Annotated in this window: 52 protein-coding genes and 1 riboswitch (2 of these 53 cut by a window edge); of the genes, 18 read left to right on the top strand and 34 right to left on the bottom strand. The window is 74.6% G+C overall.

Annotated elements, in window-relative coordinates; genetic code table 11:
• The 13 genes from OG335_RS27270 to rsmH form a co-directional block, all read right to left on the bottom strand.
• Positions 1-543, bottom strand: partial view of a YggS family pyridoxal phosphate-dependent enzyme gene (locus OG335_RS27270; RefSeq protein WP_405013765.1) — the 5' portion only. It extends 246 nt beyond the left edge of the window; the window shows 543 of its 789 coding nt (coding positions 1-543); it begins with the start codon at positions 541-543; its stop codon lies beyond the left edge, outside the window.
• Positions 540-1,274: a peptidoglycan editing factor PgeF gene (gene pgeF / locus OG335_RS27265; protein ID WP_405013764.1), complete on the bottom strand. Its 735-nt coding sequence runs from the start codon at positions 1,272-1,274 to the stop codon at positions 540-542. The genes OG335_RS27270 and pgeF overlap by 4 nt, the downstream gene beginning before the upstream one ends.
• A gap of 11 nt (positions 1,275-1,285) precedes the next feature.
• Positions 1,286-2,488: a cell division protein FtsZ gene (gene ftsZ / locus OG335_RS27260; protein WP_405013763.1), complete on the bottom strand. Its 1,203-nt coding sequence runs from the start codon at positions 2,486-2,488 to the stop codon at positions 1,286-1,288.
• 363 nt (positions 2,489-2,851) lie between these two features.
• Entirely contained in the window at positions 2,852-3,622 is a 771-nt protein-coding gene (locus tag OG335_RS27255; RefSeq protein WP_405013762.1) for a cell division protein FtsQ/DivIB, read from the bottom strand.
• Between the two features lie 159 nt (positions 3,623-3,781).
• Positions 3,782-4,888 carry an undecaprenyldiphospho-muramoylpentapeptide beta-N-acetylglucosaminyltransferase gene (gene murG / locus OG335_RS27250; RefSeq protein WP_405013761.1) on the bottom strand — a complete coding sequence of 369 codons (1,107 nt, stop codon included), beginning with the start codon at positions 4,886-4,888 and terminating at the stop codon, positions 3,782-3,784.
• Between the two features lie 6 nt (positions 4,889-4,894).
• Positions 4,895-6,265 (bottom strand): putative lipid II flippase FtsW, encoded by a 1,371-nt coding sequence (gene ftsW / locus OG335_RS27245; RefSeq protein ID WP_405013760.1) that lies wholly within the window; start codon positions 6,263-6,265, stop codon positions 4,895-4,897.
• 41 nt (positions 6,266-6,306) lie between these two features.
• Complete coding sequence (gene murD, locus OG335_RS27240) at positions 6,307-7,734, bottom strand: UDP-N-acetylmuramoyl-L-alanine--D-glutamate ligase (RefSeq protein ID WP_405013759.1); 1,428 nt, start codon at positions 7,732-7,734, stop codon at positions 6,307-6,309.
• Positions 7,731-8,792 (bottom strand): phospho-N-acetylmuramoyl-pentapeptide-transferase, encoded by a 1,062-nt coding sequence (gene mraY / locus OG335_RS27235; protein WP_405013758.1) that lies wholly within the window; start codon positions 8,790-8,792, stop codon positions 7,731-7,733. The genes murD and mraY overlap by 4 nt, the downstream gene beginning before the upstream one ends.
• The gene (gene murF / locus OG335_RS27230; protein WP_405013757.1) at positions 8,789-10,192 is read right to left on the bottom strand and encodes a UDP-N-acetylmuramoyl-tripeptide--D-alanyl-D-alanine ligase; all 1,404 of its coding nucleotides are present in this window, start codon (positions 10,190-10,192) and stop codon (positions 8,789-8,791) included. Before murF ends, mraY begins: the two co-directional genes overlap by 4 nt.
• Positions 10,189-11,892 carry a UDP-N-acetylmuramoyl-L-alanyl-D-glutamate--2,6-diaminopimelate ligase gene (locus OG335_RS27225; RefSeq protein ID WP_405013756.1) on the bottom strand — a complete coding sequence of 568 codons (1,704 nt, stop codon included), beginning with the start codon at positions 11,890-11,892 and terminating at the stop codon, positions 10,189-10,191. The genes murF and OG335_RS27225 overlap by 4 nt, the downstream gene beginning before the upstream one ends.
• Complete coding sequence (locus OG335_RS27220) at positions 11,892-13,988, bottom strand: peptidoglycan D,D-transpeptidase FtsI family protein (RefSeq protein WP_405013755.1); 2,097 nt, start codon at positions 13,986-13,988, stop codon at positions 11,892-11,894. The genes OG335_RS27225 and OG335_RS27220 overlap by 1 nt, the downstream gene beginning before the upstream one ends.
• Positions 13,985-14,413 (bottom strand): cell division protein FtsL, encoded by a 429-nt coding sequence (locus tag OG335_RS27215; protein ID WP_405013754.1) that lies wholly within the window; start codon positions 14,411-14,413, stop codon positions 13,985-13,987. Before OG335_RS27215 ends, OG335_RS27220 begins: the two co-directional genes overlap by 4 nt.
• 154 nt (positions 14,414-14,567) lie before the next feature.
• Positions 14,568-15,536, bottom strand: coding sequence for a 16S rRNA (cytosine(1402)-N(4))-methyltransferase RsmH (rsmH, locus tag OG335_RS27210; protein ID WP_405013753.1), 969 nt, complete (start codon positions 15,534-15,536; stop codon positions 14,568-14,570).
• Positions 15,537-16,049: 513 nt separating this feature from the next.
• Between rsmH and OG335_RS27205 the strand changes: the two genes are divergently transcribed.
• The 4 genes from OG335_RS27205 (at position 16,050) to OG335_RS27190 (ending at position 21,788) form a co-directional block, all read left to right on the top strand.
• Entirely contained in the window at positions 16,050-16,586 is a 537-nt protein-coding gene (locus tag OG335_RS27205; RefSeq protein ID WP_405013752.1) for a beta-class carbonic anhydrase, read from the top strand.
• 468 nt (positions 16,587-17,054) lie between these two features.
• Positions 17,055-18,005 carry an AAA family ATPase gene (locus tag OG335_RS27200; protein ID WP_405015540.1) on the top strand — a complete coding sequence of 317 codons (951 nt, stop codon included), beginning with the start codon at positions 17,055-17,057 and terminating at the stop codon, positions 18,003-18,005.
• A 1-nt stretch (position 18,006) separates the two neighbouring features.
• Entirely contained in the window at positions 18,007-19,353 is a 1,347-nt protein-coding gene (locus OG335_RS27195; protein ID WP_405013751.1) for a DUF58 domain-containing protein, read from the top strand.
• Positions 19,350-21,788, top strand: coding sequence for a transglutaminaseTgpA domain-containing protein (locus OG335_RS27190; RefSeq protein ID WP_405013750.1), 2,439 nt, complete (start codon positions 19,350-19,352; stop codon positions 21,786-21,788). Before OG335_RS27195 ends, OG335_RS27190 begins: the two co-directional genes overlap by 4 nt.
• Positions 21,789-21,931: 143 nt before the next feature.
• Here the strand turns inward: OG335_RS27190 and OG335_RS27185 are convergent, their stop codons facing one another.
• The 3 genes from OG335_RS27185 to OG335_RS27175 all read right to left on the bottom strand — a co-directional run bounded on the left by OG335_RS27185 (position 21,932) and on the right by OG335_RS27175 (position 24,048).
• Complete coding sequence (locus tag OG335_RS27185) at positions 21,932-22,315, bottom strand: DUF3040 domain-containing protein (protein WP_405013749.1); 384 nt, start codon at positions 22,313-22,315, stop codon at positions 21,932-21,934.
• A gap of 273 nt (positions 22,316-22,588) precedes the next feature.
• Positions 22,589-23,341 (bottom strand): methyltransferase domain-containing protein, encoded by a 753-nt coding sequence (locus OG335_RS27180; protein ID WP_405013748.1) that lies wholly within the window; start codon positions 23,339-23,341, stop codon positions 22,589-22,591.
• A gap of 83 nt (positions 23,342-23,424) precedes the next feature.
• The gene (locus tag OG335_RS27175; RefSeq protein ID WP_405013747.1) at positions 23,425-24,048 is read right to left on the bottom strand and encodes an SAV_6107 family HEPN domain-containing protein; all 624 of its coding nucleotides are present in this window, start codon (positions 24,046-24,048) and stop codon (positions 23,425-23,427) included.
• A gap of 602 nt (positions 24,049-24,650) precedes the next feature.
• On the opposite strand from OG335_RS27175, the gene OG335_RS27170 reads away from it, so the two are divergent.
• Positions 24,651-25,259, top strand: coding sequence for a DUF4126 domain-containing protein (locus tag OG335_RS27170; RefSeq protein ID WP_405013746.1), 609 nt, complete (start codon positions 24,651-24,653; stop codon positions 25,257-25,259).
• Positions 25,260-25,289: 30 nt separating this feature from the next.
• Positions 25,290-26,672 (top strand): phytoene desaturase family protein, encoded by a 1,383-nt coding sequence (locus OG335_RS27165; RefSeq protein ID WP_405013745.1) that lies wholly within the window; start codon positions 25,290-25,292, stop codon positions 26,670-26,672.
• Between the two features lie 15 nt (positions 26,673-26,687).
• Here OG335_RS27165 and OG335_RS27160 read toward each other — a convergent pair whose 3' ends face one another.
• Positions 26,688-27,587, bottom strand: coding sequence for a hypothetical protein (locus OG335_RS27160; RefSeq protein ID WP_405013744.1), 900 nt, complete (start codon positions 27,585-27,587; stop codon positions 26,688-26,690).
• 87 nt (positions 27,588-27,674) lie between these two features.
• Positions 27,675-28,589, bottom strand: a complete 915-nt coding sequence (metF, locus tag OG335_RS27155; protein ID WP_405013743.1) for a methylenetetrahydrofolate reductase [NAD(P)H] — start codon at positions 28,587-28,589, stop codon at positions 27,675-27,677.
• 160 nt (positions 28,590-28,749) lie between these two features.
• Here metF and OG335_RS27150 point away from each other — a divergent pair, with 160 nt between their 5' ends.
• Positions 28,750-29,856 (top strand): polyprenyl synthetase family protein, encoded by a 1,107-nt coding sequence (locus OG335_RS27150; protein WP_405013742.1) that lies wholly within the window; start codon positions 28,750-28,752, stop codon positions 29,854-29,856.
• Positions 29,857-29,917: 61 nt separating this feature from the next.
• On the opposite strand, the gene thiE is transcribed toward OG335_RS27150, so the two are convergent.
• From thiE to OG335_RS27135, 3 genes are all read right to left on the bottom strand, one after another.
• Positions 29,918-30,565 (bottom strand): thiamine phosphate synthase, encoded by a 648-nt coding sequence (gene thiE / locus OG335_RS27145; RefSeq protein WP_405013741.1) that lies wholly within the window; start codon positions 30,563-30,565, stop codon positions 29,918-29,920.
• Positions 30,565-30,930 carry an Rv2175c family DNA-binding protein gene (locus tag OG335_RS27140; RefSeq protein ID WP_405013740.1) on the bottom strand — a complete coding sequence of 122 codons (366 nt, stop codon included), beginning with the start codon at positions 30,928-30,930 and terminating at the stop codon, positions 30,565-30,567. The genes thiE and OG335_RS27140 overlap by 1 nt, the downstream gene beginning before the upstream one ends.
• Positions 30,931-31,018: 88 nt before the next feature.
• On the bottom strand, positions 31,019-32,221 hold the full coding sequence (locus OG335_RS27135; protein WP_405013739.1) for an NAD(P)/FAD-dependent oxidoreductase: 1,203 nt from the start codon (positions 32,219-32,221) through the stop codon (positions 31,019-31,021).
• Between the two features lie 70 nt (positions 32,222-32,291).
• Positions 32,292-32,404, top strand: a riboswitch (TPP riboswitch).
• On the opposite strand from OG335_RS27135, the gene thiO reads away from it, so the two are divergent.
• The 4 genes from thiO (at position 32,399) to pknB (ending at position 36,443) form a co-directional block, all read left to right on the top strand.
• The gene (gene thiO, locus OG335_RS27130; RefSeq protein WP_405013738.1) at positions 32,399-33,550 is read left to right on the top strand and encodes a glycine oxidase ThiO; all 1,152 of its coding nucleotides are present in this window, start codon (positions 32,399-32,401) and stop codon (positions 33,548-33,550) included. It overlaps the preceding riboswitch by 6 nt.
• Complete coding sequence (gene thiS, locus OG335_RS27125; RefSeq protein WP_405013737.1) at positions 33,547-33,756, top strand: sulfur carrier protein ThiS; 210 nt, start codon at positions 33,547-33,549, stop codon at positions 33,754-33,756. The genes thiO and thiS overlap by 4 nt, the downstream gene beginning before the upstream one ends.
• Positions 33,757-33,759: 3 nt before the next feature.
• A complete protein-coding gene (locus OG335_RS27120; protein WP_405013736.1) occupies positions 33,760-34,572 on the top strand; it encodes a thiazole synthase in 813 nt (270 codons plus the stop codon).
• A 125-nt stretch (positions 34,573-34,697) separates the two neighbouring features.
• Positions 34,698-36,443: a Stk1 family PASTA domain-containing Ser/Thr kinase gene (gene pknB, locus OG335_RS27115; protein ID WP_405015539.1), complete on the top strand. Its 1,746-nt coding sequence runs from the start codon at positions 34,698-34,700 to the stop codon at positions 36,441-36,443.
• 125 nt (positions 36,444-36,568) lie between these two features.
• Here the strand turns inward: pknB and OG335_RS27110 are convergent, their stop codons facing one another.
• Positions 36,569-37,198 carry a molybdopterin-dependent oxidoreductase gene (locus OG335_RS27110; protein WP_405013735.1) on the bottom strand — a complete coding sequence of 210 codons (630 nt, stop codon included), beginning with the start codon at positions 37,196-37,198 and terminating at the stop codon, positions 36,569-36,571.
• A 190-nt stretch (positions 37,199-37,388) separates the two neighbouring features.
• Between OG335_RS27110 and bfr the strand changes: the two genes are divergently transcribed.
• Positions 37,389-37,868, top strand: a complete 480-nt coding sequence (bfr, locus tag OG335_RS27105) for a bacterioferritin (RefSeq protein WP_405013734.1) — start codon at positions 37,389-37,391, stop codon at positions 37,866-37,868.
• A gap of 12 nt (positions 37,869-37,880) precedes the next feature.
• Here the strand turns inward: bfr and OG335_RS27100 are convergent, their stop codons facing one another.
• Positions 37,881-38,156, bottom strand: coding sequence for a bacterioferritin-associated ferredoxin (locus OG335_RS27100; protein WP_405013733.1), 276 nt, complete (start codon positions 38,154-38,156; stop codon positions 37,881-37,883).
• A 212-nt stretch (positions 38,157-38,368) separates the two neighbouring features.
• Positions 38,369-39,718 (bottom strand): class II 3-deoxy-7-phosphoheptulonate synthase, encoded by a 1,350-nt coding sequence (locus tag OG335_RS27095; RefSeq protein WP_405013732.1) that lies wholly within the window; start codon positions 39,716-39,718, stop codon positions 38,369-38,371.
• Positions 39,719-40,014: 296 nt separating this feature from the next.
• On the opposite strand from OG335_RS27095, the gene OG335_RS27090 reads away from it, so the two are divergent.
• Entirely contained in the window at positions 40,015-41,946 is a 1,932-nt protein-coding gene (locus tag OG335_RS27090; RefSeq protein WP_405013731.1) for an anthranilate synthase family protein, read from the top strand.
• A gap of 128 nt (positions 41,947-42,074) precedes the next feature.
• On the opposite strand, the gene OG335_RS27085 is transcribed toward OG335_RS27090, so the two are convergent.
• The 3 genes from OG335_RS27085 to OG335_RS27075 form a co-directional block, all read right to left on the bottom strand.
• Positions 42,075-42,752, bottom strand: coding sequence for a response regulator (locus OG335_RS27085; protein WP_405013730.1), 678 nt, complete (start codon positions 42,750-42,752; stop codon positions 42,075-42,077).
• Complete coding sequence (gene macS, locus OG335_RS27080) at positions 42,752-43,873, bottom strand: MacS family sensor histidine kinase (RefSeq protein WP_405015538.1); 1,122 nt, start codon at positions 43,871-43,873, stop codon at positions 42,752-42,754. The genes OG335_RS27085 and macS overlap by 1 nt, the downstream gene beginning before the upstream one ends.
• A gap of 146 nt (positions 43,874-44,019) precedes the next feature.
• Positions 44,020-44,862, bottom strand: coding sequence for a lysophospholipid acyltransferase family protein (locus OG335_RS27075; protein WP_405013729.1), 843 nt, complete (start codon positions 44,860-44,862; stop codon positions 44,020-44,022).
• 270 nt (positions 44,863-45,132) lie between these two features.
• Between OG335_RS27075 and OG335_RS27070 the strand changes: the two genes are divergently transcribed.
• From OG335_RS27070 to OG335_RS27060, 3 genes are all read left to right on the top strand, one after another.
• Positions 45,133-45,921 carry an alpha/beta hydrolase gene (locus tag OG335_RS27070; protein ID WP_405013728.1) on the top strand — a complete coding sequence of 263 codons (789 nt, stop codon included), beginning with the start codon at positions 45,133-45,135 and terminating at the stop codon, positions 45,919-45,921.
• A gap of 10 nt (positions 45,922-45,931) precedes the next feature.
• Positions 45,932-46,549, top strand: coding sequence for a hypothetical protein (locus OG335_RS27065; protein WP_405013727.1), 618 nt, complete (start codon positions 45,932-45,934; stop codon positions 46,547-46,549).
• 87 nt (positions 46,550-46,636) lie between these two features.
• A complete protein-coding gene (locus OG335_RS27060; protein ID WP_405013726.1) occupies positions 46,637-47,623 on the top strand; it encodes a DUF4352 domain-containing protein in 987 nt (328 codons plus the stop codon).
• Between the two features lie 19 nt (positions 47,624-47,642).
• Here OG335_RS27060 and OG335_RS27055 read toward each other — a convergent pair whose 3' ends face one another.
• The 5 genes from OG335_RS27055 to OG335_RS27035 all read right to left on the bottom strand — a co-directional run bounded on the left by OG335_RS27055 (position 47,643) and on the right by OG335_RS27035 (position 51,681).
• Positions 47,643-48,434: an endonuclease/exonuclease/phosphatase family protein gene (locus OG335_RS27055; protein ID WP_405013725.1), complete on the bottom strand. Its 792-nt coding sequence runs from the start codon at positions 48,432-48,434 to the stop codon at positions 47,643-47,645.
• 66 nt (positions 48,435-48,500) lie between these two features.
• Positions 48,501-49,442, bottom strand: coding sequence for an ROK family glucokinase (locus tag OG335_RS27050; protein WP_405013724.1), 942 nt, complete (start codon positions 49,440-49,442; stop codon positions 48,501-48,503).
• A gap of 196 nt (positions 49,443-49,638) precedes the next feature.
• A complete protein-coding gene (locus tag OG335_RS27045) occupies positions 49,639-49,947 on the bottom strand; it encodes a DUF5304 family protein (protein ID WP_405013723.1) in 309 nt (102 codons plus the stop codon).
• A 120-nt stretch (positions 49,948-50,067) separates the two neighbouring features.
• On the bottom strand, positions 50,068-51,237 hold the full coding sequence (locus tag OG335_RS27040) for an ArsA family ATPase (protein ID WP_405013722.1): 1,170 nt from the start codon (positions 51,235-51,237) through the stop codon (positions 50,068-50,070).
• A gap of 6 nt (positions 51,238-51,243) precedes the next feature.
• Positions 51,244-51,681: an SRPBCC family protein gene (locus tag OG335_RS27035; protein WP_405013721.1), complete on the bottom strand. Its 438-nt coding sequence runs from the start codon at positions 51,679-51,681 to the stop codon at positions 51,244-51,246.
• A gap of 331 nt (positions 51,682-52,012) precedes the next feature.
• Here OG335_RS27035 and OG335_RS27030 point away from each other — a divergent pair, with 331 nt between their 5' ends.
• Positions 52,013-53,806, top strand: coding sequence for an AMP-dependent synthetase/ligase (locus tag OG335_RS27030; protein WP_405013720.1), 1,794 nt, complete (start codon positions 52,013-52,015; stop codon positions 53,804-53,806).
• A gap of 175 nt (positions 53,807-53,981) precedes the next feature.
• On the opposite strand, the gene OG335_RS27025 is transcribed toward OG335_RS27030, so the two are convergent.
• Positions 53,982-55,115, bottom strand: a complete 1,134-nt coding sequence (locus OG335_RS27025) for a glycosyltransferase family 4 protein (RefSeq protein ID WP_405013719.1) — start codon at positions 55,113-55,115, stop codon at positions 53,982-53,984.
• Positions 55,116-55,308: 193 nt separating this feature from the next.
• On the opposite strand from OG335_RS27025, the gene OG335_RS27020 reads away from it, so the two are divergent.
• Positions 55,309-56,697 carry a glycosyltransferase 87 family protein gene (locus OG335_RS27020; protein WP_405013718.1) on the top strand — a complete coding sequence of 463 codons (1,389 nt, stop codon included), beginning with the start codon at positions 55,309-55,311 and terminating at the stop codon, positions 56,695-56,697.
• Between the two features lie 69 nt (positions 56,698-56,766).
• On the opposite strand, the gene OG335_RS27015 is transcribed toward OG335_RS27020, so the two are convergent.
• Positions 56,767-56,963 carry the final stretch of a hypothetical protein gene (locus OG335_RS27015; protein ID WP_405013717.1) on the bottom strand. 1,033 nt of this gene lie beyond the right edge of the window, so 197 of the gene's 1,230 nt are visible here — the last part of the coding sequence; its start codon lies beyond the right edge, outside the window; it ends in the stop codon at positions 56,767-56,769.

The raw sequence follows: 56,963 nt of genomic DNA, 5'->3' as shown, positions 1-56,963 counted from the left end.
GGCGATCAGGTCGGCGAGTTCCCCGACCTCGTCCGGGGCGACCCCGGCGCGGTGCCCGCCCTCCCCGGCCTCCTTGTCGAGTGCCACCTGCACCAGGCAGCCGAGGGGCGCGCGCCCGGCGCCGAGCACCGCGGCGGAGAGCGACGCGACCAGGCGCGCGCGGTCCACGGAGTGCACGTGGTCGGCGTACCGCACCACCGACCGCACCTTGTTGGTCTGCAACTGGCCGACGAAGTGCCAGGTCAGAGGCAGCTCCGTGCAGCGCTCGGCCTTGGGGGCGGCGTCCTGGTCGCGGTTCTCCGCGACCTCGGTGACGCCGAGTCCGGCGAGGAGTGCGGTGTCCTCGGCGGGGTAGGTCTTGGTCACCACGACGAGCGTGACCTCGCCGCGGGCCCGGCCGGCGGCGGCGCAGGCGTCGGCGATCCGCTTCTCGACCACGTCGAGGTTGGCGCCGAGTTGCTCGTACCGCGCGCGCTGCCGCTCGTCGAGGGAGGACTGGAAGGCGGGACCGCCGGGGAACGGCCCGAAGATGTCGTTCGTCATGACTGTGCGGGGCCCCACCAGACGTAGCTCGCGAGCCGACCCGTCCGCTGCTCGCGGCGGTAGGAGTAGTGGTCGTCCGATTCGAGGGTGCAGACGGTCGACCGCACGACGTCGGTGACACCGGCGTCGGCGAGCTGGGCGGCGACGCCCTCCGCCACGTCCAGCGACGGGGTGCCCCACGAGGTCTCGGCGTACGCGGCCGGCACCACGGCGGCGACCTCGGCGCGGAGTCCGGCGGGCACCTCGTAGCAGCGGCCGCAGACGGCGGGCCCGAGCACGGCGGTGATCCGGGCCGGCTCGGCGCCGAGCGCGGCCATCGCGCGGACGGCCGCGGGGACGACCCCGGCGGCGAGGCCCGGGCGGCCGGCGTGCGCGGCGCCGACGATCCCGGCGACCGGGTCGGCGAGCAGCACCGGGGTGCAGTCCGCGGTCAGCACGGCGAGGGCGAGCGGGCGGTCGGTGACCACCGCGTCGACGGTCGGGGCCTCCCCGTCGCGCTGCCGCTCCGTCACCACGGCCACGTCCGCGCCGTGCACCTGGTTCATCCAGACCACGTCGGCCGGGTCGAGCCCGAGCTGCTGCGCGGCGAGCACCCGGTTGCGGCGGACGGCCGCCGGGTCGTCCCCGACGGCCCCGCCGAGGTTCAGCTCCCCGTACGGCGAGATGCTCACCCCGCCCCACCGGGTGGTGGAGGCGAAGTGAGCACCGTTGCGACTGATGTGAGGAATCACGGGAGAGGCGTCTACTTCAGGAAGTCGGGCACGTCGAGCTCCTCGGCGGGGCTCTCCACGTACGGCTGGCGGACCGGCTGCACCTGCGGCGGCACCGGGCTGACGGCCGGGACCGGGCGGACCGGGACGTCGGCGCGGCCGGTGTCGTCCGGACGGGCCGTCACCGAGCCGATGCCGTAGGACGGCCGGGTGGCCGGGCGGTCCGGGGTGGACGTCGTGGACGGGGTGGAGGCCTTGACCACCGGGTCGCGGACGATCGCCGGGGGCTGCCCGCCGTCGAAGCCGGCCGCGATGACGGTGACCCGGACCTCGTCGCCGAGGGCGTCGTCGATGACGGCGCCGAAGATGATGTTGGCCTCGGGGTGGGCGGCCTCGCTGACCAGCTGGGCGGCCTCGTTGATCTCGAACAGGCCGAGGTCGGAGCCGCCGGAGATGGAGAGCAGCACGCCCCGGGCGCCGTCGATGGACGCCTCCAGCAGCGGGGAGGAGATCGCCATGACGGCGGCCGCCTTGGCGCGGTCCTCGCCGCGGGCCGAGCCGATGCCCATGAGCGCCGAGCCGGCGTCCGACATGACGGACTTCACGTCGGCGAAGTCGAGGTTGATCAGGCCGGGCGTGGTGATCAGGTCCGTGATGCCCTGGACGCCGGAGAGCAGCACCTGGTCGGCGGAGCGGAACGCGTCCAGCACGCTGACCTGGCGGTCGGAGATCGACAGCAGGCGGTCGTTGGGGATGACGATGAGGGTGTCGACCTGCTCGCGCAGCGACGCGATGCCGTCCTCGGCCTGGTTGGCCCGGCGGCGGCCCTCGAACGTGAAGGGGCGGGTGACCACGCCGATGGTCAGCGCGCCGAGCGAGCGGGCGATGTTGGCCACGACGGGCGCGCCGCCGGTGCCGGTGCCGCCGCCCTCGCCCGCGGTGACGAAGACCATGTCGGCCCCCTTGAGGACCTCCTCGATCTCCTCGCGGTGGTCCTCGGCGGCCTTCCGGCCGACCTCGGGGTTGGCTCCGGCGCCGAGGCCCCGGGTGAGTTCACGGCCCACGTCGAGCTTGACGTCGGCGTCGCTCATCAGGAGGGCCTGCGCATCGGTGTTGATCGCGATGAACTCGACGCCCTTGAGACCGACCTCGATCATCCGGTTGATGGCGTTGACACCACCGCCGCCGATACCGACGACCTTGATGACTGCGAGGTAGTTCTGGGGTGCTGCCACGTCGAAGGCCTCTCGCCTCGAATTTCCGGGTCGGCTCCCCGTGTAGCGAAGGCCGACGGATGTCGATGGGTGGGGAGCACGTGCTTTCGGTGGTGTATGTCCGAAATGCCGACCGCCGACCCGAACCCTAAACTTGAGGTTGAGGGTTGTGGCTGTGCCTCTGTCACATCACTGCTGGACACAGCCTGGTGACACAGGACAGTAGGTCGCATCCGGGCGGTGTTCAACGAACACGCCGAGCTTCCCGTTTTTCTTTTGAGCCTATGTGATCATCGACCCCCCGGTGAAACCGGGGTGACCACCAAGGGTCGGACCGGAGCCTCGGCCCCGTCAATACCGCCCCTTCGGGAAGAACTTACCGGATCATCCCGACACCGCCGGGGCATCCGGTGCACTCACGTCGTAATTGGCCGCCTTGCGCGCCATCAGCGCGGTCAGCACCCGCGCCTTCCGGTCCGTCCGCTCGGGACTCCCCCAGTGCACGGTCACCCCGCCCGACAGCTGCAGCCGGATGTCGTCGTAACTGTGGACCTGCACCGCACCCGCACGCTTCGCCACCTCGGCCGGCAGCCCGGCCGCGACCGTGATCGCCGCCCGGACGAGGGACGGCCGGTCGAACACGTCCAGTGCCTCGTTCGCCTGCTGGCCGAGCTGCAGGTCCACCACCGGCACGCCCGCCGGGGCGGTCGCCTCGGTCGCGAACGTGAAGCCGCCCGCGTCGACCTGCGCGAACTTCCCGTCGTCGGTCCGGACCGCGGCCACCGGCCGGCGCTCCGTCACCTTCACCCGCAGGGTGTGCGGCCAGCCGCGCCACACCTCGGCCTTCGCCACCCGCGGCAGCGCCTCCACCCGGCGCTCCGCCTCGTCCAGGTCGACCCGGGCCAGCGGCCCCTGCCGCAGCCCGCCGAGCGCGGTCCGGACGTCGTCCTCGCCGAGCCGCCCGCCCTCCAGGCCCTGCACCGCGACGGTGCGCACCTCCAACGCCGAGGAGAGGAACACCAGCCAGCCGAACACCCCGGCCACCAGTGCACCCAACGCGCACAGCACCACGACACCCCGCCGGGACAGTCGGAGCCGGGTGGCCGGCACCCCGGCCGACCGTCCGTCCGCCTCCGGCTGCTCCTGACCCGGCATCGGTGCTCCTCGCTCCCGCACTCGCTCCGCCCGCTCGTCACGTCCGGTGCCGGTGCGGCCGTCGGCCGGGGGCGGTGACCCGCCCGTCCGCCTCCGGCCGCTCCCGGCCCGGCATCCGTCCTGCTCCCCCGTCCGTACGGCCCCGGGCGGGGCCGGCGGTCAGCCCCGGCGGCGGCCGCCGCGGGCGGCGGCGATCGCCTCGTAGACCATGCGCACCAGCAGGTCGTCCGCGTCGCGGCGGCCGAACTCGGCGGCTGCGCGGCTCATGTCCCACAGGCGCGCCGGGTCGGTGAGGACCGGCAGCACGTTCTGCAGCACCCAGTCCGGGGTCAGCTCGGCGTCGTCGACCAGCAGGCCGCCGCCGGCCTTCACCATCGGCTGGGCGTTGAGCCGCTGCTCGCCGTTGCCGATCGGCAGCGGCACGAACGCGGCGGGCAGGCCGACCGCGGCCAGCTCGGCCACCGTCATGGCGCCGGCCCGGCACAGCATCAGGTCGGCCGCGGCGTAGGCGAGGTCCATGCGGTCGACGTACGGCACCGCGCGGTACGGCGGCATGCCCGGGATGTCGTCGACGCGCGGCAGCTCGTTCTTCGGGCCGACGGCGTGCAGGATCTGCACGCCGTACTGCTGGAGCCGGGGGGCGATCGCCTGGACGGTCTCGTTGAGGCGCCGGGCGCCCTGCGAGCCGCCAGACACCAGCAGGGTGGGCAGCCGCTGGTCGAGGCCGAAGTAGTGCCGGGCCTCGGGGCGCATCGCGTTGCGGTCCAGCGTCGCGATGGTGCGGCGCAGCGGGATGCCGATGTACCGGGAGTCGCGGAGCTTGGAGTCCGGGGTGGAGACCGCGACGAAGTCGGTGTAGCGGGCGCCGATCTTGTTGGCGAGGCCGGGGCGCGCGTTGGCCTCGTGCACGACGATCGGGACGCCGGCGCGCTTGGCCGCGAAGTAGGCGGGCATGGCGACGTAGCCGCCGAAGCCGACGACCGCGTCCGCGTTGACGCGCTCGATGACGTCCTGGGCGGCGCGGACGGTGCCGCGGAGCCGGCCGGGCACGGTGATCAGCTCGGGGGTGGGCTTGCGGGGCAGCGGCACGGCGGGGATGAGCGCCAGCTCGTAGCCGCGCTCGGGGACGAGCCGGGTCTCCAGGCCGCGCTCGGTGCCGAGGGCGGTGATCCCGCAGGACGGGTCGTGCCTGCGGAGGGCGTCCGCGAGGGCCATGGCCGGCTCGATGTGACCGGCGGTCCCGCCGCCGGCGAGTACGACATGCACCGAAATTCACCGCTCCCTGCGCGTCGGCCGTGCGGCCGCCTTGCGCGCTGTGGTTCGTCGTCGTGGCATCACCCGGGCCAGGAGTGTCCCGGCGCGGGTGGGGTTCCGGGCGGCGAGTGCCGCCTTGGCCGCGGGGGTGCTGCGCGCGAAGCTGACCAGCACCCCGATGGCACACATGGCCGACAGCATGGCGGACCCGCCGTAGGAGAACAGCGGGAGGGGCACGCCCGCGATGGGGAGCAGTCCCAGGGCCGACCCCAGGTTGACCATGGCCTGGGCCATGATCCACGTGGTGGCGGCTCCCGCGGCGTACCTGACGAAAGGGTCTTTCGTGCTGATGGCCACACGGATACCCGCGTAGCCTAGTGCCGCGAAGAGGCCGAGCACCGACAGCGTCCCCACCAGTCCGAGTTCCTCGCCGGTGGCGGCGAAGATGAAGTCGGTGTGGGCCTCCGGCAGCTGGCCCCACTTCTCCACACCGGCGCCGAGGCCGGAGCCGAACGGGCCGCCGGCGGCGAAGGCGTACAGGCCGTGGAGGGCCTGGAAGCAGTTCAGGTCGGGGTCGGGTTTGGTGACGCCGATGCAGGCGAGCCGGTCGAGGCGGTGCGGCACCGTGATGATGAGCGCGGTGCAGGCGACGACGGCGATGCCGAGGGTGGCGCCGAAGAGCCGCATCGGGGCGCCGACCATCCAGAGCAGCCCGAAGAGCATGGCGACGAGCACCATGGTGGTGCCCATGTCGCCGCCTAGCATGATCAGCATCATGAGCAGCACGGTGCCGGGCACCAGCGGCACCAGCAGGTGCTTCCACTGGTCGAGCGTGTGGGTGCGGTGCTTGCGGGCGAGCAGGTCGGCGCCCCACAGCACGAGGGCGAGCTTGGCGAACTCGGACGGCTGGACCTGGAAGAAACCGAAGTTCAGCCAGTTCCGGTTGCCGTTGACCATCATGCCGATGCCGGGGATCGCCACGAGCAGCATGCCGCCGACGACCGCGAGCAGCAGCGGGTACGCGAGCAGCCGCATCGCCTTGACCGGCGTGCGGGCGAGCAGCACCTGCATGGCGGTGCCGAGGAGGACGGCGACGAGCTGCTTGCGGAAGAAGAAGGTGATCGGCAGGTGGTGCTCCATGACCAGGATCTGGGAGGAGGAGAACACCATGACGAGCCCGAGCACCACGAGCAGGAACGTGGAGCCGAGGATCAGGTAGTACGGGGTGAGGGGGCGGTCGAGGGTCCAGCGCACCCGGTCGCGGAACGCCCGGAGGCGGGTGACGGGGGTGGCGGACCGGAAGGTCGTGGTGGTCGCGGAGATCAGCTGCAGGCGGGCGGAGCCGCGCTCCGGCGGGGCGGTCGTGCCCGCCTTTCCCTCACCGGACACTCCGCTCCCCCTCCCGGCCCCGCCGGCCGCTGCTCGTGCCGTTACTTCGTCAGTTCCGTGACCGCTGCGGCGAACAGGTCACCGCGCTCACCGTAGTTGGTGAACATGTCCATGGACGCGCAGGCCGGCGCCAGCAGGACGGTGTCACCCGGTCTGGCGAGCGAGGCCGCCGTCCGCACCACCTCGGTCATCGCCACCGCGCCAGTCTGGCCCTCGGCGGCTTCGACGACCGGCACATCCGGGGCGTGTCGCGCCAGCGCCTCGCGGATCAGCGCGCGGTCCTGGCCGATGAGCACGGCGGCGCGCAGCCCCGCGGCGGCACCCTCGACGAGCTCGTCGAAGGTGGCGCCCTTGGCGAGTCCGCCGGCGATCCAGACGACCGGCTCGTACGCGGCGAGGGAGGCCGCGGCGGCGTGCGTGTTGGTGGCCTTGGAGTCGTCGATGTAGGTGACCCCGCCGATCTCGGCGACGTGCGCGATGCGGTGGGCGTCGGGCCGGAAGGCCCGCAGGCCGTCGCGGACGGCCTTCGCGTCGACGCCGTAGGCGCGGGCGAGGGCGGCCGCGGCGAGCGCGTTGGCGACGTTGTGCGGGGCGGGCGGCACGATGTCGTCGACCGCGCCGATCTCGGCCGCGTTGTTGGCGCGGTCCTCGACGAACGCCCGGTCGACGAGCAGGCCGTCGACGACGCCGAAGTCGGACGGGCCCGGCGCGGCGAGGCCGAAGCCGACCGCCCGGCAGCCCTCCTCGACGTCGGCCTCGCGGACCAGCGCCTCGGTGGCGGGGTCGGCGAGGTTGTAGACGCAGGCGACCCGGTTGCCCTCGTAGATGCGGCCCTTGTCGGCGGCGTACGCCTCCATGGAGCCGTGCCAGTCGAGGTGGTCGGGGGCGAGGTTGAGCACGGCCGCCGAGTGCGGGCGCAGCGAGGGCGCCCAGTGCAGCTGGTAGCTGGAGAGTTCGACGGCGAGCACGTCGTACGGCTCGTCGGCGAGCACCGCGTCCAGCACGGAGACCCCGACGTTGCCGACGGCGGCGGTGCGCCGGCCGGCGGCGGTGAGGATCGAGGCGAGCATCTGCACGGTGGTGGTCTTGCCGTTGGTGCCGGTGACGGCCAGCCAGGGGGCCGGCTCGCCGGTGCTCACCAGCGGTCGGCGCAGGCGCCAGGCGAGTTCGACGTCGCCCCAGACGGGCACGCCCGCGGCGTCGGCGGCCGCGAACAGCGCGCTGCCGGGCGCCCAGCCGGGCGAGGTGACGACGAGGTCGGTGCCCGCGGGCAGGGTGTCGCCGTCGCCGAGGCGGACGGTGACGCCCGTGAGGGTGCCGGCCTTGGCGCGGAGCGCGGGGCCGTCGCCACCGTCGACGACGGTGACCTCGGAGCCGAGGCCGGCGAGGACCCGGACGGCGCTGACGCCGGAGAGTCCGAGGCCGGCGACGACGACGCGGAGGCCCGCCCAGTCGGGGTTGTCCGTCATCCGGCCACCCATCCTGCGTAGAAGAGTCCGAGGCCGACCGCGACGCACAGGCCCTGGATGATCCAGAACCGGACGACGATCAGCACCTCGCTCCAGCCCTTGAGTTCGAAGTGGTGCTGGAGCGGGGCCATCTTGAAGACGCGCTTGCCGGTCATCCGGAACGAGCCGACCTGGATGATCACCGAGAGGGTGATGATCACGAAGAGGCCGCCGAGCAGGGCGAGCAGCATCTCGGTGCGCGAGCAGATCGCGAGGCCGGCGAGGGCGCCGCCGAGCGCGAGGGAGCCGGTGTCGCCCATGAAGATCTTGGCGGGCGAGGTGTTCCACCAGAGGAAGCCGAAGCAGGAGCCCATGAGGGCGGACGCCACCACGGCGAGGTCCAGCGGGTCGCGGACGTCGTAGCAGTTGGCGGTGGCGGTGATCATGTGGGCGCAGGTCTGGCCGTACTGCCAGACGCCGATGAACACGTACGCGCCGAAGACCATCACCGAGGCGCCGGTGGCGAGGCCGTCGAGGCCGTCGGTGAGGTTCACGCCGTTCGACATCGCGGCGATCATGAAGTAGGCCCAGATCACGAAGAGCACCGGGCCGACGGACCAGCCGAAGTCCTTCACGAACGACAGGTGGGTCGAGGCCGGGGTCAGGCCACGGCTGTCGCTGAACTGCAGCGACAGCACCGCGAAGGCGAGGCCGACGAAGGACTGCCCGAACAGCTTCGCCTTGGCGCGCAGGCCGAGCGAGCGGCGCTTGACCACCTTGATGTAGTCGTCCAGGAAGCCGACCAGGCCCAGACCCACTGTCAGGAACAGCACCAGCAGGCCGGAAGCCGTGGGCGACTCGCCCGTTATCGCCTTGGTGGCGAAGTAGGCGATCAGCGTCGCCAGGATGAACGCGATGCCGCCCATGGTGGGCGTACCGCGCTTGCTGTGGTGCGCCTTGGGACCGTCGTCACGGATGTACTGGCCGTAGCCGCGCTTGGCCAGCAGTTTGATCAGCGCGGGCGTGCCCAGCAGCGACAGCACCAGGCCGATGCCGCCGGAGAAGAGGATCTGCTTCACTGGACGGCCCCATCGGCGAGCAGGGCATCGGCCACCTTCTCCAGGCCGGCCGAACGGGAGGCCTTCACCAGCACCACGTCCCCTGGCTGCAGCTGACTGCGCAGCAGCTCGATCGCCGCGTCCGCGTCGGACACCAGCACCGACTCCTCACCCCACGAACCTTCGTTCCTCGCGCCGAGTTCCATGCAGGCCGCCTCGCGTCCGCCCACCGCCACCAGTGTGGTGACGTCGAGCCTGACGGCGAGCCGCCCGATGGCGTCGTGCTCGTCGAGGCTGTCCTCGCCGAGCTCCCGCATCTCACCGAGCACCGCCCAGGTGCGGCGGCGCCCCGGGCCGCGGCCGGCCATCGACACGAGCGCCTTGAGCGCGGCCCGCATCGAATCCGGGTTCGCGTTGTAGGCGTCGTTGACGACGGTCACGCCATCGGCCCGGTCGACGACCTCCATGCGCCAGCGGGACAGCGCGCCCGCCTCGCTGAGGGCTTCGGCGGTGTCGTCGACGGGCATCCCGAGCTCCACCGCCACCGCTGCGGCGGCGAGGGCGTTCGAGACGTGGTGCTCACCGTACAGGCGCAGGTTCACGGGTGCGGAACCGGCTGGGGTGATCAGCGTGAAGGACGGCCGTCCGGCGTCGTCCAGGTGAACGTCCGTGGCACGGACGTGGGCGTCCGGGCTCTCGCCGAACAGCACGACCCGGCCCTTGGTGCGCTCGGCCATCGCCCGCACCAGCGGGTCGTCGGCGTTGAGCACGGCGATGCCGTCGGTGGTCAGCGCCTCGACGATCTCGCCCTTGGCCTGGGCGATGCCCTCCTTGGAGCCGAACTCCCCGACGTGCGCGGAGCCGACGTTGAGCACGACCGAGACGTTCGGCGGGGTGATCGAGGTCAGGTACTCGATGTCGCCCTTGTGCCGGGCACCCATCTCCAGGACGAGGTGACGGGTCGTGCCCTCGACCCGCAGCGCGGTCATCGGGTGGCCGATCTCGTTGTTGAGGTTGCCGGGCGGGTAGACCGTCTCGCCGTGGCGCTGCAGCACCTGGGCGATCAGGTCCTTGGTGCTGGTCTTGCCGGACGAGCCGGTGAGCGCCACCACGCGGGTGTCGTGGGCGCGTTCGACGACGGCGCGGGCGAGCCGGCCGAGGGCGGCCACCACGTCGTCGACGAGGATCGCGGGCACGCCGACCGGTCGGGAGGCGAGCACGGCGACCGCGCCGTCGGCGACGGCCTTCACCGCGTAGTCGTGGCCGTCCACGCGCTCGCCGACGACCGCGGCGAACAGCCCGCCGGGCTGCACCTGCCGCGAGTCGACGACCACGGAGCCGGTCACCAGGGCGTCCGGGTCGGCGCCGTCGAGGGTGCCGCCGACCGCCGCGGCGGCCTCGGCCAGGGTCAGTGCGATCACGGCTGCTCCACTCCTTCGGTAACGCGCTCGCCCCCGGGTGCTCCTGGCCCGGGGCGGGTGCCGTGCACGATGGCCGCGCGCAGCACCTCCCGGTCGTCGAACGGGCGGACCTCGCCCTTCGCGTACTGCCCGACCTCGTGGCCCTTGCCGGCCACCAGGACGGTGTCCCCGGCGTGCGCGCGGGCGACGGCGACGGCGACGGCGTCGGCTCGGTCGGGCACGACCAGAACCTCGCCGCGCTGGTCCTCGGGCACCTCGGCGGCTCCGGCGAGCATCGCGGTGAGGATCGCGAGCGGGTCCTCGGAGCGCGGGTTGTCGCTGGTGAGGACGGTGGTGTCGGCGATCGCGGCGGCGATGGCACCCATCGGGCCGCGCTTGAACGGGTCGCGGTCGCCGCCGCAGCCGACGACGACGTGCAGCCGGCCCTTGGTGACCTCGCGCAGCGACTCCAGCACGGCGCGCAGGGCGTCCGGCTTGTGCGCGTAGTCGACGACGGCGACGTACGGCTGCCCGGCGTCGACCCGTTCGAGGCGGCCGGGCACGCCGGCGGAGGCGGCGACACCGGCGACGGCGTCCTGCAGCGGGATGCCCGCGGTGACGAGGACGGTGATCGCGCCGAGCGCGTTGGCGACGTTGAACGGGCCGGGCAGCGGTACGGAGGCGTCCGCGGCGGCGCCGTCCGGGCCGAGCACGCGGAAGGTCGAGCCGGCCGGGCCGAGCTGCACGTCGACGGCCCGCCAGTCGGCGGCCGCCTCGCCCCGGGCGGAGAACGTCACGACCGGGATCGGCGCCTCGCCGGCGAGCCTGCGGCCGTACGCGTCGTCGAAGTTGGCCACCCCGAGGCGGGCCTTGTCGGTGTGGAAGAGCCGGGCCTTGGCCCGGTAGTAGTCCTCCATGTCGGGGTGGAAGTCGAGGTGCTCGGGGGTGAGGTTGTTGAACAGCGCGACGTCGTACAGCACGCCGTCGACCCGGCCGAACACCAGCGCGTGGCTGGAGACCTCCATGACCACGGCGGCCGCGCCGCGCTCGCGCATCACCGCGAGGACGGCGTGCAGGTCGGTCGACTCGGGGGTGGTGCGCTCGCTCTTGATCCGCTCGTCGCCGACGCGCATCTCGACGGTGCCGATCACCCCGGGCAGCATCCGGGCGCCGCGCAGCCCGGCCTCGACCAGGTAGGAGGTGGTGGTCTTGCCGTTGGTGCCGGTCAGCCCGATCATCAGCAGCTGCTCGCTGGGGCGGCCGTACACGGCGGCGGCGAGGCCGCCCATGGCGCCGCGGACGTTGTCGACCACCAGCAGCGGCACCCCGGCGCCGGCGGCCTGTTCGGCGCCGGCGGGGTCGGTCAGCACCGCGACGGCACCGGCCCGCACGGCCTGGCCGGCGAACGCGGCGCCGTGGTGGTTGGCGCCGGGGAACGCCACGTACACGTCGCCGGGGCGGACGGCCCGGGAGTCGTGGGTGATGCCGGTGACCGCCGGGCCCTCGGTGGGCGCCACGTCCAGCAGGCGGGCGACCTCGGCGAGCGGCAGCGACGCCGGGCCGGTCGGTCGGGGCGGGCTCGCGGAGATTTGATCGGGTTTCGGCACGGCGGGCAGGGTATCGGCCGGAGGGCCTCCAGGGCCAAACCGGGCGGGGCCTTCCCCGTCGTGCCGGTCGGGGCGGTGCGGCGGCGTACCGCGGTGGCCGGGGGTGTCGCTCATCAGGGCTTCCAGTCGACGGGCAGGTTCGGCGCCTCGCTCCCGCTCGGCGCGACCCGCAGGGTCTTCAGGGCGAACTCCATCACCTGCTTGAACACCGGCCCGCACAGCTGGCCGCCGAAGTGGCCGTTGACCGGGTCCTGGATGACGCAGGAGACCGTCACCCGGGGCTGGTCGGCCGGTGCGAAGCCGATGAAGGAGGCGGTGTACCCGGAGTACCGGCCGGTCTTCGGGTCCACCCGGTTGGCGGTGCCGGTCTTGCCGGCGACCCGGTAGCCCGGGATCTGCGCCTTGGTGCCGGTGCCCTGCTCGTCGGTGACGACGGACTCCAGCATCTCGGTCAGCGTCTTCGCGGTCGCCTCCGTCACCACCCGGGTCTGCGCGCCCGCCGGGGCCGGGGTGTAGCGGCCGTCCGCGCCGGTGCTGCCCATGACGAGGCTCGGGGCGACCCGCAACCCGCCGTTGGCGATGGTGGAGAACACCGACGTCGCCTGGAGGGCGTTCACCGCCAGGCCCTGACCGAACGGGATGGTGTACTGCTGCGAGCCCTTCCAGTCCTCCGGCTTCGCGAGGATGCCGCGGGTCTCTCCGGGGAAGCCGAGGCCGCTGGGCTGCCCGATGCCGAACTTCGTCAGGTAGCCGCCGAGCACCCGGTTGGCCTCGGCCTGGTTCCTGCCGAGGTGCTCGGCGGCCTCGATGGTGCCGATGTTGGACGACTTGGCGAGCACGCCGGCCAGGGTCAGGTACCAGGTCTCGTGGTCGATGTCGTCGTGGAAGACCCGGTCGGAGCGCTGCAGGGTGTTGGGCACGGTGACGTGGGTGTCCCAGGTCGCGGTGCCGGTGTCCAGCACGGCGGCCATCGTCATGAGCTTGGCGGTGGAGCCCGGTTCGTACGCGTCCTGGACGGCGGCGTTGCCGAGCTGCTCCGGGCGGGCGGAGGCGAGCTTGTTGGGGTCGAGTCCGGGCGAGGTGGCCATCGCGAGGACCTGACCGGTCTTCACGTCCTGCACGACGACGTAGCCCTTCTCCGCGCCGGCGTTGGCGACCTGGTCGGTGATGGCCCGCTGGGCCGCCCACTGGATGTCCCTGTCGACGGTCAGCCGGAGGTCCGCCCCGGGCACCGGGGCCTGCCGGCCGCCGCCGGAGCTGGGCACGATCCGCCCGCCCACGGAGGCGTAGGTGGAGCGGCCGTCGACGCCCGCCAGGTCCTTCTGGTACTGGAGTTCGAGGCCGCCGGTGCCGGTGCCCTCCGCGTTGACGAAGCCCACCAGGTTGCCCGCGAGGTCGCCCGCCGGGTACACCCGCCGCTTGCTCGGCGCGTACACGACGCCCGCCAGCGGGTTGGTGCAGGCGGTGTCGACCGCGCTGCGGCCGCCCTGGTCCTCGGGCTTGGCGAGCAGGCGGCGCTGGGCCGCGCAGGCCTTGGTGTCGGCCTGCTTGGCGAGGCGGGTCCTGAGCTCGGAGATCCGGTTCTTGGTCTCCGGGGTCTGCCGGGCCGCGAGCAGCGCGTACCGGCTCCTGGGGTTCTTGGCGTTGAGGTGCAGCAGCCCGGCGACCTTCTCGCGGGTGACGTCGAGGAGCGGCGCGAGCAGCGCGGCGGCCTGTTCGGGCGCGTCCGGGATGTGCGTCGCCTCGGGGGTGAAGAGCGTCGGGTCGGCGGTGATGTCGTACGCGTCCACGGTGGTGGCCAGGACGGTGCCGTCGGAGGCCGTTATCGATCCGCGCTCCGCGGAGAGCACGACCGGCATGTACTGGTTGGCGCCGGCCTCGGCGGCGAGCGCGTCCGAGTCGAGGAGCTGGAGCTGCACGAGGCGCCCGGCGAAGACCGAGAGCACGACGACCAGCGCCATGCCCGCGAGCCGCAGCCGCTTGCGCGGGTCGGCGAGCCGGATCGGCTGCGGGCGGGACGCCGGCCGCGCCGGCCTGCGGCGGGGCGGGGAGGTGCCTGCGGTGCGGCGCGGCGCCGGGCGGTCCGGGTCGCCCGCGCGCGGGCGGGGGGTCTGCGGGCGGCCGACGCGGCCGCGGGACGGGTCGCCCGGGCGGGCCGGGCGCTGCGGGCGGCGGTCGCCGGGGTCGCGCGGGCGGCGGGGGGTGCTCATCGGGCCCTCCCGGCCTGCGCGGAGGGGGCCGGGGAGAGCGGCGGGGCGGGGGCGATCCGCACGCCGTCGTCGGTCGGCGACGGGCCGGGCGCGGGGGTCGGCGAGGGGTCGGCGGGCGCCGCGGTCTCCTCGGGCCGGCGCACCACGGGGCTGTCCTGGGCGGCGCCGGGCCTGCCCAGCACGCTGCCGTCGTCCTGCAGGAACGCCGGGCCGCCGCCGGGCACCATGCCGAGCTCGCGGGCGCGGCGGGAGAGGGCGTCCGGAGCGGCGTTGCCGTCGATCTGCTCCTGCAGGCCCTGCCGTTCGTCGGTCAGGTCGGTGGTCTGCTTCTTGAGCCGGGAGAGCTCGAACGAGCCCTCGTTGAGGGCGGTGTTGAGCATCAGCAGGCCGAGCAGCCCGCCCGACAGGAGCATGACGACCAGCACGGCGAACGGGGTCCGTCCGCGGGCGGGACGGAACCCGGGCCCGGCGGTGATCCGCGCTCTGCCCCCCTGTTCCGGAAGCGCCCCTCTCCCCCGGACCCGCCCTCCGCCGGCCACCGGCACCGCACTCTCCCTCATCGCCGTCGATCGCGTCCCGTCACCGCCGGGCCGCCCTGATCCTCTCCGCCACGCGCAGCCGGACGGGCGCGGCGCGCCGGTTCTCCTCGATCTCCACCTCGGTGGCCAGCTCGGCCCCGCGGGTGTGCAGCTTCAGCCGGGGCTGGTGCTCCTCGGGGACGATCGGCAGCCCGGGCGGGGCGGTGTTCGCGGCGCCGGCCTGGAGGTACTGCTTCACCAGGCGGTCCTCCAGCGACTGGTAGGACATCACCACGATCCGCCCGCCGACCGCGAGGACGCCCAGGGCGCCGGGGACGGCCCGGTCGAGCACCTCCAGCTCCCCGTTGACCTCGATCCGCAGGGCCTGGAAGGTGCGCTTGGCCGGGTTGCCGCCGGTGCGCCTGGTCGCCGCCGGGATGGCGTTGCGTACCAGTTCGACAAGACGCGCACTGGTGGTGAACGGTTCCTTCGCCCGCTCCCGCAGGATCACCGAGGCGATCTTGCCGGCGAACCGCTCCTCGCCGTACACCTTCAGGATCCGGGCGAGGTCGCCGTGGCTGTAGGTGTTGAGGACGTCGGCGGCGCTGAGACCGCGGGTCTGGTCCATGCGCATGTCGAGCGGGGCGTCCTGCGCGTAGGCGAAACCGCGCTCGGCCTCGTCCAACTGCATCGAGGAGACGCCGAGGTCGAAGAGCACGCCCTGCACCTCGGCGATGCCGAGGTCGTCGAGCACCCGCGGGATCTCGTCGTACACGGCGTGCACCAGCGTGGCGCGGTCGCCGAACCGGGCGAGCCGCTCGGCGGAGAGCTTCAGCGCGACCGGGTCGCGGTCGACGGCGACGAGCCGGACCTCGGGGAACTGCGTGAGCAGCGCCTCGCTGTGCCCGCCGAGGCCGAGGGTGGCGTCGACCACGACCGCCCCCGGGGCGGAGATCGCCGGTGCCAGGGCGTCCATGCAGCGCTGCAGCATCACGGGGACGTGCCTGGGTGCCGGACTCTCGTTGCTCATTGCGCGGTGGCGCCCTTCCTCGGTGCGGCCGCCCGGGCCCGGACGGCTGCGCCCATTCTCGCCCACCGCCCGCGGCGTCCCCGACGCCGCCCGTGGTCCCCGCCCGCTCGCCTGGGGAAGGAGTGACCGCCCGGCACCGGGGAAGGTGCGCCAGGTGGCACAGGAGCGGGTGGAGGCCGCGGACCGCGTGCGGGGGACGGCCGCGGGACGCCCCCGCGGGGGCCGTACGGGCGGTGCTCCGACGCGCCGCCAGACTATCGCCCGGGCCCGCCGAGTCAACGCTCCGCGGCGGTGCACCACCCGGCCGGAGGTACGGGTGCGGCGCAGGTCGGGAGCGGCGGGCCGGGCCCGGGCCGACCGGCGGCGGCCGGGTGCACCGGTGCGGCTCCACGCCTCCCGTACCCGGAGGAAGCGGACATCGGGGACACGCTCGGGCCGGCTGCGGATATGCACTCGATCACAGCGGCCGGGCGGCCGCACCACGGCGGCGGAAATCGCATTACCTTCGTCACCATGACAGTGACCCCCGACCGGCCCGTGCCGAACGCCGCTGCCACCGACCACGGCATCACCGACCGTTTCATCGCCTCCAACCGCACGTACGCGGTCGACTTCCGCGACGGTGGCATGAGCGCCAGGCCCGTCCAGAAGGTCGCCGTGGTGGCGTGCATGGACGCCCGTCTCGACCTGTTCGCCGCGCTCGGCCTGGAGCTCGGCGACGCCCACATCATCCGCAACGCCGGCGGTGTCGTCACCGACGACACGATCCGCTCGCTCACCATCAGCCAGCGTGCGCTCGGCACCCGCTCGGTCGTGCTGATCCACCACACCGGCTGCGGCCTGCTCGGACTCACCGAGGACTTCCGCCGCGAGCTGGAGCTGGAGGTCGGCCAGCGCCCCACGTGGGCGGTGGAGGCCTTCGTCGACCTCGACGGCGACGTGCGGCAGTCGATGGAACGGGTCCGCACCTCCCCGTTCCTGCCGCACACCGAGGACATCCGCGGTTTCGTCTTCGACGTCCACACCGGGCTGCTCCGCGAGATCGCCTGACCGGCGCGGGCCGCCCGCCCGCGCCTCCCACCCCTCACAGGCCCGTCCCCGACCCGGCCAGCGCCGTCCGGGTCCCCGCCTGCTCCCGCGGTGCCGTCCCCGCGGCGGCGACGGCCCGCGACGGTCCCCGCCCGCCCCGGCACCACGCCCGGCATCACGCCCGGCGGCGGGACGAACCGGGACACTGCACGCGTCTCGCCCGCCCGAGTGACTTCGGGCCGCCCGACAGGGAAGAATGCCCGGTGCAGGCCCGTCCCCGATCCACCAGGGCGGCTCGCCGCACGCCCACCGCCCGTGCCACTCCTCGCCGGAACCGCGCACGCCCGCCGGGCGTCGCGTCTTCGGGTGGGCCGGCCCTCCGCCGGCACGAGTGGTCCACATGGGAGTGAACGGGTGACGACCTACAACACGCAGGGCACGACGGGCGCGGCGCGTTCCGACGGCTTCGGGCCGCGCAGGTCCGCGGGGCTGCAGGAGCTGGGCGCGGTGGCCGAGCGGATCCGCGGGTCGGTCGAGAGCGTCATCGAGGGCAAGCCGGAGGCCGTCCGGATCGCGCTGACCGTGCTGCTCGCCGAGGGGCACCTGCTGCTGGAGGACGTGCCCGGCGTCGGCAAGACCATGCTCGCCAAGGCCCTGGCCCGCTCGGTCGACTGCACGGTGCGCCGCATCCAGTTCACCCCGGACCTGCTGCCGTCCGACGTGACCGGCACCAACGTCTTCGACCAGCACCAGCGGGACTTCGAGTTCAGACCGGGCGCCATCTTCGCGCAGATCGTGGTCGGCGACGAGATCAACCGGGCCTCGCCCAAGACCCAGTCCGCCATGCTGGAGTCCATGGAGGAGCGCCAGGTCACCATCGACGGCACCACCTACGAGCTGCCCTCGCCGTTCATGGTGGTCGCCACGCAGAACCCGGTCGAGATGGAGGGCACCTACCCGCTGCCCGAGGCGCAGCGCGACCGCTTCATGGCCCGCGTCTCCATCGGCTACCCCAGCGCCGACGCCGAGTTCGCCATGCTGGACGTGCACGCCGGCGCCAACCCGCTGGACGACCTGCAGCCCGTCGCCCACGCCGACGACATCCTCAAGCTGATCGGGCTCGTCCGCACGGTGCACGTCGCCGACGCGGTCCGCCGCTACGCCGTCGAGCTGGTCTCCGCCACCCGCAGCCACCCGGAGCTGCGCCTCGGCGCCTCCCCGCGCGCCACCCTGCACCTGGTGCGGGCGGCCCGCGCCGCCGCCGCGCTGGACGGCCGCGACTACGTGCTCCCCGACGACGTCCAGGCGCTGGCCGTGCCGGTGCTGGCGCACCGGCTGCTGCCGACCGCCGAGAGCCAGCTGAGCCGCCGCACCGCCGAGCAGGTCGTGCTCGACCTGGTGGCGCGGCTGCCGATCCCCCGTCCGCAGGGGCGCGGCTGACGTGGCCGCGGGCGAGAACCCCCCGGGCCCGGCGGGCGCGCGCGCCCCGCACGGGCTGCGGTCCGGGCTGCGCGGCCTGACCACCCGGGGCCGGTCCTTCCTGGCCGCCGGCATCACCGCCGCGCTGTGCGCGTACGTCTTCGGGCAGGACGCGCTGCTGCGGGTCGGCGTGCTGCTGGCGGCGCTGCCGCTGGCCGCCGCGCTCCTGCTGCTGCGCACCCGCTACCGGGTGGCGGGCGGTCGCCGGCTCACCCCGCACCGCACACCCGCCGGCCAGGAGGCCCGGGTGCACCTGCGGCTCGACAACGTCTCCCGGGTGCCGACCGGCGTGCTGCTGCTGGAGGACAGGGTCCCGTACGTGCTGGGGCCGCGTCCGCGCTTCGTGCTCGACCGCGTGGAGCCGCACGGCTACCGCGAGGTGTCGTACCGGGTGCGGTCCGACCTGCGCGGCCGCTACCCGCTCGGGCCGCTGCAGCTGCGGCTGTCCGACCCGTTCGGGATGTGCGAGCTCACCCGCTCGTTCAACGCCTCCGACCTGCTCACCGTGGTGCCGCAGGTGCAGACGCTGCCCCCGGTCAAGCTGCCCGGGGAGCGCGCCGGGCACGGCGACACCAGTGCCCGCGCGCTGGCCCTGGCCGGCGACGACGACGTCATCCCGCGCGAGTACCGGCAGGGCGACGACCTGCGCCGGGTGCACTGGAAGTCCACGGCCCGCTACGGCGAGCTGATGGTGCGCCGCGAGGAGCAGCCGCTGAAGGCCCGCGCCGCGGTGCTGCTCGACACCCGGCACCTCGCGCACCGTGGCACCGGCCCGGGCTCGTCCTTCGAGTGGGCCGTCGGAGCCGCGGCCTCCGTCGGCCTGCACCTGATCGAACGCGGCTACCGCACCCGGCTGATCACCGACACCGGCCGGTCGGTGCCGACCGCCGGAAGCTCGGTCACCGCGACGGCCGCCGAGGCGGGCGGCCTGCTGCTCGACGAGCTCGCCGTCGTCGACCACTCCGACGGCGGCGGGCTGGCCCGTGCCGAGGAGGCGCTGCGCGGCGGCGAGGGCCTGCTCGTGGCCGTCGTCGGCGCGCTCGACGACGAGCAGCTCGACCGGCTGGCGCGGCTGCGCCGCCGGGCCGCCGGCGCGGTCGTGCTGCTCCTGGACACCGACACCTGGGCCGGGCTGCGCCACGTGCTCCCGGACACCCCCGACGCCGCCTTCGCCGAACAGCAGAAGCTGCTGCGCCGGGCCGGGTGGACGGTCGTGCCCGTACCGGCCGGCGCGTCGCTGCCCGAGCTGTGGCGCTCCGCCGACCGCACCGACGAGGCCGGCCCCTACCGAGACGAGGTCGGCGCGTGACCACCCGGGCCAAGTTGACGCTCTGCGCGGCGGGCGCGACCGCGCTCACCGCACTGTGCCTGCTGCCGCTGATGACCACCAACGGCTGGATCGCGCAGGCGTTCCTGCTGGTCGCCGTCGCGGCGGGGGCCGGGGCCGGGCTGCGCCGCATCGTGGTGCAGAGCTGGGCCGTGACCCCGGTGCAGCTGCTCGCCGTGCTGTACGTGCTGATGCTGACCTCGGTGCGCTCGTCGATGCTGTGGGGCGTGGTCCCCGGCGGGCGGGCGCTCGACGCGGTCGGCGGTCTGATCACCGACGCCGGCACCGACCTCGGCCAGTACGCCGTCCCGGCGCCGGCCACGCCCGGGCTGCGCCTGGTGCTGGCCGGCTCGGTCGGCCTGATCGCGGTGCTGGTGGACGCCCTGGCGGTGACCCACCGGCGGGCCGCGGCGGCCGGCCTGCCGCTGCTCGCCCTGTACTCGGTCGGCTGCGGCCTCTCCGGGGCGGGTGCCGAGGCGTGGGTGTGGTTCGTGCCCGCGGCGGGCGGCTACCTGATGCTGCTCCAGGCGGAGGGCCAGGACCGGCTCTCGCGGTGGGGCCGGGTGTTCAGCGGCACCGGGCGGGCCTCGACCAACGCGCCGGTGCACAGCGGCCACCGGGTCGGCGTGGTCGCGCTGGTCCTGGCGCTCGCCGTGCCCGCGCTGCTGCCGCAGGCCGGTCTCGGCCTGCTCGGCGGTGTCGGCGGCAGCGGCACGGGCGGCGGCAGCGGCACGGGATCGCGCGTCACCTCGCTCAACCCGGTGGTGGCGCTCACCGAGAGCCTGCACCGGGCGGACCCGGTGCAGATGCTGGAGTACTCCACGGACTCCCCGAACGCGGCCCAGATGTACCTGCGGATCGGCGCGCTCGACGACTTCAACGGCGTCGACTGGCGGTTCTCCGACCTGCCCCTGCAACCGCGGCCCAATCCGCTGCCCAAGGTCTCCGGCCTCTCGTCGGCGGTGGCGGTGTCGCAGGCCCGCACCGAGGTCGCGGTCTCCGAGAACCTGCGCACGGACTGGCTGCCGATGCCGTACCCGGCCGACCGGCTGACGCTGTCCGGCCAGTGGAAGTACGAGCCGGAGAGCCGCTCGGTCGTCGGCGACAAGGGGCAGAAGACCGACGGCGTGCGCTACGACGTCACCAGCCTCGACGTGCAGCCCACCGCGGAGCAGCTGCGGTCGGCGGGGCCCGCCCCGGACGACCTGTCCGCCCGCTACCTGCAGCTGCCGGACACCCTGCCGCCGCAGGTCGCGCAGACCGCGGTGGAGGTCACCGCCGGCACGTCGAACGCCTTCGACCGCGCGGTGGCGCTGCAGGAGTGGTTCACCTCGCCGGAGTTCCACTACGACACCGACATCGAGGCGGGCACGGGTCCCCGGGCGATCCTCACCTTCCTGCGCGACCGCCGGGGCTTCTGCGTGCACTTCGCGGCGACCATGGCCGCGATGGCCCGCACCCTCGGCATCCCCGCCCGGGTGGCGATCGGCTTCACCCCGGGCACGTCGACCGGCAGCGGGACGTTCGTCGTGCGCTCGACCAACTACCACGCCTGGCCGGAGCTGTACTTCGCCGGCACCGGGTGGGTCCGCTTCGAGCCGACCCCGCCCGCCGGGCAGGGCGCGGTCGTGCCGAGCTACACCCGTGAGGAGATCACCCCGGCCCCCGGGGCGACCACGGCGCAGCCGACCGACGAGCCCGCCGACACGGCCTCCTCCGCCCCGAGCGACGGCGCGAGCTGCGCCGCCGTCGGGCACGGCGTCGAGGAGTGCGCCGACCCGCTGGCGACCCCGGCCTCGGCCGGGCGGGACGAGGCGTGGTGGGTGTCCTGGCGGGCGCTGGCGGCGTTCTCGACGGTCGGCCTGGCACTGCTGCTGCTGGCGGTGCCCGCCCTGTGGCGGGTGGCGCTGCGGCGGCGCCGGCTCGGCGCGGGCCGGCACGGGCCGGGCCCGGACCGCGGCGGCCTGACCGACGCGCAGGTGCTCGCCGCGTGGCAGGAGCTGATCGACTCGGCGTGGGACCTCGGCATCCCGCCCGACGACGCGCGCACCCCGCGCCGCACGGTCGACCGGATCGCCGACCTGGGCGAGCTCGACGCCGACGCGCGGGCGGCGGCCGGACGGGTGGCGCTGGCGACCGAGCAGGTGCTGTACGCCCGGGAGGCCGGCTCGCCGGCCCCGCTGGCCGCGGACGTCCGCGCCGCCCGGGACGCGCTGCGGTCGTCGGCCGGCCGGGTCGGGCGGGTGCGCGCGGTGCTGCTGCCGCCGTCGGCGGCGCGGCTGTGGTGGCGGGCCGCCGACCGGGTGGCCGCCGTGCGCGGCGCGGGCCGGGACCGGGTGCGGCGGTGGCGGGACGCGGCGGGCCGGGCCGGCCGGCGGGTGCTGCGGCGCTCCTCCGGCGGCGGGCCGCAGGCCTGAGCCGACCGGATCCGCGCGAGGCGGGACGGCACGACGCCGGGGGCGGACGGTTCGGGTGAACCGTCCGCCCCCGGCGGTGTCTGCTCTGTTCCTGTCCGTCGGGCCCGTCACGGGCGGGCCCTGCCCCTGTCGGCGGGCGGCGGCTAGATGCCGTCGTGCTCGTCCCGCCGGCGCTGCCAGCGCTGTTCCATCCGGTCCATCACATTGGCCTTGCGGCGGGGAGCGGGTGACGCCTTGGGGCCCGCGCCGTGCCCGAGGGCACCGCGCCGCCATCCGGTCACGGCAAGGACCGCGCAGCCAAGCATCACCAGGAACCCGATCACGCTCACCCAGATCTGCTGGGCGACCATGCCTCCCATGAGGAGGGCGATGCCCACCACGAACCCCGCGGCGGCCAGGTAGACCCTCCGACGGGTGTAGGTGCGCAGCCCGGTTCCCTCAAGCGCAGACGCGAATTTGGGATCTTCGGCGTACAGCGCTCGCTCCATCTGCTCGAGCAGTCGCTGCTCGTGCTCCGAGAGCGGCACGGAGTCCTCCTACTCGTCGGTCGCGGGGCGACCGGTCCGCCACCCCTGGGCCTGATCCTGTGTGGTCCATATGCCCCAGGCGTTCGGGTGTCATGCTTTCCGGCTTTACCCAGATCATACGGTCCACGCGGCCGGTTCGGGGTGGTCGGCGGCACGTGCCATCGACCACTTCCGCAGGTCTCGCACCGGTGCCAACGTCGGAACGGGGGCACAAGTGCCCGGAACATCGGAATCGGTGCAGGACAGCGGCCCGGCGTCCGGTCCGGGCGGGTGTCAGACGAGGGCGGCGAGCAGGTGCAGCTGGGTGGCCACGGCGTGGAAGGCGGGCTGGTCCGCCGCGGCCTGCTCCAGCCGGAGCAGGGCTTCCAGCGCACCCGGTTCGGTGTCGACGAGCACCCCGGGGACGAGGTCCGCGAAGACCCGTACTCCGTGCACGGAGCGGACGTGGAGGCCCGCGGTGGCGGCCAGCGTGCCGAGTTCCTCGGCGGAGAAGCGCCGCGGCGTCGGGTCGTTGGCGCCCCAGCGGCCGTCCTCGGCCGCCAGCGCGGTGCGGGCCTCGGCGAAGTGCCCGGCGAGGGCGCGGGCGAGCACCGCGCCGTTGCGGTTGGCGGCGAGGAGGCTGACCAGGCCGCCCTTGCGGAGGGTGCCGGCGAGGCTGCCGAGCGCCTCGGCCGGGTCGTCGACGACCTCCAGCACGCCGTGGCAGAGCACCGCGTCGACCGAGGCGGCCTCGACCACCTCGGGCAGGGTCTGGGTGTCGCCCTGCACGGCGCGGACGAGGTCGGTGACGCCCGCCTCCGCGGCCCGGCGCTCCAGGGCGAACAGCGCGTCGGGGCTCGGGTCGACCACGGTCACGCGGTGGCCGAGCCGGGCGACCGGCACGGCGAAGTTGCCGGTGCCGCCGCCCGTGTCGAGGACGTCCAGCACCGGCCGGTCGAGCTCCACGGCCTGCTGCTCCAGCGCCTCGCACAGCACCTCCCAGACCACGGCGGTACGCAGGGCACTGCGGGGACGCGTCGGGTACACGGCGGGGCTCCTCGGTAGGGGTGGATCACCGGACGGGTCCACCTTAGACCGACCGGCGGCACCGCCCGCGGCGTCGCGTCGGGTCAGTCCGCGCCGAACGGTAAGGGCTGCTGCGGGACCGACGGATGCAGCCCCAGCAGGCGCTCCACGATGCGCAGGTACAGGCCGGTGTTGCGGATCAGGTCGTCGGCGTCCCGCGGGCCGGCGGCGCCGCGGATGCCGGCCTCCGCGGCGGCCCGGCGGCTCGCCCCCGCGGCGAAGTACACGGCCCACTCGGAGAGTTCGGGTGCGACCTCGGGCAGCAGCTCCCAGGCGCTGCGGATCGCCTGGCGCCGCCGGGCGTTGCGCTCGGGGCGCCCGCGCACCGCGAGGACGGCGGCGGTGGTGCGCAGCGCGGCGAGGTGCGCGGCGGCGTACCGCTCCAGGGGGTCGGGGAGGGCGCGCGCGGCGTCGAGGGTGCGGTGGGCCTGGCGGAGCAGGTCGAGGGCCGCGGGCGGGGCGGCGGTCCGGCGGACCACCGGGTGCACGTCGCCGGCCCGGGTCCCGCCCGGGTGCGGTGCGACGGGGTGCACGACCGGGGGGTGCGGTGCGGCGGGGTGCGGTGCGGCGGGGTGCACGCCGCCCGGGCGGGCGGCGCCGCGGTCGGCGGCGGGCGGGGGTTCGGCGGCAGGGCGGCGGGTGACGCGCTCGGGACGGCTGACGGTCATGGTCTCCCCCGGTCCGATGCGGGCGCCCGGGCCGGTCGGCCCGCGCCCCTACAGCGTGACAACCCCCACTGACAATCCCCGTGCACGGACGGTCCGGGCCGGATCGGCGGGACGCCGCCGGGGAACGACGGCGGGGGCGGCAGTCCGCGGCCGGCGCGACACCCCCGTCGCCGTCCGGCCGGGCGCTGCCGCCCCGCGTGTCCGCCGGAGGCGGCCCCCCGGCGCCCCCGGTCCTCTCCCCCGTCCGGACCGTCCCCCCGGACCGCGCTCCGCCGCCCCGTGTCGGCGGTCCGCGGCCCCGGTCGGCCCGTACGCGCGACCGGGCCGGGCCCGCCGGTCCCCCACGGGCGGCGGGCGGTCCCGGTCGCTGCCGGGCGGCGCCCACCTCGCAGGGGCTCCTCCCGGTGCCCCCACTCTCTCGTCCTCGCAGGTCACGGGGCATCCGTCGGCGTACTCAACCGGTGGCCTGAGTATCCGTACTCAGAGGGCGGCCGGCGGGCGGTCCGGGGGAACCGCCGGCGCTCGCCGTGCGTCCTGTCGACGTCGGTACGGTACGGTCCCGTGCGCCCGGGTGTCGGGCGGGCCGGCGAGGGGAGCCAGAGTTGAGCGTCATGCCGTTGATCTTCACGAGCGGCTGGGCGAGCGGGGTCAACGCCTACGCGGTGGTGCTGCTGCTCGGCCTGTTCGGCCGGTTCGGCGGGGCCGAGGCGGTGCCGCCGGCCCTGCAGCGCACCGACGTGCTCGCCGCGGCGGCGGTGCTGTTCCTCTGCGAGGCGGTGGCCGACAAGATCCCGTTCGTCGACAGCCTGTGGGACGCCGTGCACACGGTGATCCGCCCGGCGGCGGGCACGGTGGTCGGCGTGCTGATGGCGAGCAACGACCCGGGGTCGCTGAGCGAGGTGGCGGCGGGTGCGCTCGGCGGCACGACGGCCCTGGTCAGCCACGGCATCAAGGCCTCCCTGCGGATGGCGGTCAACACCTCGCCCGAGCCGGCGTCCAACATCGTGGTCAGCCTGCTGGAGGACCTCTCGGTGGCCGGCCTGGTCACCCTCGCGATCTTCCATCCGTGGGTGGCGGCGTCGACGGCGGCGGTGCTGCTGGCCGCGGGCGTGCTGCTGGTGTGGTTCGCGGTGTCGCGCATCCGCCGCTTCCGGCAGCGCCGCCGGGAGCGCAGGGCCGCGCGCACGGTCGCCGCCCAGCCGCAGTACTGACCTCCGGGCCGCGCATTAGGATCATCGGTCATGGCACGGATCGTCGTCATCGGCGCAGGGATGGGCGGGCTCGCGGCCGCCGCGCGACTGGGGGCCCTCGGGCACCGGGTGACGGTCTGCGAGGCCGCCGCGACGTACGGCGGCATGGTCGGCCGGTACGAGCGGGACGGCTTCGCCTTCGACACCGGCCCCGGGCTGCTGGCGCTGCCCGCCGTCTACCGCGACCTCGCGCTGAAGACCGGCCGGGAGTCGCTGGAGGAGCTGGTCGGCCTCGCCCCGGTCGAGCCGGAGAGCCGTCACGTGCTGCCGGACGGCACCGGCCTGGTGCTGCCGAACGCCTCCCGCGGCGGTGTGGCCCGCGCACTGGACGAGGCCTTCGGCGCCGGGTCGGGCGAGTGCTGGGGGGAGGTGACCAACCGCGGCCGCGCCGTCTGGGAGGCCACCCGCCGCCCGCTGCTGGAGGAACCGCTGCCGGACGGCCCGCTCGCCGACCCGTACCCGGCGCCGCCGCGCAGGGGCCTCGCGAGGTGGCTGCCCCGCGGCCCCTACACGCTCACCGACGTCGCCCGGGACGAACTCGGCAACCACCCCGGGCTGACGGCGCTGCTCTCCGAGTACGCGAGCCGCTACGGCCTCACCCTCGACGCGCCCGCCGGGGCGACGGTGCTGCCGTACATGGAGCAGTCGTTCGGCGTCTGGTCGGTGCGCGGCGGCATCCGGGCGCTCGCCGACGCGGTGTACGCGCGCTGCGAGCGGCACGGCGTGGAGTTCCGCTTCGGCACCCGGGTCGAGGAGGTGCTGACCGCGGACGGGCGGGCCGGCGGGGTGCTGGCCGGCGGGGAGCGGATCGCGGCGGACGTCGTGCTGTCGTCCTCCACCGACCGCGGGCTGGGGTGGGAGAAGGCCGGGCCGCGCGCGCTCGGCCGGGTGACGGTGCTGCTCGCCCTGCGCGGGGCCCGCCCGCCGGGCACCGTGCACCGCACGGTGGTGCACGCGGACGGCACCTGGGAGTACGAGCGGCTGGCTCACGCGGAGTCCGTGCCGGAGGAGCCGACCGTGCAGGTGCTGCGTCCGGACGACCCCTCGCTCGTCCCCGACGCCGACCACGAGGCCGTCACCCTCACCGTCACCTGCGGGGTCCGGCCGGAGGACGACCTCGACGCGTACGCCGGCCACCTGCTCGACCACCTGGCCGGGGCCGGGATCGACCTGCGGGAGCGGGTGCTGTGGCGCGAGGTGCGGGCGGTCGCGTCCGTGCCGGTGCCGTCGCTGGCGGGCGGTGTGCTCCAGCCGGCCAACGCCACGGCCGCACCCGGCCTGTACCGGATCGGCGGCGCCGCGCATCCGGGCGGCGGGCTGGCCCGGGTCGGGATGTCCGCCTCGATCACGGCGGGGCTGATCGGCCCGGCCTGAGCGGGCCGCGGGCGCTCAGCCCTGCTGCTGGTAGTCCCAGGCCTGCTGCTGCGGCACGGGTGCCTGCGGCTGCGCGTACGGCTGCTGCTGCGGCACGGCCGCCTGCTGCTCCCAGCCCTGCTGCGGCTGGTAGGAGGCCTGCTGGTACTGCCCGTCCTGCGGATACTGCGCGTACTGCGCGTACTGCTGCTCGTACCCGTACCCGGGCTGGGCGTACTGCTGCTCGTACGCGGGCTGGGCGTAGCCGTTCTGCGGATACGCGACCTGCGCGTACTGCACCTGCCCGTACTCGTCCTGGTAGGCGGTCTGCTGCCAGGTCCCGCCCTGGGCCTGCCCCTGGTCGTGGCCGGCCTGCTGCGCGTACGCGGCCTGCTGGCCGTAGGCGTCCTGCTGGACGGGCTGCTGCTGGTACGCCCAGAACTGCTGCTGCTCCACCTGCTCCTGCTGCCAGGGCTGCTGCTCGGTGTAGACGCCGTCGTCGGCCGCGATCTCCTCGACCCCGGCGTACGCGGCGCCCGGGCGCTCGGGTTCGATCGGGCCGACCTCGCCGACCACCGGCACCGGCGCCACGGCGGCGTCCGGGGTGCCCGCGGCGCCGCCGGTGGCCGCCGCGAGCAGGGGTATGCGAGCGAGCGGCGCGGGCAGGGAGCCGTCGGGGCCGCGCAGCGACCGGCCGACGGCGACGCCGCGCTTGACGGAGGCGGTGACGAAGACCTGGCCGACGGCGAACGCGGCCGCGCCGACGCCGATGACCAGCACCGACTGCAGGGCCATGCCGGCGACGACGGTCAGGAAACCGCCGAGCGCGGTGCCGCGCCAGACCAGGGGGGCCCGGTTCTGCAGCAGCAGCTCGGCGATCAGCCAGAGGGCGACGGCCGCGAGGGCGGCGTACAGCAGCAGGTACCCGATGCCCATCCTGCTACCTCCCAGTCACATGCCCCGCGTGTGCGGGCGACTGTACAGGCTTGCGGCGAACACCACCGCATCCGTGACGGGGTGCGCTCAGCGCTGGTGGAGGCCCAGGTTCTGGTAGATCTCCAGCGTCGAGGTGGAGTGGTTGAGGGTGATGAAGTGCAGGCCCGGCGCGCCCTCGGCGAGCAGCCGCTCGGACATCGCGGTGGCGTGGTCGATGCCGACCGCGCGCACGGCGACCGGGTCGTCCTCGACCGCGCGGAAGCGCGCCACCAGGTCGGCCGGGAAGTCCGAGCCGGACAGCTGCGGGAAGCGCTCCAGCTGCTTGATGTTGGTGACCGGCATGATCTCCGGGATGATCGGCGTCTCGCAGCCGGCCGCGGCGACCCGGTCGCGCAGCCGGAGGTAGTCCTCGACCTCGAAGAACATCTGGGTGATGGCGTAGTCGGCGCCCGCGCGGCACTTGGCCACGAAGTGCCGGATGTCGTCGTCCCAGTTCTCCGAGCGGGGGTGCATCTGCGGGAACGCGGCCACGCCGACGCAGAAGTCGCCGATGCCCTTGATGAGCTCGACCAGCTCCGAGGCGTAGGTGACGCCGTCGGGGTGGCGGACCCACTCGCCCAGCGGGTCGCCGGGCGGGTCGCCGCGCACGGCGAGCACGTTGCGTACGCCCTCGTCGGCGTACTGGCCGATGATGTTGCGCAGTTCGGCGACGGAGTGGTCGACCGCGGTGAGGTGGGCGACCGGGGTCAGGGTGGTCTCGGTGGCGATGCGGCCGACGAGGTTGACGGTGCGGCCGCGCGAGGAGCCGCCGGCGCCGTAGGTCATGCAGACGAAGTTGGGGTCGAGCGCCTCGACGCGTCGGATCGCGTCCCACAGGCGGCGCTCGGCGGCCTCGGTGCGCGGCGGCATGAACTCGAACGAGAACGAACGGTCGCCGACCGCCAGCAGGTCACGAACGGTCTGCGCGCGGTCGGTCCTGGTGGAGGGGATACCGAGAGCCATGCTTGCAGGCTATCGGTGCTGCGCGGAGGGTGACCAAACACGGTCCACTGAATGAGACGCGCCGCCGTGCCCGCACGGGCCGGCCCGACGGGCGGCGGTGCGGAGTGTCCGACAACCGCCGGATAGTCTGATTGACAGTCCAGTGATCCGGAGTACCACCGTGTCCCCCTCCACCAGCCTCCCCGCCAACCCCGTCGACCGGGAGGCCGTGCGCGAGCGCGTCAACACCGCTCTCGCGGAGTTCATGGACGGCCGGAGCGCCCTGCTCGCCACCATCTCCCCGCAGCTCGACCCGGTCTCCGGAGCGCTGCGCGACTTCCTGCTCGACGGCGGCAAGCGGCTGCGCCCCGCCTTCTGCTACTGGGGCTGGCGCGGCGCCGGCGGTGCGGCCGACGACCCCGGCATCGCCCGGGCGGCCGCCGCCCTCGAACTCCTCCAGGCCAGCGCACTGGTGCACGACGACCTGATGGACCGCAGCGACACCCGCCGCGGCCTGCCCTCCGTGCACCGCCGCTTCGAGAGCCTGCACCGCGAGCACGGCTGGCGCGGCGACCGCGAGCAGTACGGAGCCAGCGCGGCCGTGCTCCTCGGCGACCTGCTGCTGATCTGGTGCGACGAGCTCTTCCACGGCTCCGGCCTGCCGCACGCGGCCGTCCGCGCCGCCAAGCCCGCCTTCGACCTGATGCGCACCGAGGTCATGGTCGGCCAGTACCTCGACGTGCTGGAGCCCGTCGCCGGGGACTCCGCCGACGCGCGGGCCCTGGAGCGGGCGCAGACCGTGCTGCACTACAAGTCCGCGAAGTACACCGTGGAGCGGCCGCTGCAGGTCGGCGCCCTGCTGGCCGGCGCCGGGCCGGAGCTCGTCGAGGCCTACGGCGCGTTCGGGCTGCCGCTCGGCGAGGCCTTCCAGCTGCGCGACGACCTGCTCGGCGTGTTCGGCGACCCGGCGGTCACCGGCAAGCCCGCCGGCGACGACCTCCGCGAGGGCAAGCGCACCCTGCTCGTCGCCCACGCCATGCGCGGCCTCCCGGCCGCCGACGCCCGGCGGCTCGACGAGCGGCTCGGCGCCCCCGACCTGTCCCCCGACGAGGTGCCCGGCCTGCGGGCCCTCGTCGTGCGCAGCGGCGCGGCGGACGTCGTCGAGCAGCGCATCGACCACCTGCTGCGGCAGTCGCTGGCCGCCCTCGACGCGGCGCCGCTCGCCGGAGGGCCGGCCCGCGGCGCCCTGCTGGCGCTGGCCGAGGCGGCCACCGCACGCGCGTACTGACCCCGCGCGCCGGAGCGGCCGCCCCGGCGCGGGGCTCGGGCAGCGGGCTCGGGCAGCGGGCTCAGGCGGTGCGCAGGCGGCGGGCCAGCTCCGCGGCGGCCGCCCCGGGGTCGTCGGCGGCGGTGATCGCCCGGACCACCACGACCCGGGTGGCGCCGGCGGCGAGCACCTCGTCGAGGTTGCCGAGGTCGATGCCGCCGATCGCGAACCACGGGCGGTCCGTCACGGCCTTCGCCGCGTACGTGACCAGGCCGAGGCCGGGGGCGTGGCGGCCGGGCTTCGTAGGGGTCGGCCAGACCGGGCCGGTGCAGAAGTAGTCGACACCGGGCTCGGCGATCGCCGCGTCCACCTCGGACTCCGCGTGGCAGGAGCGCCCGATGATCGTGTGCCCGCCGACGACGGCGCGGGCGGCGGGCACCGGCAGGTCGTCCTGCCCGAGGTGCAGCACGTCCGGGCCGGCGGCGTGCGCCACGTCGGCCCGGTCGTTGACCGCGAAGAGCTTGCCGTGGCGGCGGGCCGCGTCGGCGAAGACCTCCAGGTGCTCCAGCTCCTGCCGGGCCTCCAGACCCTTGTCGCGCAACTGCACGACGTCCACGCCGCCGGCCAGCACCGCGTCCAGGAACTCGGGCAGGTCGCCCTGCTCGCGCCGGGCGTCGGTGCACAGGTAGAGGCGGGCGTCGGCGAGCCGCGCGCGCGGGTCGGCGGTCATCAGAGCGCCATCGCCTGGGCGCGGCGCTTGACCTCGGTGGCACGGTTCTCGATCAGGGCCTGCATCGGGCTGCCGGGCAGCGACGGGTCCTCGGTGAACATCCACTCGAGGATCTCCTCGGTGCTGAAACCGCAGTCCTTCAGCACCGTCAGGGTGCCGACCAGGTGCTTCACCAGGCCGTCGTCCTCCACGAAGGCGGCCGGCACCTGCAGCGACCGGTTCGGTCCTCGGCGGACGGTCAGCAGGGTGCCCGCCTTGGCCATGTTGCGGACCTCGGTGATCTGGACACCCCACCGCTCGGAGATGTCGGGCAGGTACAGCCAGGCCGGGACCAGGGCGTCAATCTTCGGATCAATCTCGCTCACAGCACCAGACTGCCACCTGAACGGCCCCCGGCGCACACGGCCCCCACCGGCGCCACCGGCCGGTCACGGACCGTGACGGCGCGCGGGGTCAGCCCGCGGCCGCCTTGAGCTGCACCGCGGGGTCCGCGGCGAGGGCCCGGTCGAGCACCGCGCCACGTTCGATCAGCCGCTTCGCCTGGGCCAGGTCACGCGGGCGGTCGACGGCGAGCAGCGCCGCCAGGGCGCCGCCGCGCAGCCACAGCACCGACCAGGAGGCGTCGTCGGGCGAGCCGCGCCACAGCGGTTCGTCACCGTCCGCGCGGTGGCCCGCGTACTGCACCGTCCGTCCGAACTGCTCCGACCAGAAGTAGGGCACCGGGTCGTACGGCGCCTCCGAACCCAGCACCGAGGCCGCCGCCGCCCCGCCCGACCGCAGGGCGTGGTCCCAGTGCTGCACGGCCAGCCGTGTGCCGGAGCGCGCCGACGGGTACGCGACGCAGTCGCCGGCGGCCCACACGCCGGGGGCGGTGGTGCGCAGCCGGTCGTCCACGAGCACGGCGCCCGCCGCGTCGAGGGCCACGGCGGAGCCCGCCAGCCAGCCGGTGGCCGGGCGGGCACCGATGCCGGTCACCACGAGGTCGGCCTCGACGCGCCCGCCGTCCGCGAGCAGCAGGCCGCCCGGCTCGACGGCGGCCACGCCGGTGCCGCAGCGCAGGTCGACCCCGGCGTCCGCGTACCAGGCGGTCATCAGCGCGCCGAGCTCCGGCGGCAGGGCGCCGGGCAGCGGGGCCGGTCCGGCCTCGACGACCGTGACCGCGCAGCCGAGCTGCCTGGCCACGGTGGCGGTCTCGGCGCCGATCCAGCCGGCGCCGACCAGGGCCAGGCGGGTGCCGGGGGTGAGGTCCGCGCGCAGGGCGAGGGCGTCGTCGACGGTGCGCAGCACGCGGGCGCCGGCGGTGCCGGGCAGCAGACGGGGCGCGGCGCCGGTGGCGAGGACGAGGGCGTCGTGGGTGACCGGCCCGCCGTCGGTGTGCAGCACGCCGGGTTCGAGGCCGGTGGCCCGGCGGCCCAGCAGCAGTTCGACGCCGAGGGCGTCCCAGTCGAGGTCGAGAGCGGTGGAGTCGGCCAGGCCGAGCAGCACCTCCTTGGAGAGCGGCGGCCGGTCGTAGGGGCGGTGCGGCTCGTCGCCGACCAGGGTGATCCGGGCGGTCAGGCCGCCCTGCCGCAGGGCTGCCGCGCACTGCGCACCCGCCATGCCGGCGCCGACGACGACCACCCTGTCCGTACCGCTGAGCTCCACCACGCCGGTCACCCTATCGGCCGGGGTGTCCGCCCTGTGTACGTCCTTTAGGGGAGCGCGACACGCGGCGTTATGGTGGGTGCACACCTCACACGGGAGCCCGGTGCACCGGGCTGAGAGGCGGGCTGGTGCGGCCTGCGACCGTCCGAACCTGATCCGGGTCATGCCGGCGAAGGGAGCAGAAGCGACGTGGCACGGCCTCACTCCGACGTGCTGGTGATCGGCGGCGGCATCATCGGCCTGGGGGTCGCCTGGCGGGCGGCCCAGCACGGCCTGTCGGTGACCCTCGTCGACCCGGCCCCGGGCGGCGGCGCGGCGCAGGTCGCCGCCGGCATGCTCGCCCCGGTCACCGAACTGCAGTACGGCGAGGAGCCGCTGCTGCGCCTGGGCATGGCCTCCAACGAGCGGTACGCGGCGTTCGCCGCCGAGCTCACGGAGGTGACCGGCCTGGACACCGGCTACCGGGAGACCGGTACCCTCGCCGTCGCGCTGGACTCCGACGACCGCGAGGAACTGCGCGAGCTGCACGCCTTCCAGGCGCGGCTCGGCCTCACCTCGCACTGGCTGACCGGCCGCGAGTGCCGGCGCCTGGAGCCGATGCTCGCCCCGGGCGTCCGCGGCGGCCTGCACGTCACCGGCGACCACCAGGTGGACGGCCGCCGGCTCGCCCGCGCCCTCGTCGAGGCCTGCACCCGGGCCGGCGTCGCCTTCGAGCGGGCCCTCGCCGCCGAACTCCTGCTGGACGGCGACCGGGCGGTGGGGGCGCGCACCGACGCGGGCACCGTGTGCCCGGCCGGCCGGGTGGTGCTCGCGGCCGGTTCCCGCAGCCACCTGCTGCCCGGGCTGCCGCCGGGCGTGCTGCCGCCGGTGCGGCCGGTGAAGGGGCAGGTGCTGCGGCTGCACGTACCGCCCGCGTACCGGCCGTTCCTGGCCCGCAACGTCCGTGCGGTGGTGCGCGGGCAGCACGTCTACCTGGTGCCGCGTGCCGACGGCGAGCTCGTCATCGGCGCGACGACCGAGGAGCAGGGCCATGACACCACCGTCACCGCGGGCGGCGTGTACGAGCTCCTGCGCGACGCGCACGCGCTCGTGCCCGGCCTGACCGAGCTGCCGCTGGTCGAGACGGGCGCCGGGCTGCGGCCGGGCTCGCCCGACAACGCGCCGCTGCTCGGCCCCACCGCGCTGCCCGGCCTGGTCGCCGCGACCGGCCACTACCGCAACGGGGTGCTGCTCACGCCCGTCACCGCCGACCTGGTCGGCGCGTACCTGGCGACCGGCCGCGTGCCGGACCTCGCCGCCCCCTTCTCCCCCGACCGCTTCCGTCCGAAGGCCGCCGCATGACCGACATCGCACTGACCGTGAACGGCGAGGCGCGCGAGCTGCCCGCCGCCACCACGCTGGCCGAGGTGGTGGCGCAGGCCTGCGCCGCACCCACCGGGGTCGCAGCCGCCGTCAACGAGGCGGTGGTGCCGCGCAGTTCGTGGGGCGCCACCGTGCTCGGCACGGGTGACCGGGTCGAGATCCTCACCGCCGTCCAGGGAGGCTGACCGATGGCCGACGACGTCCTCGTCATCGCGGGCACCGCCTTCACCTCGCGCCTGATCATGGGCACCGGCGGCGCGCCCAGCCTGGAGGTGCTGGAGCAGGCGCTGCGCGTCTCCGGCACCGAGCTCACCACCGTCGCGATGCGGCGGGTCAACGCCGCCACCCGGGGCTCGGTGCTGGAGGTGCTGCACCGCAACGCGATCCGGGTGCTGCCCAACACGGCCGGCTGCTTCACCGCCGGGGAGGCCGTCCTGACGGCCCGGCTGGCCAGGGAGGCGCTCGGCACCGACTGGGTGAAGCTGGAGGTGATCGCCGACGAGCGCACCCTGCTGCCCGACCCGATCGAGCTGCTGGACGCCGCCGAGACGCTCGTCGACGACGGCTTCACCGTGCTGCCGTACACCAACGACGACCCGGTGCTGGCACGGAAGCTGGAGGACGTGGGCTGCGCGGCGATCATGCCGCTGGGCTCGCCGATCGGCTCCGGGCTGGGCATCCGCAACCCGCACAACTTCCAGCTGATCGTGGAGGGCGCGGGCGTGCCGGTGATCCTCGACGCCGGGGCCGGCACCGCCTCCGACGTGGCCCTCGCCATGGAGCTGGGCTGCTCCGCGGTGATGCTGGCCTCCGCGGTGACCCGCGCCCAGGACCCGGTGCTGATGGCCGACGCGATGCGGCGCGCCGCCGAGGCGGGTCGGCTCGCGTACCGCGCCGGGCGCATCCCGCGGCGCTTCCACGCGGAGGCGTCCTCGCAGATGGCCGGCCGCGCCGACCTGGAACCCGGCGCGCGGGACACCCGGGAGCACCCGGCGTTCTGAGGACCGGCGCAGGCCCCGCACGGGCCGTTCGCGGACGGGATGTCTCAACATCGGCACAACCGGCGCCGGCGCCGCGGCGCGCGGGGCGGGGGGCCGTCCCCCGCCCCTAGACTCCTCGGGTGGACATGACGCTCGACGACCCCCTGATCGGCGCCCTGCTCGACGGCCGGTACCGGGTGGATCGCCGGATCGCCGTCGGGGGGATGGCGACCGTCTACCGGGGCACCGACACCCGGCTCGACCGGGTCGTCGCGCTGAAGGTGATGCACCCGTCGCTCGCGGCGGACGCCGAGTTCACCGGCCGGTTCATCCGCGAGGCCAAGGCCGTGGCCCGGCTGTCGCACCCCAACGTGGTCAACGTCTTCGACCAGGGCGCGGACGGCCGCGCGGTCTTCCTGGCGATGGAGTACGTGCCCGGCCGCACCCTGCGCGACCTGCTGGCCGACCGCGGGGCGCTGTCCCCGCGGGCCGCGCTCGACGTCCTGGAGCCGGTGCTCGCCGCGCTGGGCGCCGCCCACCGCGCCGGCCTGGTGCACCGGGACGTGAAGCCCGAGAACGTGCTGATCACCGACAACGGCATGGTGAAGGTCGCCGACTTCGGGCTGGTCCGGCTGCTCACCGGCACCGACGGCGCGGGCGAGGCGGTCACCAGCACCACGTCCACCGGCACGGTGCTCGGCACGGTCTCCTACCTCGCGCCCGAGCAGATCCGCCAGGACGGCGCGACCGACCAGCGGGTCGACGTCTACGCGGCCGGCATCCTGTTGTACGAGATGCTGACCGGCGCCAAGCCGCACACCGGCGAGAACGCCGTGCAGGTGATCTACCGGCACCTCAACGAGGACGTGCCCGCCCCCTCGCTCGCCGCGCCCGGCGTCGGCCGCGAGCTGGACGCCATAGTGGCCGCCGCCACCGCCCGCGACCCGCAGGCCCGCCCGTGGGACGCCGTGGAACTGCTCGCCGCCCTCCAGCGGGCCCGGCGCAGCCTCACCCCGTCCCAGCTGGACGCGGAGCCGCCCGCCTCGACCCGGCCCACGCCGCAGTTCCCGACCGGCGAGGTCACCGCGGTCGTCGACCGGCCGGTGGAGCGCACCAGCGTGCTGGAGATGCCGGCCGGCCTGTCGGCGGCGCCGCCGCGCCGGGGCGACGAGACACTGACGCTCACCCCGCAGCGCCCGGCCGCGCCGCGCCGGTCGCGGACCCCGCTGATCTGGGCGGCGGTCGTCGCGGTGCTGCTGGTGCTGGTCGGCGGGGCCACCTACCTGCTGTCCAACGGGCTGTACACGACGGTGCCGCCGGTGCTCGGGCAGACCGAGGCGCAGGCCGTCGCGACGCTGGAGCGGGCGGGGCTGCGCGGCGCGTTCACGCAGCAGTTCAGCGAGACCGTGCAGGCCGGGCAGGTGCTCGGCACCGATCCCGGGGTGGGCGCGCGGGCCCGCAAGAGCGAGCCGGTGAAGGTCGTGGTCTCCAGGGGTCCGGACCGGGTGCCGGTGCCGGAGCTGGAGGGCCGGCCGGTCGAGGAGGCGCGCAAGGCGCTCACCGACGCCCGGCTCACCCCGGGCACGACCCGGGAGGAGTTCGACGACACGGTGCCGAGCGGATCGGTGATCTCCGCCGACCCGGCGGCGGGCACCTCGGTCAGCCCGGACACGCCGGTCGCCCTGGTGGTCAGCAAGGGCATGGCGCCGGTGCCGGACGTCGTGGGCCTGACCAGGGACGAGGCGGCCAAGGCGCTCACGGACGCCGGTTTCACCGTGCAGAGCAGCGGGCTCAACCTGTTCGGCACCGGCAAGGTGACCGCGCAGACGCCTGCGGCGGGCAAGCCCCGCCCGCAGGGCACGACCGTGGTCATCAGCTTCGGGCTGTTCTAGGGCGTGTCTGCTCTGGGGCGTGTCTGCCGCCGGCCACCGGTCGGCTGCGCCGCGGGCCAGGCCAGGCCGCTCAGGCCAGGTCGGGTCAGGTCGGGTCGGGTCAGGTCAGGTCAGGTCAGGTCAGGTCAGCGGATCGGGCCGTCGCCGGGCTTCTCCTGGTACGAGTACCGCTGCTCGGACCACGGATCGGCGAGGTTGTGGTAGCCGCGCTCCTCCCAGAAGCCGCGCCGGTCGGCCCGCATGTACTCGACGGCGCGCACCCACTTGGGGCCCTTCCAGGCGTACAGCTGCGGCACGACCAGCCGGACCGGGAAGCCGTGCTCCACGGTGAGCGGGTCTCCGTTGCGGTGGGTGGCGAAGACCGTCCGCGGGTCGGTGAAGTCGGCGAGCCGCAGGTTGGCGCTGTAGCCGTACTCGGCCCACACCATGACGTGGGTGACGCCGGGTGCGGGCGGCACGAGGTCGAGGACGGTCTTGGCGGCGACGCCGCTCCACGCGCTGCCGAGCATGGAGAAGCGGGTGACGCAGTGCAGGTCTCCGCGGACGGCGACCCGGGGCAGTGCGTGGAAGGCCTCGAAGTCCCAGGTCTGCTTCTCGGCGGTTGCGGTGGCGCCGAAGACCTGGAAGTCCCAGCTCCGCGGTTTGAAGCGGGGCACCGGTCCGTAGTGCAGCACCGGCCAGCCGCGCTGGAGGCGCTGGCCCGGCGGGAGCCGCGGGTCGGACGGCTGTGGCGGTTCCGGTTCGTGCTGACCCATGGGTCCATGGTCGCAGACGGCGGGGGATGCGCCTTGCGCGCCCCGTGTTCACGCCTCCTTCACCCTGTCGACGCCCCGGAAAAATAGGACTATATGACACATATCGGGTAAGCGTGAACTTACTGGAAAATTCGCCCTGTCCGGTGCCACGATGCGGGCAAGCGACGGACGGCACAGGAAGGCGCGAGCCATGCAGGGCGACCCCGAGGTCATCGAGTTCCTCAACGAGCAGCTCACCGCGGAGCTCACCGCGATCAACCAGTACTTCCTGCACGCGAAGATGCAGGAGAACTTCGGCTGGACCAAGCTCGCGAAGTACACCCGGCACGAGTCCTTCGACGAGATGAAGCACGCCGAGACGCTGACCGACCGGATCCTCTTCCTGGACGGCCTGCCCAACTACCAGCGGCTCTTCCACGTCCGGATCGGCCAGACGGTCAAGGAGATGTTCGAGGCCGACCGTCAGGTCGAGGTCGAGGCCATCGACCGGCTGCGCCGCGGCATCGTCGTCATGCGCGCCAAGAACGACGTCACCTCGGCCAACATCTTCGAGAGCATCCTGGCCGACGAGGAGCACCACATCGACTACCTCGACACCCAGCTCGAACTCCTGGAGAAGCTCGGCGAGGCGCTCTACCTGGCCCAGCTCATCGAGCAGCCCGAGTCCTGACCGGCAGGCCCGTCAGGCCGCCTCACGCTCCACGCCCGGCCACTCCACGCCCGGCCGGGCTCCATCCGTCCGCTCCGGCTCGGCGAGGCCGAGCCGGGCCGCCAGCCTGGATGTCGGGCACGGGCGTGCCCCGTGCTCCCCGAGCAGCGCCTGGATCCGGCGCACGCACGAACCGCAGTCCGTTCCGGCCTTGCAGCCCTTCGCTATCTGGCGGGGCGTGACGGCGCCGGCGTCGATCTCGTGCTTCACCTGGGCCTCGGTGACCGCATGGCACATGCAGACGTACATCGCGGCGACTCCCGGGGTGGTGCGAGGGCGGTGCGGAGGGGCTGAGCATCGGTCCGACGAAGCCAAGGCTCACCTTGGCTCGGCCTACTGAGCCTAACCTTACCCGGGCATCCGGGCATCAAAAAGCCCCTCCGCCCTCGGTGACCCGAAAAGCGGAGGGGCTTGTGTCACATTGCGATCAAGCGCGTCCGGTGCTGCGCGGTGCCGCGGCCTCAGTGGCCGCGGTACATCTCCGCCACCAGGAACGCCAGGTCGAGCGACTGGCTGCGGTTGAGCCGCGGGTCGCAGGCCGTCTCGTAGCGCTGGTGCAGGTCGTCGACCATCACCTCGTCGCCACCGCCGACGCACTCGGTGACGTCGTCACCCGTCAGCTCGACGTGGATGCCGCCCGGGTGGGTGCCCAGGCCGCGGTGCACCTCGAAGAAGCCCTTGACCTCGTCGAGCACGTCGTCGAAACGCCGGGTCTTGTGACCGCTGGACGCCTCGAAGGTGTTGCCGTGCATCGGGTCGCAGATCCACACGACCTGCGCGCCGGACGCGGTGACCTTCTCCACCAGGGACGGCAGGTGCTCGCGGACCTTGCCCGCGCCCATCCGGGTGATGAAGGTGAGGCGGCCGGGCTCGCGGTCCGGGTCGAGCCGGTCGATCAGGGTCAGCGCGTCGTCGACCGAGGTGGTCGGGCCGAGCTTCACACCGATCGGGTTGCGGATCCTCGACGCGAACTCGATGTGCGCGTGGTCCAGCTGGCGCGTGCGCTCACCGATCCACACCATGTGGCCGGAGACGTCGTACAGGTCGCCGGTCCGCGAGTCGGTGCGGGTGAGCGCCGTCTCGTAATCCAGGATCAGCGCCTCGTGCGACGAGTAGAACTCGACCGTGCGGAACTCCTCCGGGGCGACCCCGCAGGCGTTCATGAAGGCCAGCGCGTTGTCGATCTCGCGGGCGAGCCGCTCGTACCGCTGACCCGAGGGCGAGTTGCGCACGAAGTCCTGGTTCCAGGCGTGCACCTGGCGCAGGTCGGCGTAACCGCCGGTGGTGAAGGCGCGCACCAGGTTCAGCGTGGCGGCGGAGGCGTTGTACATCCGCTTCAGCCGCTCCGGGTCCGGGATCCGGGACTCGGGGGTGAAGTCGAAGCCGTTCACCGAGTCGCCGCGGTACACGGGCAGCGTCACGCCGTCCCGGGTCTCGGTCGACTTGGAGCGCGGCTTGGAGTACTGGCCTGCGATCCGCCCGACCTTGACCACCGGCACGGACGCGGCGTACGTGAGTACGGCCGCCATCTGCAGCAGGGTCTTCAGCTTGTTGCGGATCTGCTCGGCGGACACGCCGTCGAACGCCTCGGCACAGTCACCGCCCTGGAGCAGGAAGGCCTCTCCACGTGCCACGGCACCGAGGCGGGCGCGCAGCTGGTCGCACTCGCCGGCGAAGACGAGGGGCGGATACGAGGCGAGGTCCGCAAGGGTCTTGCGCAGAGCCTCTTGGTCCGGCCATTCAGGCTGCTGCGCCGCGGGAAGGGACTGCCAGCTGTGGCCAGTCCCGTTGGTCTCAGTTGTCACGGTCACGGAGTCAAGGCTACGGGTTGTGACAAGCGAATTGTGACCGCCGCCCGGTGGGTGAGACGGGTCGTGGACATTTCGGTGAGCGACCTCACACCGCGGGGGCATCCGCTACGCTCGACCCGTGAACGCGCCGCGCACCTTCTCCTGGTGGTGGGCCAGCCCGACGGGCGGCCCACAGCTCGCGCGTCCCTAGCGACGACACGACGGCCGCCCCTCGGGGCGGCCGTCCGTGCTTTCCGAGGACAGGACGGCCTCCCCGCGGGAGCGACCACTCCCCCTTCCGGAAGGACCGCCGCACCGTGACACCCGCCGCCCTGATCGCCCGCCTCACCGCGCCCGGCGCCCCCGCGTTCGCCCTGCTGCAGCGCCGCGCCCCCCGCCTCGCCCCCGACACCGTCGAGGTGCTGCTCGGCACCGTCGGCGCGTACGACACGCTCGCCGACCTGCCCGTGCGCGGCGGGGTGCCGGCCGACGGCCCGCAGCACGACCTCCTCGCGCTCGTCCCGTACCGGCAGATCCGCGAGCGGGGCTTCGAGGCGCACGACGACGCCACCCCCCTGCAGGCCCTCCTCGTGGAGGAGAGCCACGCCCTCCGCCTCGACGACCTGCTGCCCGTGCTGCCGCAGCGGCCGGTCACCCTCACCGGCGGTGCCTTCGACATCGACGACGAGCAGTACGCCGACATCGTCACCCGGGTCATCCGGGACGAGATCGGCCGCGGCGAGGGCGCCAACTTCGTCATCCGGCGCGACTTCCACGGCCGGCTCGACGGCTTCGACACCGGCCTCGCGCTGAGCCTCTTCCGCCGGCTGCTGGAGCACGAGCGCGGCGCGTACTGGACCTTCCTCGTGCACACCGGCGACCGGGTGCTGGTCGGCGCCTCCCCCGAGGTGCACGTGCGGCAGTCCGGCGGGACGGTCGTCATGAACCCCATCTCCGGCACCTACCGGCACCCCGCGTCCGGCCCCGGCATCGACTCGCTGCTCGACTTCCTGCACGACCCCAAGGAGCTGGAGGAGCTCACCATGGTGGTCGACGAGGAACTCAAGATGATGTGTACCGTCGGCGACCTCGGCGGCCAGGTCCTGGGCCCCCGCCTCAAGGAGATGTCCCACCTCACGCACACCGAGTACGAGCTGCGCGGCCGCACCTCGCTCGACGTGCGCGAGGTGCTGAAGGAGACGATGTTCGCGGCGACCGTCACCGGCAGCCCCGTGCAGAACGCCACCCGGGTCATCCGCCGCTACGAGCCCACCGGCCGCGGCTACTACGCCGGGGCGCTCGCCCTGATCGGCCGGGCCGCGGGCGGCGGCCAGCAGCTCGACTCCCCCATCTGCATCCGCACCGCCGACATCGACCCCGCCACCGGCGAGCTGGTCGTCCGCGTCGGCGCGACCCTGGTGCGCCACTCCGACCCGCACTCGGAGGTCGCCGAGACCCACGCCAAGGCCGCCGGCGTGCTCGCCGCGATCGGCGCCCGGCCGCAGGCCGCCCGCCGCTCCGACCGGCACGGCCCCCGGCTCGCCGACGACCACCGCGTGCAGTCCGCCCTCGACGCCCGCCGCGCGAACCTCGCGCCGTTCTGGCTGCGCATGCAGCAGCCGACCACCCCGGTCGACGGCCTCGACACCCTGGTGGTCGACGGCGAGGACACCTTCACCGCGATGCTCTCCCACCTGCTGACCTCGCTCGGCCACCGCGTCGACGTGCTCCGCTACGACACCCCCGGCCTGCGGGAGACCGTCGCCGCGCACACCGGCCCGCTGGTGCTCGGCCCCGGCCCGGGCGACCCGGCCGACCCGGCCGACCCCAAGATGGCGGTGCTGCGCCCGATCGTCACCGACGCCCTCGCCGCCGTGCAGGACGGCACCCGGACGTCCCCGCTGCTCGCGGTCTGCCTCAGCCACCAGCTGGTGTGCGGCGCGTTCGGGCTGCCGCTGGTCCGCAAGGCCGTGCCGTACCAGGGCGCCCAGGAGTCGGTGGACCTCTTCGGCGAGCGGCGCACCGTCGGCTTCTACAACACGTTCACCGCGCGCTGCGACGACGCCGGGGCCGAACGGCTGGCCGCCCGCGGCGTCGAGGTGGCGCGCGACGCGCTGACCGGCGACGTCCACGCACTGCGCGGGCCCGGCTTCGCCACCCTGCAGTTCCACCCCGAGTCGGTGCTCACCCGCGAGGGGATCGACATCGTGGCCGGGCTGCTGCGCACCGCGAGCGCCGTCCGCGGCTGAGCGGCCGGGGAGGACCGGCCGCCTGCCCCGGCGGCCGGTCGGCGCGGCAGGACGGCCCCGCCCTGCCCGGCCTGTCCTGTCCGGTCCTGTCCGGCCCTGTCCTGCCGATCGGCGGAGAGTGCCGCCACTCACTGCAGTTCGTCGTCGAGCCCCTGCTCGATCGCGTACCGCACGAGCTCGACCCGGTTGTGCAACTGGAGCTTGCCGAGGGTGTTCTGCACGTGGTTCTGCACCGTGCGGTGCGAGAGCACCAGCCGGTCGGCGATCTGGCGGTACGACAGGCCCTTGGCGACCATCCGCAGCACCTCCGTCTCGCGGGCCGTCAGCTGCGGCACCGCGGAGGAGGAGGCGGAGGACGCGGCGGGCGGGGGCTCGGCGGCGAGCCGGCGGAACTCGCCGAGCACCAGGCCGGCGAGGCCGGGAGTGAAGACCGGGTCACCGAGGGCCGTACGGCGTACCGCGTCGATCAGCTCGTCCCGTCCCGCGGACTTCACGAGGTAGCCGGTGGCCCCGGACTTCACGGCCTCCAGGACGTCGGCGTGCTCGCCGCTGGCGGAGAGCACCAGCACCCGTGCCGTCGGGTCGTGGCCGACGATCTGCCGGCACGCCTCGGCCCCGGACAGCGCGGGCAGGTTGAGGTCGAGGACGACGACCTGCGGCGAGGTCGCGCGGGCCCGCCGGACGGCCTCCTCGCCGTCCCCGGCGGTGGCGATCACGGCGAAGCCCGCCTCGGCGAGGTCGCGGGAGACGGCGTCCCGCCACATCGGGTGGTCGTCGACGACCATGACCCGCACCTGATCCGACATCACTGCCCCTTCCTCGGTACCCGCAACTCGACCTCGACGCCCTCGCCCGGCGCCGCGTACAGCTCGGCGGTGCCGCCGAGGTCGCGCAGCCGTCCGCGGATCGACTGCGAGACGCCCAGCCGGCCCGCCTGTTCCGCCTCGCCGAGCCGGCCGGGTGCGAAGCCCGGGCCGTCGTCGCGGACGGAGACGGTGACCGCATCCGGTTCGTCCTCGACGAGGATCCACGCGCGGGCGGACTCCCCCGCGTGCCGGCGGACGTTGTCGACGGCCGCACCGACCGCGGCGGCGAGTTCGGCGGCCGCCCGGGCGGGCAGCAGGACGGGTGTGCCCGGCGCGGAGACGGTGATCCGGTCGTCCGCGTGGACGGTGACGAGCTGCCGGAGGTCGTGCTCGGCGGGCGGGTCGCCCGGGGCCCCGCCCTGCGCGGGCAGCGCCGGGACGCCGGACATCAGGGTGCGCAGCGCGCGCTCCTGCTCCCCGGCGAGGCGGCCCAGTTCGCCCGGGTCGCCCTCGCGGCGCTGCACGAGGGCCAGCACCTGGAGCACGCCGTCGTGGATGTCGCGGGAGAGCCGTTCGCGTTCGCGCGTCGCCGCCTCCACCTGGAGGGCGCGGGTGAGCACGGCCTCGCTGGCGCGGGCGAGTTCGATGACGTAACCGATCGCGCAGCCGGCCACCATGAGCAGAACGATGTTGTGGATGTTGTCGGGGCTGACGCCGCCGTGGCCGAGGATGTTGGCCACCCCGACCACCGTCGCCGCGAACGCCGCGGGCTTCCAGCCGCCCTTGCCCGCGAACCCGAGGACGGTGCCGGCGGCCCAGATGGTGGGCAGGGTCGGGGCGCCGCCGTGGACACGGGCGGGGGTGTCGACCACCCCGCTCATCACGATGCCGGTGACGGCGAACGCGAGGTCGGTGCCGAGCACGTACCAGGTGCAGCGCTGCGGGCCGGCGAAGGCGCGGGTGCTGGCGAGCGTCCAGAGGGTGAGGGCGCCGAGGAAGATCCAGCCGGAGACCGGGTGGAGGAAGTCGAGGTAGGAGTAGGCGTAGCGGAGGATCGCGTACGCCAGGGCGAGGACCCGGAAGTAGCCGATCGCCCGCCAGAGCGGGAGTTCGACGGACATGCCGCCCGCGGTCAGGGCGGCGGGCGGTGCGGCGCCGGGACGGGGCCCGGCGGGCGTGCCGGACACCGCGGCCGCCGTCCGGGTCGCGAGCCCGGGTCTGTGGTCCTCCGCCATCGTGTCTCCCCCCGCGGCGCCGTCTCCGGGCCCTAGTCCTGCTGGTCCTTCTCCGGCTTGTCGAGGTCGGCCGGGGCGTCGGCGGCGGCCGCCTCCGCAGCGGCGGCCTCGGCGGCCTCCCTGGTGGCCTTCTCGGCGGCCTTCTCGGCCCGCTGCACGGCCCTGCGCTCGGCGTCCGCGCGCTTCTTGTCGTCGGTGAGCTGGCGCTTGGCGGCGGTCGCGTAGATGTCGACGTACTCCTGGCCGGAGAGCCGCATGATCTCGTACATCACCTCGTCGGTGACCGAGCGGAGGATGAAGCGGTCGTTCTCCATGCCCTGGTAGCGGGAGAAGTCGAGCGGGCGGCCGATCCGGATGCCGGGGCGGATGCCGAAGTTGGGCACGACCTGTCCGGGCGGCTGCACCTTCTCGGTGTCGATCATCGCGACCGGGATGACCGGCGCACCGGTCTGGAGGGCGACGCGGGCGAGGCCGCCGACCTTGCCGCGGTAGAGCTTGCCGTCGGGCGAACGGGTGCCCTCGGGGTAGACGCCGAACAGCTCGCCGCGCTCGATGACCGCGACGGCGCTGCGGATCGCCGCCTCGCCGGCGCCGCGGACGCCGGAGCGGTCCACCGGCAGCTGGCCGACGCCCTTGAAGAAGGCTGCGGTCAACTTGCCCTTGAGACCGGGCGTGTTGAAGTACTCGGCCTTCGCGATGAAGGTGACCCGGCGCTTGATCAGCGCGGGGAAGAAGAAGGAGTCCGAGAAGGAGAGGTGGTTGCTCGCGATGATCGCAGCACCCTCGTCCGGGATGTTCTCCTCGCCTTCCATCCACGGCCGGAAGAAGATCCGCAGCAACGGTGCGACGATCAACTTCATCAGTCGGTAGAACAACCCGGGCCTCCTGTTGTGCGGACCGGTCGATCCTAATGCCCAGCGCACCCGCCGTGTGCACCGGCGGGCCCGCGACCACGGGCCTCGGGCCCTGTACGGGGCCGCCGGACGCGTGGGACGATGCCGCCCCGGGTACCGGCGGGTAGGTCCTGGCCGGCGGTTCGCACGCGGGCCGCGCCCGCCCGGCCGTCCGGCCGCCCGTGCCGGTCCGTCGGCGCCGGTCCGTCCGTGCCGGTCCGTCCGTACTTGTGAGCGAAGGAGCCCACGACGATGCCGCTGCTGCCCGGTGCAGAACCGTTCCAGCATGACGGGGGGCCGGTCGGCGTGCTCCTCGTCCACGGCTTCACCGGCTCGCCGCAGTCGCTCCGCCCGTGGGCCGACCACCTGGCCGCGGCCGGGTACACCGTCTCCCTGCCGCTGCTGCCCGGCCACGGCACCCGCTGGCAGGACATGCAGCAGACCCGCTGGGAGGACTGGTACGCCGAGGCCGACCGCGCCCTGCGAGAGCTCGCCGGCCGCTGCGAGCGGGTCTTCGTCGCCGCCCTCTCGATGGGCGGCGCCCTGGCCCTGCACCTCGCCGCGCGGCACGGCGACGCGATCTCCGGGCTGGTCCTCGTCAACCCGTCGGTGCGCTCCGACAACCCCGCGAGCGCTCTGCTGCCGGTGCTGCGGCACCTGGTGCCGAGCCTGCCCGGCGTGGCGAACGACATCGCCCTGGAGGGCGCACGGGAGGTCGGGTACGACCGGACCCCGCTGCACGCCGCCTGGTCGCTGGCCCGCCTCTGGCGGACCGTGCAGGCCGAACTCCCCTCCGTCGACCAGCCGTTGCTGCTGTTCCGCAGCCCGCAGGACCACGTGGTCTCACCGGCCAACTCTGAACTGCTGCTCGCCCGGATATCCTCGACGGACGTGACGGAAAAACTGTGCGAGCGCAGCTTCCACGTCGCGACGCTGGACCACGACGCCGGGACGATCTTCGAGGAGAGCCTCGACTTCCTGCGCCGCCTGGCCCCGGTGGAAGACGATGCGACGACCGATGCCGAGCACCACCTGGGCTGAAGGGCCGGTAGTGAACGAGACCAGCAGGGCGGGTGGCGGCGAGGAGCTGCCCGAGGACGGCACCGCCACCCCGGACTCCACGGGCGGGACCACCGGGTCCGACGTGACCGCCGGGCGTCCCGCGGCCGGCAGCCAGGCCGAGCAGGACGCGATCTTCGCCGCCCTGGTCGCGCAGTTCGACGACCCCGTCGACCTGACCGACCCGGAGTGGCCGGAGATCGAGAACCTCCGCGCCCAGGAGACCCGCGGCACCGACGGGTCCCTGGACGACTTCGCCCCGCAGCCGCGGCCCCGGCCGGCCGGGTCCGTCCGACCGGCCGCGCCCGCCGCGCCGGCCGCCGGCCCGCGCGACTTCGAGGTCGCCGACGACCCGGACGAGGGCCACTTCGTACCGCCGGAGCCCCCGCCGCTGCCCACCCCCGACACCACCGCGAAGTTCGCCTGGCTCGCCGTGCTCGGCGGCCCGGCCCTGCTGCTCTTCGACGCCGTCGTCTGGCACGAGGTCGCCGGCTGGCCGGCCTGGGCCGGGGTCACGGCCTTCCTCGGCGGCTTCGTCACCCTGGTCGCCCGCATGAAGGACCGCGACGAGGACGAGCCGGACGACCCGATGGGCGGCGCCGTCGTCTGAGGCGGCCGCGCCGGGCCGCCCGTAGCCTGGAAGGGGACCCGCCCGCGCGGCGGCCCGACCCGCGGCGGTCCCCGGGAGGCGGCGGCCATGCGACGGATCGGCGGAGCGGCCTGTGCCGCGGCCCTGTTGGCGGCTTCCGCGGCGTGCGGCACGCACGAGGTGGTGACCCGCCCGGCGAGCGTCTCCCCGGTGGTCACCGGGTCCGCCGCTGCCGCCGGACCGGCCTCCGGGTCGTCGTCCCGCCCGGCACAGGCCCGGGTCGGGGACACCCTGGAGCTGGCGGGCCGGGAGCCCGGCGCCGTCATGGCGGTCACGGTGACCGCCGTCGCCGACCCGGCCGAAGCGGCCGACGGCCTCTCCGCGCCGGAGGCCGGCAAGCGGCTGGTCGCCGTGCAGTTCCGCCTGCACAACACGGGCACCGCGACGTACTCGGACAGCCCGTACAACAGCGCCGCGCTGATCGACGAGCAGGGCCAGGGCTTCAATGCCGCGATCACCGCGCAGACCGGCGCCGGGCCCGCCTTCCCCGGTTCGGTGCACGTGGCCCCCGGCGACTCCGCGCTCGGCTACATCGCCTTCGAGATCCCGGCGGACGCACGGCCGGCGCGTGTGCAGTTCACCCTCGACTCCGGCTTCGCCGACCGGACGGGCCAGTGGGCGCTGCAGGGCGGCGCACCGGCCGCCTCCACGGCCCGGGCCGACGGCACGGCGCCGTCCGCAGCGGCCCCCTCGGCGGCGACCGCCACCGTGACGGCGACCGCGACCCCGGGTGCGGGTTCCGCGTCCGCCGCCGCGAGGAGCCCCCGGCAGGTGGTGGAGGAGTACTACGCCGCGATCAACGCCCGCGACTACCCCCGCGCCTGGGCTCTCGGCGGCCGCAACCTCGCCCCCGACTACCGGACGTTCGTCGCGGGCTTCGCCGGAACGGCCACCGACACCCTGACCGTGACGGGGGTCCGGGGCAGCGCCGTCGGCATCGCCCTGGACGCCCTGCAGACCGACGGCAGCCACCGGTTCTTCACCGGCACCTACACCGTCCGCGACGGCGTGATCGTCGCCGCCTCGGTGCACTGACGCGGCGGGGCCCGCGGGCTCAGGCCGCGGGCACCCGCAGGACGGCCAGCACGGGCAGGTGGTCGGTGGCGGCGAGGAGGTCGGCCGGCAGGACCCCGGGCAGGCCGTGCGGCACCCCGCAGGCGAGCACCTCGATGCCGGGGGTGGCGAAGACCCCGTCGATCCGCTGGTACGGGTTCGCCGGCACGGACGTGAACGTGCCGCCCCACGGCGCCACGGTGTGGGCGTCCTGGTAGCGGGCGGCGAGCTGCCGCCAGCCGGGGCCGTCGGGGTGCTCGTTGAGGTCGCCCGCGATGACGCCGTGCTCGCCGGGCCCGGCCTGCTCCGGCAGCAGGGCGAACTGGCGCAGCCGTTCGGCGGGGTCGAGCGAGAGGTGGCAGCTGGTGACGGCGAACGGCGCCGAGCGGCCGATCCGCAGCAGGGCGGTGGCGAAGCCGCGGGCGTGGAGTCCGCGGGTCTTGGGCAGCAGGAGGTCGCGGGTGGCGATCACGTCGACGCGCAGCCGGCCGAGGAGGAGCGGACCGGCGGCGATCCGCCCGCCGCCGGAGAGGACCACGGTGCCGGTGCGCCGGGCGAGCCAGGCCGCCTGCTTCGTGGGCTTCCAGTACCGGGGGGACTCCTGCACGCACACGATGTCGGGTGCGCAGGCGCGGACGACCCGCACCAGGGCCTCGCGGTCGTCGCGGAGCGAGCAGACGTTGTAGCTCAGCAGCCGTACGCGCTGCGCGCCGTCCGGGTCCGCACCCGAGGTGGGCAGCGGGGGCGGTGGCGCGGTGCCCGGGACGGCGGGCGGCGGCGGCTCGGCGGACATGCCGGACATGCTAACGGCGAGGCCGGGGCGTCAACCCCAGCCTCGCCGTGCAGACGTGGCGGCGCGTCAGACGCGCGCGAGGTCCGCGGCGCCGGCGATGCCGGCGGCGGAGCCCATGGTGGCGAGCAGCACCTCGGCGCGGGGGCGGTGGACGCCACCGGTCAGGTACGTCTCGAAGGCCGCGGCGACCGGGTCGAGCAGCAGGTTGCCGGAGTCGGAGACGCCGCCGCCGAGCACGAAGACGCCCGGGTCGAACAGCGCGGCGAGGTCGGCCATGCCGCGGCCGAGCCAGTCGGCGAGCTCGCTGTAGCACTCCAGGGCGAGGGGGTCGCCCTCGGCCGCCGCCTCGGTGATGTGGATGCCGCGGATGGTGTCGGCGACGCCGTCGTTGAGCTCCAGCATGCGCTTGCCGGCGATCTGGTCGGCGGCAGCCTTCTCGCGGCCGTAGCGGCGCAGGGCGCGGCCGGAGGCGTACTGCTCCCAGCAGCCCTTGCCGCCGCAGCCGCAGAGCAGGCCGTCGGGCACCATGTTGAGGTGGCCGATCTCGCCGGCGACGCCGAAGCGGCCGCGGTGCATGCGGCCGTCGAGGACGATGCCGCCGCCGATGCCGGTGCCGACCGTGATGAGGACCATGTCCTCGTGCTGGGCCGCCGCACCGAAGCGGAACTCGGCCCACGCCGCACAGTTGGCGTCGTTCTCGACGACCGTCTCCAGGCCGGTGAGCTCCTCGATGCGCTGCTTGAGCGGCTCGTTCTCCCAGGCGATGTTGGGAGCGAAGATGACGGTGGAGCGCTCGCGGTCGACGAAGCCGGGGGCCCCGACGCCCACCGCCGTGACGTCCGGGTACTCCTCCTTGAGCTCGCGCACACCCTGGGCGATCGCGTCGACCGCCCACTGGGGGTCTGCCGGGGTGGGTACCCGCGTACGCGCCAGGATCTCGCCGGTCTCGTCGACCACGCCGGCCGCGATCTTCGTCCCGCCGACGTCGACGCCGATGGTCAGAGCCATGTGTCCCTCAGCTATTCACTCGTTCCCGCTGAGCGGAACGGTACCCGCTGAGCAGTACTCCCGTACACACCGCGGCCTACATTAACCGAAAGCATTTTTCGGATTGGCCCAGTTGATGCGTTCAGAAGTCGTACACTTCATGCCTTTGAGTGATGCCCTGAAGCGCTGATGTCACGTCCTCTGACCTGCGGCTTCACTAGTTGTCGGAGGCCCCGTCAAGGTCGATCCGCTCGGCCTCGGCGTGTCCGGCACCGGCCCAACGCCGTTCATGACCTGAGACGGCGGCACGGTACGCGGCGAGCAGTTCACCACCCGCCGCGGCGAGATGTCCGTACACCTCCGGGTTCTGCTCGCGGAGCCGCCCGCCGTACTCCTGCGCCTTGCCGCCCAGCGCGACGGCGAACCGCCGCACCTCGTCGACGAGCGGCCCGAACTCCGCCCCGGGGGACGTCCCGTCCGTACCGTCCGCCCCGTCCGTCCGTGCGCCCGTGTGCTCGTCCGCCATCCGGCGTCTCCCTGCTGTGCGGTCGCCACGCCGTCCGACCGGGCGGGGCAGGGCCACGACGCTACCGGACGGCGCGGCGGGGGACGCCCGGCCCGGTGGCCCCGCGCCGGGCGCGCGGGCTCAGCCCCGCGCCGGCCAGAGCGCCGGGTCCGGCGCGAAGCGCACCGAGAGCACCCCGCCGGCCAGCCCGGCACCGCTCACCGTGCAGCGGCGCAGCGCCGAGGGCAGCGGCAGCAGCCGCCGGTACGCGCCGGTGCCGACGACGAGTTCGTCGCCGCGCCGCACGAGTTCCAGCCCGGCCCGGTCGGCGCCGGGCAGGGCCAGGTGCCAGACCAGCAGGCCGTCCGCGGCGAGGCGGTCCTCCACCCACGGCTCCGGTGCCCGGCCGGGTGCGGGTTCACCGGCCGCGTAGAGCCGGTCGCCGATCTCCTCCAGGGCGACCTCGGGCCAGGGCGCGGCGAGCAGCGGCACCCCGTCGAGTTCGGCGGCGAGCGCGGCGAGCCGCTCGGCCTGCCGGGCGGCCCGTCCGGCCAGCCACGGGTCGGGGGACGACGCCGCGGCGGGCGGCAGCGCCCGGTGGGCGACGACCGCGTCGAGCCGGCGGCCGTGCAGCGCGAGGCCGGCGAGGATGCCACGCAGTTCGCCCGGGCCGTGCCCGTCGGCGTCGACCGCGAGGCGTACGGACGTTCCGGGGGCCTCGATCACCGCGCGGGCGTCCGCGAGCGCGGCGGAGGCGGTGGCGCGCGCCTCGAACAGCCAGTCGGCGGGCATCGGCACCCCGGCCACGGCGGCCAGCAGCGGGCGCAGCGCCCGGGCGGCCTGCCGCTGCTCGGGCAGCAGCCGGGCGAGGTAGCGGTCGAGCTGTTCGGGCAGGGCGAGGGTCGCGAGGAGGTCGGCCGGCGGCGGCGCGGCGACCACGACCACCTCGGCGTCGGCGGTGCGCAGGGCGCGCAGCAGGGCGAGCTGCCGGGTGCCGGGCAGCGGGGTGAGCTCCTCCGCATCGAGGGGCTCGGCGCCGATCAGGTCGAGGACGGGGGCGAGGCGGGCCCCGAAGCCGTCGAGGGCGTCGTGCAGGGCGGCCTGCTCGTCGATCCGGCAGGCCGTCAGCCGGTCCGCGCAGGGCGTCGGCCCGGTGGTGAGGCGGGTGCCGAGGAGGTCGTCGACGGTGCGGTGGGGGTCGTCGGCGGCCAGCAGCAGGGTGCGCCGGCCGTGCCGGGCGCTGTGCAGGGCGGTGGCGGCGGCGATGACGGCCGAGCCGTCGCCGGTGACCAGGACGGTGCGGGGCGACACCCGGGGTCAGCCCTCGACGCGCTTCTTGAGACCGGCCAGGGCCCGGTCGATGATGACCTTCTCCGCCTTGCGCTTGATCATGCCGAGCATGGGGATCTTGACGTCCACGGCCAGCTGGTAGGTGACGGTGGTGCGGTCCTTCCCGGTGGCCTCGGCGAGCGTGTAGGAGCCGTCGAGCGCGCGGAGCATCTGGCTCTTGACGAGGGTCCAGCGCACCTCGCGGTCGCCGTCCCAGGTGTAGGCGAGCACGTGCTCGTCGCGGATGGCACCGGCGTCGAGGACGAGGCGGACCTCGGCGGCCCGGCCGTCGGGGGCGGCGGAGAGCACCTCGATCTCCTTCACCTCGCCCGTCCAGTCCGGGTAGGTGGCGAAGTCGGCGATCGCGGCCATCACCTCGGCCGGTGTCGCCTCGATGATGATGCTCGATCTGGTGTGCTCCGCCATCACGGCCCTCCGCGTGTGTTCAGATGTGCGCCCAGGGCAGGCTATCGCGCCCGCGGGTGCACTCCGGGCCCCGCCCTGCGGGTATCCGGGCGCGGGTGCGTCCGCGGGAGCGGGCGGGTGTGCCCGCCGGGTGGGGCGGGCGTGTCCGCCGGGCGGGGCCGGGCCCTGCATCCGGGGCGCCGGGCGGCTGCCGTAATGTGCCTGTCGACACCATCCCCACCGGTCACGTGCGGTGTGACGCTTCGAACAACGGAGCCGATCCCCCTGGTCGAATGTGGCTACCGGGCAGTAACGTCCTGCCGTCCCGCAGAGTCGCAGACGAGGAGCAGCCTTGCTCGAGTTCAGCCTTCCGGCCCGCTACGAGGTACCGAGCGGCGGCAACCTCTCCGACCTCGTCCACCAGAACGCCGAGCAGCACCCCGGCGAGGCCGTGATCGGCCGCAAGGTGGACGGGCAGTGGCAGGACATCGGTGCGGAGCAGTTCCTCGCCGAGGTGCACGCCGCCGCCAAGGGCCTGATCGCCTCAGGCGTCGGGCCGGGCGACCGGGTCGCGGTCATGTCCCGCACCCGGTACGAGTGGACGCTGCTCGACTTCGCGATCTGGTGCGCGGGCGCCATCACCGTGCCGGTGTACGAGACCTCCTCCGCCGAGCAGGTGCTCTGGATCCTCGGCGACTCCGGCGCCGTCGCCGTGGTCACGGAGACCGCCGCGCACGCCGCCGTGGTGGCCGGGGTCCGCGACCGGCTGCCGGAGCTGCGGCACACCTGGCAGATCGAGGACGGCGGCATCGCCGCGCTCGCCGCGGCCGGCGCCGGGGTGGCCGACGCCACCGTCACCGAGCGGCGCTCCGTGCCGACCGCCGACTCGGTCGCCACCATCGTCTACACCTCGGGCACCACCGGCCGCCCCAAGGGCTGTCAGCTGACGCACGGCAACTTCCTCGCCGAGCTCGGCAACGTCACCGCCCGGCTGGAGCCGCTGTTCCGCACCGGCGAGAGCTCGGTGCTGCTCTTCCTCCCGCTCGCCCACGTGCTCGGCCGGATCGCCGAGATCGCGGCCGCGATCGCCCCGATCAAGCTGGGCCACGTCTCGGACGTCAAGGACGTGACGGCCGAGCTCGGCTCGTTCCGCCCGACGCTGATCCTGGGCGTGCCGCGGGTCTTCGAGAAGGTCTTCAACACGGCCCGCGCCAAGGCCCAGGCCGACGGCAAGGGCCGGATCTTCGACGCGGCCGCCGACACGGCCATCGCCTACAGCCGGGCCCGGGACGCGGGCGGCGCCGGGCTCGTGCTCAGAGTGAAGCACGCGGTCTTCGACAGACTCGTCTACGGCAAGCTGCGTGCCGCGCTCGGCGGCCGGGCCACCCACGCGATCTCCGGCGGCGCCCCGCTCGGCGAGCGGCTGGGCCACTTCTACCGCGGCATCGGCTTCACCGTCCTGGAGGGCTACGGCCTGACCGAGACGTGCGCCGCGACCGCCTTCAACCCGCACGACCGCCCGAAGATCGGCACGGTCGGCCAGCCGCTGCCGGGCTCGTCGGTGCGGATCGCCGAGGACGGCGAGGTGCTGCTCAAGGGCCCCCAGGTCTTCACCGGCTACTGGAACAACCCCGTGGCGACCGCCGAGGCCCTGCAGGACGGCTGGTTCGCCACCGGCGACCTGGGCTCGCTCGACGAGGACGGCTACCTCACCATCACCGGCCGCAAGAAGGAGATCATCGTCACCGCGGGCGGCAAGAACGTCGCCCCGGCCGTGATCGAGGACCGCATCCGGGCCCACGCGCTGATCGGCGAGGTCATGGTGGTCGGCGACCGCAAGCCCTTCATCGCCTGCCTGGTGACGCTCGACCCGGACTTCTTCACGCTGTGGAAGCAGGCCAACGGCAAGCCCGCGGAGGCCGCCCCGGCCGACCTCGCGGCGGACCCGGACCTGCTGGCGGCCGTCCAGGCGGCGGTCGACGACGGCAACCAGGCCGTGTCGCACGCGGAGGCCGTGAAGAAGTTCCGGGTGCTCGACACCGCCTTCACCGAGGAGAGCGGCCACCTGACGCCCTCGCTCAAGCTCAAGCGCAACGTCGTGCTGAAGGACTTCGCGGCCGAGGTCGAGGGCCTCTACCGGCGCTGAGCCGTGCGGCGCCCGGGGCGCGGGGAGGAGCGGGCACCGGCGCGCTCCGCTCCCCGCGCCCCGTCGCTTTCCGGGCGCCGCACGCCCGGCGCGACAAGGGCGCACGGGTACGGCCCACAGGCGCACGGACACCTCCCGCACGCCCACCGGCCCTACCCCCGGGTCACGCGCCGGGTCAGGCGAGCAGCCCGGTGAGGCGCTGCGCGAGGAGGTCCCACCGCCAGGACCGCTCCACCCAGCGTCGCCCGGCCTCGCCCATCCGGCGGCGCAGCTCCTCGTCGTGCAGCAGCCGCACGATCCGCTCCGCGGCCGCGGCGGCGGAACGGCCCGGCACGACGTACCCGGTCTCCCCCTCCAGGACGGCGTCGGGCGCACCGCCCGAGTCGCCGGCGACCACCGGCAGGCCGGTCGCGGACGCCTCCAGGTAGACGATGCCGAGCCCCTCGACGTCCAGCCCGCCGCGCCGGGTGCGGCAGGGCATGGCGAAGACGTCGCCGGCGCCGTAGTGCGCGGGCAGCTCCGACCAGGGCACGGCCCCGGTGAACCGGACGGAGGCCGCCACCCCGCGGGCCTCGGCGAGCTTCTCCAGGTCGGCCCGGTAGGGGCCGTCGCCGACGATCAGCAGCACGGCGTCCGGCACGGCGTCCAGGATCTGCGGCATCGCGTCGATCAGGGTGTCCTGCCCCTTGCGCTTCACCAGGCGGGAGACGCAGACCACCACCGGCCGGTCGCTGAGGCCGAGCCGGGCCCGCACCTCCGCACCGCCGGAGTCGGGACGGAACGTCTTCTCGTCCACGCCCGGCGGCAGCTGCACCATGCGCCGGGCGGCGTCCGGGCCGATCGCACCGGCGATCCGCGAGCGGGTGTACTCGCCGAGATAGGTGAGCGTGTCCGTGCCCGCGCCGATGCGCCGCAGCAGCTGCCGGGAGACCGGCAGCTGCGCCCAGGCGGCCTCGTGGCCGTGGGTCATGCCGAGCAGCCGGGCGGCCCCGGCCCGGCGCAGGGCGGGGGCCATCAGGCCGAGCGGGGCGGCGGCCCCGAACCACACCGAGCCGCACCCCTCGGCCCGGAGGATCTCGGCGGCCCGCCGGGTCACCCGCGGCGTCGGCACCATCATCGTCGTGCGGTCCCTGACCACGGGGAACGGCTGCTCCGCGTCGAATCGGGCCACCTCGCGGCCGTCCCGCCACGTGGAGGCGTAGACGACCACCGAACCGGGAGGCTGGCGGACGGCCATGTTGTGCACGAAGGCCTGGATGCCGCCCGGCCGCGGCGGGAAGTCGTTGGTGACGATGAGGGTCTTGTGCATGCAAACGGCTCGCTCGGTCGGGGGGTGCTCGGTGCAGGGGTCGGTGATCCGTACCATAGGTCAACACCATGGCCCGCCGGGAACGAAGCGCCACAGCGCAACCGTTCCCGCTCCGGGCCGGTCCTCTGTTCCGGGGCCCGGCGCGCGCAGGGTGTCCGCAGACCGGCGGCAGCGAGACGAACGAGGGAGCGCAGTGGAGTTGGCCCCGACCGGGCACACCGGCAGCACCAGCAGCACCGAGCGCCTCGCCCTGACCGGTTCGCCGGCCCCGTCGCCGGCCGGCGGTGCCCTCTGGGCGCTCGGCGGCACCTGGCTCGCCACCCGCGCGCTGATCCTGCTGATGGCCACCGGTGTGCTGCGCTTCTCCGGCACCGACGTCAGCTCCGACATCTCGGTGATCTACCACGGCTGGTACGAGGTGCTGCAGACCGGCACCTTCCCGCTCGACGACGTGACCTGGCAGTACCCGCCGGGCGCGGCGCTCGTGATCCTCCTGCCGGGGCTGCTGCCCTGGTCGTACCTCGTCTCGTTCTTCGTCGTGTGCGGGCTCTTCGACGCGCTGGCCGTGGGCCTGCTGATGCGGGTCGGCACCCGGCGGGGCCGCAGCTTCACCGGCGCGTGGATGTGGGTGGCCGGCGTGCCGCTGCTCGGGCCGACGGTCTACTGCCGGTACGACATCGTGGTGACCGCGATCGCCGTCACCGGCCTGCTGCTCGTGCTGCGGCGTCCGGCGCTGGGCGGCCTGCTGCTCGGTCTCGGCGGCCTGGTGAAGCTGTGGCCGCTGCTGGCGCTGGCCGGCACGCCCCGCGGTCGCCGGACGCGCCGTGCCTGGGTGTCGGCCGGGGCGACGGCGGCGGCCCTGGGCTTCCTGCTGACGGCGGGCATGAACGGCGCCTTCGAGTTCCTGACGTTCCAGAAGGAGCGCGGCATCGAGGTGGAGTCGCTGGGTGCGCTGCCGCTGCACTTCGCCCGGCTGTTCGGGTCGTGGGACGGCCAGGTCACGATGAACTACGGCTCGCTGGAGATGCTCGGCCCCTGGGTGCCGGTGATCTCCCGGGTGTCCGTGGCGGGCACGCTGGCGGGCTTCGGCTGGCTGCTGGTCTGGCGGCTGCGGGCGGCCCGCTGGCAGCCGTCGACGGCGTTCGACGCGGCGCTGGCGGCCCTGCTGGTGTTCACGGTGACGAGCCGGGTGATCAGCCCGCAGTACCTGGTGTGGCTGGTGGGTCTGGCCGCGGTCTGCCTGACGGTGCGCGGCACCAGCCAGAAGCCGGTCGCGATCCTGCTGCTGCCCGCGACGGTGCTCACCACGGTGGAGTTCCCGCTGCTCTTCAGCGCCGTCCAGCACAGTGAGCCGTGGGGCGTCGCGGTGATCACCGCGCGAAACCTGCTGCTGCTCGCGGCGACCGTGGTGTCCTGCCGCCGGCTGTGGCGCTCCACCCGCAGCGTGGAGCCGGCCCCCACCGTGGTGCTGCCGCCGGACCAGCCCGTGCAGGGCTACCCGGTGCGCCCGGGCATCGCGTACGAGCAGGCGCTGCTGGACGACCTGGACCGGCCGCCGGTGCGCCCGGCGCCCACGGCCTGACGCCCACGCCGACGCACCCGGGCCGCACCGGCCCGGACCGGGCCGCCACGGCGCGGCGCGCGGTCCCGCTCAGCGGCGCAGCTGCCGGACGAGGTCGGCGGCCCAGGTCTCGGTGAAGCGGGCGACGTCGAGGCCGAGCTCGGCCCGCATGACGGCGTCCAGCCGTCCGGCGTCGCCCATCTCGCCGACCGCGCGGTAGAACGCGACGAGCCGCTTCGGCCCGAAGGTGCGGGCGATGAGGTCGCAGGCCAGCCATGCCTGCTCGT

This window comes from Kitasatospora sp. NBC_01539, assembly GCF_045040525.1.
Lineage (GTDB): Bacteria > Actinomycetota > Actinomycetes > Streptomycetales > Streptomycetaceae > Kitasatospora.
The sequence above is the reverse complement of the archived record's forward strand: the minus strand, read 5'-3'. Positions and strand labels throughout refer to the sequence as shown.

Coding starts and splice junctions, on each gene's coding strand:
- OG335_RS27255 (WP_405013762.1), bottom strand. CDS start 3,622: ATGCCGGGTCAGGAGCAGCCGGAGGCGGACGGACGGTCGGCCGGGGTG.
- murD (WP_405013759.1), bottom strand. CDS start 7,734: ATGACGGACAACCCCGACTGGGCGGGCCTCCGCGTCGTCGTCGCCGGC.
- OG335_RS27225 (WP_405013756.1), bottom strand. CDS start 11,892: ATGAGCGACACCCCCGGCCACCGCGGTACGCCGCCGCACCGCCCCGAC.
- OG335_RS27220 (WP_405013755.1), bottom strand. CDS start 13,988: ATGAGCACCCCCCGCCGCCCGCGCGACCCCGGCGACCGCCGCCCGCAG.
- rsmH (WP_405013753.1), bottom strand. CDS start 15,536: ATGAGCAACGAGAGTCCGGCACCCAGGCACGTCCCCGTGATGCTGCAG.
- OG335_RS27205 (WP_405013752.1), top strand. CDS start 16,050: ATGACAGTGACCCCCGACCGGCCCGTGCCGAACGCCGCTGCCACCGAC.
- OG335_RS27175 (WP_405013747.1), bottom strand. CDS start 24,048: ATGACCGTCAGCCGTCCCGAGCGCGTCACCCGCCGCCCTGCCGCCGAA.
- OG335_RS27165 (WP_405013745.1), top strand. CDS start 25,290: ATGGCACGGATCGTCGTCATCGGCGCAGGGATGGGCGGGCTCGCGGCC.
- OG335_RS27160 (WP_405013744.1), bottom strand. CDS start 27,587: ATGGGCATCGGGTACCTGCTGCTGTACGCCGCCCTCGCGGCCGTCGCC.
- metF (WP_405013743.1), bottom strand. CDS start 28,589: ATGGCTCTCGGTATCCCCTCCACCAGGACCGACCGCGCGCAGACCGTT.
- thiE (WP_405013741.1), bottom strand. CDS start 30,565: ATGACCGCCGACCCGCGCGCGCGGCTCGCCGACGCCCGCCTCTACCTG.
- thiS (WP_405013737.1), top strand. CDS start 33,547: ATGACCGACATCGCACTGACCGTGAACGGCGAGGCGCGCGAGCTGCCC.
- OG335_RS27120 (WP_405013736.1), top strand. CDS start 33,760: ATGGCCGACGACGTCCTCGTCATCGCGGGCACCGCCTTCACCTCGCGC.
- pknB (WP_405015539.1), top strand. CDS start 34,698: ATGACGCTCGACGACCCCCTGATCGGCGCCCTGCTCGACGGCCGGTAC.
- OG335_RS27110 (WP_405013735.1), bottom strand. CDS start 37,198: ATGGGTCAGCACGAACCGGAACCGCCACAGCCGTCCGACCCGCGGCTC.
- bfr (WP_405013734.1), top strand. CDS start 37,389: ATGCAGGGCGACCCCGAGGTCATCGAGTTCCTCAACGAGCAGCTCACC.
- OG335_RS27100 (WP_405013733.1), bottom strand. CDS start 38,156: ATGTACGTCTGCATGTGCCATGCGGTCACCGAGGCCCAGGTGAAGCAC.
- OG335_RS27085 (WP_405013730.1), bottom strand. CDS start 42,752: ATGTCGGATCAGGTGCGGGTCATGGTCGTCGACGACCACCCGATGTGG.
- macS (WP_405015538.1), bottom strand. CDS start 43,873: ATGTCCGTCGAACTCCCGCTCTGGCGGGCGATCGGCTACTTCCGGGTC.
- OG335_RS27070 (WP_405013728.1), top strand. CDS start 45,133: ATGCCGCTGCTGCCCGGTGCAGAACCGTTCCAGCATGACGGGGGGCCG.
- OG335_RS27060 (WP_405013726.1), top strand. CDS start 46,637: ATGCGACGGATCGGCGGAGCGGCCTGTGCCGCGGCCCTGTTGGCGGCT.
- OG335_RS27055 (WP_405013725.1), bottom strand. CDS start 48,434: ATGTCCGCCGAGCCGCCGCCGCCCGCCGTCCCGGGCACCGCGCCACCG.
- OG335_RS27050 (WP_405013724.1), bottom strand. CDS start 49,442: ATGGCTCTGACCATCGGCGTCGACGTCGGCGGGACGAAGATCGCGGCC.
- OG335_RS27045 (WP_405013723.1), bottom strand. CDS start 49,947: ATGGCGGACGAGCACACGGGCGCACGGACGGACGGGGCGGACGGTACG.
- OG335_RS27035 (WP_405013721.1), bottom strand. CDS start 51,681: ATGGCGGAGCACACCAGATCGAGCATCATCATCGAGGCGACACCGGCC.
- OG335_RS27025 (WP_405013719.1), bottom strand. CDS start 55,115: ATGCACAAGACCCTCATCGTCACCAACGACTTCCCGCCGCGGCCGGGC.